The organism is Sphingomonas panaciterrae, assembly GCF_036890205.1.
Taxonomy (GTDB): Bacteria; Pseudomonadota; Alphaproteobacteria; order Sphingomonadales; family Sphingomonadaceae; genus Sphingomonas; species Sphingomonas panaciterrae.
On sequence record NZ_JAKNQR010000002.1, the window covers coordinates 446865 to 504535 of the forward strand.

Sequence of the window (57671 nt, forward strand, 5' to 3'; positions counted from 1 at the left end):
TGTGGGACGACCGTGACCGGCTGCCCGCCGGGCAGCGTCGCGGGCAACCGGTCCTGCAACGCACGCCGCGCCGCTGCCCCGCCATTCTCGCAGATTACCACCGCAAAGTCGGTGAACGTCGAACGGGCCAGCGCCGTGAGGCATTGCGCGACCAGCGCCGGATCACGGAACGACACGATACACACTGCGACCTCAGTCACGGGCGTGCGCCCACCAGCCGCAACATGCCGTCGGCACAGCGCCACAATCGCAACCGCGCGAGCGTCGCGAGACCACGCCGGCGCTCCCGCCAGTTGGTCAACGCGGGGCTGGTCAGGATGCGTAGCCCATGCACCAGAATCGACACCGGCATCGCTGCGCTTGCCACGAACCACCGCAACCGCCCGCCCCGCCGCTCGCGGGCAAAGGCGAACATCTCCGCGTTGAGCCGGCGCCACTTGCACAGCAACGCTGGCCAGTCGCCGCGCGCGGGGTGCCCCACCACCGCTGCCGGAGCGTAGCCAATCCGAAATCCCAGCGCCCGCGCCCGGACGCACCAGTCGCGATCCTCCGACGTGCCGGCGAGAAACGGACCAGAAGCGGCGAAGACCGTCCGGCGACAGAACAGATTGGCCGTGACCGAGAAACCCTGCTGCTCGACATAGCGCCGGTTGCGAAAGGCGAAGACCGCCTCATACGCCTCCGACCCGGTCTTCTCCCCGTCATTGTCGATCAGCACATCGACCTGCCCGCCGACAAAGTCATGATCCCATAGCGCCGCCAATCCCGCCTCGAGCCAGCCGGGGGCCGGCACGCAATCCGCATCGGTGAAGGCAAGCACCGCGCCGCGTGAATGCGCGACGGCGACGTTGCGCGCGGGCCCGGCCCCGCGCTCCCGCGCCAACACCACCCGCGCTCGCCCTGCCACCAGCGCACGCACGGCGTCCTCCCCGCACATGCTCATGTTATCGGCCACGATAATCTCAAACCGGTCGCGCGCCATGGTCTGCCGCGACAACGCATCCAGGCAGCGATCAAGCCCCGCCAGATCATCATGATGCGGGATGATCACGCTGACCTCCATCATCGTGCTCATGCGGCGCTCGCCAGCCCCGCCGCCGTGGCGACGTGCGCGCGCCCCGCCGGATCAAACACGAACCCGGGGTCGCGCAGGACCAAGTCACGCAGCTGCGCGAGATCCATCTGCCACCATTGGCTTCGCTCCAGCACGGCCTGAACCTCCGGCGTGAAGCGCTCGCGCAGCACGCGCGCGGGGTTGCCGGCGACAATCGCATAGCGCGGTACGTCGCGGGTCACGACCGCCCCCGCCCCGATGATGCTGCCCCGGCCGATCCGTCGGCATCCAGGCAGGATCACCGCATTGTGGCCGATCCACACGTCGTCCTCGATGACCTGCGGTGAATCATAATGCAGGTCGGCATCCACCACGCCGAACTGCCGCTCGTACAGCACCGGGTGGGTCGAGATCGCGGCAATGGGATGGTTGATGGGCGCCGAATGGACCGTCTTGGCGATCGAACAGTACCGCCCGATCACCAGCGGGCCTGGCATCCGCCACGGATCGAAGCAGCCGTACGTGTAGAGCCCGACGTCAACCCGGTAGCGTTCCCGTAACCAGCGACGCAGCGCCAGGCTATGCAGCGGATCGCGTTGCCAGCGCCATAAACGCGCCTTTTCGATCGCGCGTCCCACCAATCGCCGCATCACTTGCCCTCAACCGCCAACACGCGAGGTGGCATACCGCGCCGGAACGGAGATGCCGCTCCAGCCGGTCGGAAATGGACCTAATTTCGGTAGACCATTGGTGGCGGCATCATCAACTGCGCACGGCGAATGCAGCCACCACCAGCCCGGCGACGATCGCGATCAGCTGCACCGTTCGCCAGTCGATCACGCCCACGGCATCGGGATCGTGCCGCTGCGTCCGGCGCCGATCGCCCCAGGCCGCGCCCGCGGCCGCCGCTGCGCATGATGCCGCCACCCCGTACAGCATCGCTTGCGTTGACATTCACTTGCCTCCACACCCCACCAGCGTCTTGCCGGGAGAGATAAAGATAATGCGCACCATCGCCATTGCGACCGTCCTGCTTGCCAGCGCCGCGGCGGTTTCCGCCCAGACGGCACGGCCCACCGCACCGCAACCCTCAGGCGCCATCAGCAGCGCCGTCAATGATGCGCAACGCAGCGCCGCCAACCGGCAACGCGACCAATATCGTCACCCCGCCGAAACGCTCGCCTTCTTTGGCGTGAAGCCGACCGACACGATCGTCGAATTCAGCCCTGGCGGCGGATGGTACACCGAAATCCTCGCGCCCATGACCAAGGGCAGGGGCCGCTATGTCGCGCTGGTCAACCAGCGCGGCGTCGACAGCGCTCAGAAGATGCTGACGGCGAAGCAGGCGTGGTTCGGCCCGGCGACGGTCGCCACGATCGATCCCGCCACCGGCACCAGCACCGTTCCGGCCGGTAGCGCCGACGTGGTGCTCACCTTTCGCAACGTGCACAATCTGCTGATGAACGACGATCCCGCAGTGGCCGCGCGCACGTTCAAGGCGTTCTTCACGATGCTGAAGCCGGGCGGGGTGCTGGGCATCACTGACCACCGCCTACCCGAAACGATGGACACCGCGCTGGAAAAGAAAAGCGGCTACATCAAGCGATCGACGGTGGTGCAGCTTGCCGAAGAGGCCGGGTTCAAGCTGGCCGGCGAAAGCGAGATCAACGCCAATCCCAAGGACACGCACGATCATCCCAATGGTGTGTGGACCCTCCCGCCGACGCTCGCGCTGAAGGACGTCGATCGCGCCAAATACGCAGGGATCGGCGAGAGCGACCGCTTCACGCTGAAGTTCGTCAAGCCGCGCTGAGCGGAAGACCGGGCGAGGCGGGAACGGTCAGGCGCCGCATAGCGCCTGCCCACCTCGCGTCGCCTGCCGGATGGACGAGTACCCGGCTGGGAACGATTTCTCCTCGAAGCGCCGTTTGAGGAAGCGGGCACTGGTACGCGATCGCGCTCATCTCCGCGGATACGCTCCGACGGCGTGTCCCCGAGGTCGCCTTGGTTGCGCCCGGCTGAATGTTGCGCCGGGTCGTGCGTCGCCCCGCACATCGGACGCTTTCACGGAAAGATGCCGGGTACTTGCGCAGCGGGAGCGTTGTCTCGTCAGCCGATAAGAGCGCTCAACCGGGATCGGAGCTGAAAACGCCGTCGCTCCGCCGAGCCTTCTGGCTCGTGCCACGGTCTTGGCCACGGACGTATGTGCGGGCGCAGGTTTATCTGTTGTCTCGAACTATAAGCAGAGCGACGTGATCGGTCCTGCCTGCTGACCGCAGTATTACCAAACCCCGCTGATCGCTTCGGTGCTGGTCACAATTGATCCCCAACCGCGTCCTGAGGCACGCCTGCCGCCAACGCGGTCGACCGCGCCGTTTGTCTGCTTCACCATGATGCCTCGACATCAAAGTCACGAGGCGGTCACGATTTTGAGCGGCTGCTCTAACCGAAACCTTCGGCTTTCAGCCGGACGGAGCGTCACGACAGCGCGCGAGGCAGCGATGTCTCTGCTTGCATTCTGGCAAAGCCGCCGAAGCTGCGGGAGAGGCTGCGACAGCCACCGTTTGGGGAAGCAAAGAACGTTGGCGACCTTCTCTCGGGTCAGGTGAAGCTCGACACGCCGCTCAGTCTATTTTTGGCAGATCGCAGCTGCGCATCGCTGCCAGCGCGTGCGATCAGAGTCATTGAACGGGGGTCATCGAATCGCTCCCGTGCTTCCGCGAATGATGACAAAGGGCCGTAGATCGCTGCGCTGAGAAGCCTCGTCGAGTTCCGCACCCATAGTCATCGCGGGGCGTCACCAAGGCTATATGTAGAGTCTGTTATACACTCCCCGCTTGGTCGGGGCTCTACATTGGCTGCATAAGTGAAGCATGTGGCAATACCATAGTCTGATAGCTGGCCGGTCCCGCCGCTCCGCGAAGGTTGAAACGGTAAGACTCTTCACCGCTTCGGGTCATCATTGGAAAGCACTGATAGCTCTCGCGATATGGCGCATCCGCCTTCCGACTCTTGTCCTAGTGGCTTTTGCTTGTGCAAAAGGCCTAATCTTATGATTCCAGATTTTCTGATTCTTTGGCCCAGCGAATAGAGGGTTGAGTTTGGCGCCTCATCATCATAATCGGCGCAACGCGGCCTGACATGTGCTGACCCTGCTACGTGCGGCAGCCAACCGCTTGCTTAGGGTCAGGACTCGTTGATCACAGCCAGAAGATGACGGTGGCAGCGAGGGCGATGGCGGAGAAGAAGGCCGTAGGGCAGCGATCGTAGCGGGTGGCGACGCGGCGCCAGTCGTTGAGGCGGCCGAACATGATCTCGATGCGGCTGCGACGCCGATAGCGGCGCTTATCGTACCGGGCGGGCTCGTTGCGCGACCTGCGGCCTGGGATGCAAGGCTGGATGCCCTTGGCCTGAAGAGCGTCCCTGAACCAGTCGGCGTCGTAGCCGCGGTCGCCGAGCAGCCACTGCGTTTTTGGCAGGTCGTCCAGCAGCGCGGCCGCACCGGTGTAGTCGCTGACCTGACCGGCGGTCATGAAGAAGCTCAAGGGGCGACCGTTCGCGTCGGCGACGGTATGGAGCTTGGTGTTCATGCCGCCTTTCGTGCGTCCGATCAGGCGGCCGAGATCCCCCTTTTTACCCGCAGGCTCGATGCCGTGCGGTGCGCCTTCAGGTAGGTCGCGTCGATCATCACCGTTTTGGGTTCCGCGCCCACCGCAGCCAGACCTTCCATGATGCGCGTGAACACGCCTGCCTCACCCCAGCGCTTCCAGCGGTTGTACAGCGTCTTGTGCGGGCCGTACGCGCCAGGAGCATCGCGCCAGCGCAGCCCGTTGCGGTTGACGAACACGATGCCGCTCAGCACCCGCCGGTCATCCACTCGAGGCTTGCCGTGGCTCTTCGGAAAGAACGGCCGCAGCCGCTCCATCTGCTCATCCGTTAGCCAAAACAGGTCGCTCATCCCGGTCTCCTCGCGGAGCCTGAATCAGATCGCGACGCTCATATCAATGGGTCCTGACCCTAAGCTTTGCCACTCGCCAACATCGTTCTGACGCTTCCTGATCTATGACCAATGTCGCTTCGTTTGGTCGCGCCGTACGGTGCTGGTCTGCCGCATCTTCTGACGGTCACCAATCCGGTAGCCGCTGCTCCCGAACCCGCACTTGGTCAAAACGCGGCGAGAAAGCTCCCGACCAGTCGCACGCGATCGCTCGAGAGTTCGGCCACCGTGCGATGGACGTCGGTGAGCAATGTCATGTCGCGCCGCGCAACGATCAGGCCGTAGCGAACGCCCATCGCGATCTGCCGCGCGTCGCTGCTGCCGTCGGTTGCGGGGGTGTCGACGATGGTGAACTCATAGGCGCGCATGCAGTCATCGATGATCTGCTTGAAAAGGCGGCTGGCGATCAGATCGTGCGCGCGCGGTGATGCGCCACCGGCATAGAGCACCGACAGGTTGGGGCGCACCTCTCGCCGGATCTCGTCGGATCGCTGCTCGGCCCCAACGGACAGCATCTGCACCAGACCGCGTGCGGGCTGCTCCGGGCGGATGAAGTCCTGCACTGCCGGGCGGTGCAGATTGGCGTCGATCAGCAGCGTGTTGATCCCGGCCTGGGCAAAGGCCACCGCGAGGTTCACCGCCACGCTGGTGCAGCCGCAGGCCGGCGTGGGCGCACATACCGCCAATCCCCGCCGTCCATCGCGCACATGGCCGGCGAGCAGATGCGTCTGGAGGGCGCGATATCCCCGTGCCGCCACGCCGGCGGGCTCGGAAAGGCAAGCGATGCGTCGGGAAAAGCTGTAGTCAAACGTGCCCCGGACTGGCGGCTCCGAAGCATCGTCAGCAGACACCTTCTCGTGCTCGCCCCCCCTGGCCTCGGCATCGGCCCTGCCGTCCTCCGTCGGGCCCATCGCGGTAGCAGCAGCAGCGGGCACTGAAGCAGAGGTGGAGACGGCCGATTGCGCCAAGGGACGGTCGCCCTCCACTTCATGGTCCTGTCCGCCGCCCGCCTCCCCGCGGACGCCAGCCTCCTCCCGTCCCGCCACTCGGTGATCAGCGACGTTCAGCGCAGTCGCCTCGCTCGCAAGCGCCTGTGCCGAAGGGCGGTGGTCCATTCCGTTGGCTGCCGGCACCGTCATCGTTTGAGCGTCCATGTCGCTTCTTCCCCCATCGCCTTCGGCGTCGCGCCGATGAGCCGAACGATCGCCCTTGGTCATTCCGGCGCTCCGCCCTATCGCGCCCCGCCCGGAGAAATCTCCGCGCGCTCTTCGCCGTGCGTGACTGCCTTCATGCCTTGGCGAGCAGCGGGGGGAGCGCCCGAGGCGGCGGCCGTCACCATGCGCGCTGCGGCCGTGCAAACAGGCCGCGCCATCCGGCGGTCGCCGTCGGGCGCGGCAGATCCAGCATCCCGATCAGGGGCAACCCGTCGATCTGCTGCAGATCCTCCGCCCCGCGCACCCGCCGGGCGAACAATTCGGCGGCAATCGCCAGAACTGCGCCCAGGATCATCCCTGCGATGCTGCCGGCCAGCACCAGCATCCAGCGCGGCGGATTGATCGGCGAGCGGGGGGTCGCCGCAGCCCCAAGCCGGCTGAACCCGGCATCGGTCGATTGCGCCTGGAGCTCGAAATCGGCCGCGCGCTGCATCGTCTTGGCCACTTGCTCGCGAAGCACGACAACATCACCGGCGAGCCGCCGTGCCGCATCCACCATTCCGCGCTGCGCCAGCACCTTCTGCGTCTGGGCGCCGAACTCCGCCGCCTGACGATTGCCCGATGATTCCGACCCACCACGCATGCTGCCCATTTCTCGCGCGACCGCGGCCGCAAGTGCGCCGCGTTGCCGCTGGAGCGCCACCATCTCCGGATGGTTCACGCCCAGCGTCTGGCGCGCCGCCGCAAGCTGGGCATCGACCTGCGCTAATTGCCCGGCCGACGGTGCCACCACCGGCCCGGTGGCAATGGCCGCGACCGCTGCTGGCGCGCTGCTGGCCAGCGCGCGCAGCTTGGACGACTCTGCGTCGATATTGTCATCCTCCAGCACGATGTTGTTCGCCCGCTCGAACGCGGCCTTGCGCTCCTCGGCAGCGGCCAGGCGCGCCTTGAGCGACGCCGCCTGCCCCGCGAACCAGCCGGCGTTCTGCGCCGCGTCACGCCGCTTGCTGTCGAGCGCCTCCGCCAGAAACGCCTCGCGCACCGCGTCCGCGCCGCGCCGCGCGGTCTCGGGCACGGCGGACACATAGGCGATCTCGAGGATCGGACTACCGCGGATCAGCTCGGCACTGGTGCTGGCCGACGCCTGTTCCGCCAGCCAGTCGCGCAGCCCCGCCCGGGACCCCGCGGCTTGCGCCGCGGCATGTTTCGCGCGCAGCTCGGGCGATTGCGTCCACCCGAACTGGTCCGCCACCCGCCGCGTAACCCGGGGGTCACGGATCAATTCGACCTGCGCGGCCAGAAAGGCCTCCATCGTCTTGGGCGGAAGCGCCTGCCCGGTCACCGGGTCGGCGCGCAGCAGGTCGACGACCACGCGGGACCGCGCCTCGTAGCGTTTGGGAATCTGCCGCGCGGCGATCAGCCCGGCCACCGCACCGATCACGGCGAGCAGCACGATCAACCAGTAGCGCGCCTGAAGCATGCGAAGGATCTGTTGCGGTCGCATAGGGGCCTCAGAAAAACCGCTCGCCGACGACCAGCACATCGTCGGGACGCAAATTCTCGCTCAGCGCCACCTTCGTCTCACTGCCCCCGCGAACCAGCTTCACCCGCCGCACCGAGCCAAGCGGCGTAAGGCCGCCGCTCCGCGCCAACGCCATTTCCACAGTCAGCGGCCGATCGATCGGGTAGCTGCCGGGCGCATTGACCTGCCCGTAGATGAAGAAGGTGGCAGGCGCGGCGACGAACACCTTGTCGCCCGATTCCACCGTCGGATCATCGCTGACCGCGCTGGTCGCGAGCGTCCGCAGCGACAGCGCACGGGACGAACCGTCCGGGCGGGTCAGCGTTACTGCGTCCGCCGCCTTGTCGCTGGGCCCGCCGGCCCGCGCGACAATCTCCGTCAGGCGATAGGCGCGGTCGATCGGCACCACCCCTGGCTGGTTCACCTGCCCCAGCACCGTGACATATCGGCTGCCGTAGCTGGCCACCATCACGCTGACCGCCGGGTTTTCCAGAAAACCGCCCTGCTGCAGGCGCGCGCGCAGATCATCGCGCAGCTCCAGCACACTGCGCCCAGCCGCCGGAACGCTGTTCACGAAGGGCAGCTGGACCGTGCCATCCTCCTGCACCTGAACCCGCGCGGTAAAGTCGCTGCGGCCCAGCACCGCCGTCTCGATCACGTCTCCAGTGCCAAGGAGGTAGCCAGTCGCGGCGGGAGCAGCCGCCACCGGCGACGTCGTCCCCTCCCGCGTGACGGCCGCGGCGTCATTCCTCGCCTGAGCCGCCACCGACGACGGCGCCAGCGAGCACAGCGTGGCCCCAGCCAAGGCTGTCGCCATGATCCAACGTCGCATCGTCTGCATGCCGCCCGCTCCTGCCCGGCCGGATGAATCCTGCCGTTGATCGCCATCCGCTTCTGCGCCGCCTGATCGACCACCATCCCTGACAAGCGAACAGAAGAACAGCGCGTGTCGACCGTGGTACAGCCAGGGAGCGGTTGCTCAACACCTCCGCAGGACTACTCGCTCCGTTCTGGATCAATTGCCCCGGTTACTGGTCCAGAACAGAGGCTCCATTCATGCCCGCGCGCCATTTGCTTTATGCCTCGCCGCACTGACTGAGCGGCGGCGCCGGATATACACGGCATGGTAAGCCGCACGACGCAGTCGGATCGCGTCCCTTAGCCTTGGCGACGTGCCTGGAAAGTAGCCCGCCGGGTCCGTGCACGCATGAACGAGAGGATCATTATGGCCACCCTGATGGCATCCACTGCCGCCGAGTTGATGAGCCTCGCGGGCGCGGCACGTGCGGGAGACGTGATCGCGCTGGCCCCCGGCAGCTACGATCGCGTCGCCCTGCGCGATCTGCGCTTTGACGGTGAAGTCATCATCACCTCGGCCGATCCCGCGCGACCCGCCCAGCTTACGGGGCTGAAGGCGTTCGGGGTCGAGAACATCACCTTTCGCAATCTAGTGCTGGCCGATCATGAGCCGGGCGGGCTGTTCGGTTTCGAGGTGAGGCAGGCCGCGCAGGTCGCGTTCGACCAGATCCTCGTCCACGGTCCGCCGGGGGAGCGCGGTTACGACACCAACGCCTTCATCATCCGGGACAGCATCGACATCTCGATTACCCAGTCGGAGTTCACTCACCTGCGGCACGGCATCAACATGCTCGACAGCGTCGGGGTGACGGTGCGCGGCAACTACTTCCACGACCTGCGCTCGGACGGTGTGCGCGGCGGCGGCGTATCGGACATCGTGGTCTCCGATAATCTTTTCACCAACTTCCGCCCGGCATTCGGCGATCATCCCGACGCCATCCAGTTCTGGACGCTGAACCAACCGAACAGCGCCAGCGCGATTACGATAACCGACAATATCATCCTTCGCGGGGCGGGTGCGGCCGTGCAGGGCATCTTCATGGGCGATGAGAATGGCGCCAGGCCCTATGTCGACGTCACCATCGCCGACAATCTGGTGCTCGGCGGGATGTTCAACGGCATCTATGTGGAACGCGCCGACGGCCTGTCGCTCACCGACAATGTCGTGGCGGGGTATCTCGATCAGCCGTCCTGGATTCGTGTGTCCGACGTGGATCGAATCGTGGGGAACGTGGCACAGGTCTATATCATCGACGGCATCACCAAATGGCCGCCGGCCGGCAATCAGGCGACCTTGCCCGCCCTCGACAAGGGAGCCGGGCTGATCGGCGCCTGGCTCGCCAGCCATGGCGACTGGGTCACGATGGCGGCCGAATCGCCGGTGCTGGCGGAAGGACTCGCCGACCTCCTCGACCTAACGGGCCCCCGGCCGCCCGCCGGCCCGGTCACCACGATCGAGGGGACGCCGGGTGCCGATCGACTAGTGGCGGCGGCCAAGGGGGACAGCATCCTCCTGGGCGGCGATGGAGACGATCACCTGACCGGCGGTGCGGGCCAGACACGGATGGACGGCGGGAATGGTGACGACACCTATATCGTCGCCTCGTCGCGCGATCGGGTGATCGAGCGCGCCGGCGGCGGCAACGACACGGTCTGGACGTCGGTCGATTACACCCTGGCCGCGCATATAGAGACCGTACGGCTCACCGCGGGGGACCTTACCGTCCACGGCAATGTACTCGACAATCGCATGATCGGCTCCGACGAGCAGGACCGGCTGTACGGAGGCGCTGGGCATGACGTGATCCAGGGTGGCGCCGGTGACGACCACCTTCATGGCGACAATGGCAACGACACGCTGCACGGCGGCGACGGTGCCGACCGGATCGAGGGCGGCTCGGGCGACGATCTCCTGATCGGCGGCGCGGGGGGTGACCGGCTGCTTGGCGGCACGGGGCGCGACACGCTGGACGGCGGCAGCGGCAACGACGTCCTCACTGGCGGCAGCGGGCCGGACATGTTCCTGTTCCGCGCCGACACTCTGGGCGACCAGGACACGATCGCAGACTTCTCACAGCGTCAGGGTGATCGGATCGGCCTGTCGCCGATCGATGCGGACATCAGCACGGCGACCGACGATCCGTTCCGCTTCCTGGGCACGGACGCATTTTCGGGTCAGGCCGGCGAGCTGCGCTACGACTCCAGCGCCGCGGGCGCGATCCTGTCGGGCGATGTGGACGGGGATGGCCGCGCGGACTTCACCATCCTCATCGAAGGGGTCGATTGGCTGAGTCGCGACGCCTTCATCCTCTAGCGCTCGCGACAGCGAACAAAATGCGTGATCGTTACGCCTTCGCAACACCGCGCACGAGAGGCCGGAAGGCATTGGTTAACCATGTTGCGCAACCTCTCGCATAGAAACGGCGGTTAGTTTTTGCCCCGTGATGAAGCGCTCCCCCCTCGCTCTCGTCGCAGCGTTCGTTTGTGCCCTCGGCTCCCCCGCGCATGCGCGATCGCTGCTGGACTATAATGGCCAATGCGTGCCCTTCGCGCGCCAGGCGTCAGGCATCCAGATCTATGGCGATGCCTGGACCTGGTGGGATCAGGCACACGGTCGGTACAAGCGCGGCGATCAGCCGAAGGTCGGCTCGGTCATTGCCTTCGCGCGTCAGTCGCGTCTTCCGCTCGGCCATGTCGCCGTGGTCAGCCGGATCGTCGAGGATCGTGTGCTGATGCTGACCCACGCCAATTGGTCACGCATCGACGGTACGCGCGGCCACGCCGAACAGGATGTCACCGTATTCGACGTCAGTGAGGCGAATGACTGGAGCCGGGTGAAGGTCTGGTACCGCGATTCGAACGGCCTAGGCGGCACGATCTATACGGTGCACGGCTTCATCTACGCGCCTGGGCGCCCGCACGAACATCTCACCGCGCAGAACCCCGATTACGTCGGCGCGCTGATCGACGCCTATGTGCCTGGGGCGGGAGCCGGCAGCAGCGCACACGCCTCGCGTTAATCCGCGCGGCGGTAGCGGAAGTACCAGACCTCATGGCCCTGCCGCCGGGCCTTGCGTTCATAGCGGGTCTCGGGCCAGTCCGCCGGGCGCTCCAGGAAATCCGCCGGCCGGTGCGCCAGCCAGGTGAAGTCCGTCCGCTGGGCCATGATCATCATCGACCAGCGGCAATAGGTCGGATCATCGGTGCCGAGGCGGAACTCAGCCCCAGGCTTCAGCTTGGACGCGATCAGGTCCAACGGCCCGTGGTTCATCATCCGCCGCTTGGCATGGCGCGCCTTCCGCCACGGATCGGGATGGAGCAGGTAAACGGTGTCGAGCGACTGGTCCCGCAACCGCTCCACCACGTCCAGCGCATCACCCATGTGCAGCCGCACATTCTCCAGCGCGCCATCACGGATATGGCCGAGCGCGCCCACCACCCCGTTCAGGAACGGCTCGCAGCCGATGAAGCCGGTATCCGGCGCCGCCGCGGCCTGCCCGGCCAGATGCTCGCCCGCGCCAAAGCCGATCTCCAGCCGCAACGGGCGATCGTCACCGAACAGGCGCATCGCATCGAGCGGCCCCGTCTCCGGCACGGCAACGCGCGGTAGCAATTCCTCGACCAGCGCGGCCTGGCCCTTGCGCAGCTTGTGGCCCTGGGCGCGCCCATAAAGCCGACGGATCGTAGCGGGATCGTTCATCGGCCGGCGCGATAGCGTCCTGAGCGGCGGGAGCAAAGCGGCCCGCGCATCGTTTTCCGCCCGCTATGGGAAAGAAGCACAAGAAGGCGCGTGATCTCGCCAAGGCAGAGCATGACGCGATAGGCGCCACGGCAAAGGCCGCCGACCACCCGCCCGTCGCGCTGGCCGGCAAGGCGAGCGAGATCGCCGATCAGCCGCCACTCGTCGCCTTGTCGCTCGCGACGATCGGCGTCGGCCTGATGCTGCGCCGGCGCGATGTGACTCGCACCGGCACGCGCATGCTGCTCGCCCATGCGCTCGCCACCGCCGGCAAGACGGTGCTGAAACGCGCGATCGACCGCTCGCGCCCGCGCCGCGCGCTGAAGGATGGAGAGCATGAGGCGCGCGCCGGCAGCGGCAGCGACGATACCGAGTTCAATTCCTTCCCATCGGGCCACACCGCGGGCGCGGTCAGCGTGGCGGAGGCGATCGCGCGCACCGCCCCGACCTATGCCGCGCCGGCGCGCGGTGGCGCGGCGTTCGTCGCGGCGGTGCAGTTGCCGCGCGGCGCGCATTATCCCAGCGATGTCGCGGTGGGCGCCGGGATCGGCTGGATCGCCGACAGGATCGCTGGCCTGGCGATCGACGCGGGCGAACGCGCCATCGATCGCCGGCGGCAGACCAAGGAAGATGCGGGCGCGCTCGCCGAGGCGGAGGCGCATCCGAGCTGACCGGCGATATTCCGCCGGTTAGAAGAAAGGGGCCGCCGTTCCCGGCAGCCCCCTCATCAGATCATTAGGCGAGTGCCGCCTTCAGATCGTCGACCAGGTCCAGCTTCTCCCACGGGAAGAAGTCACCCTCGGCCTGACGACCGAAGTGGCCATAGGCCGCGCTGCGCTCATAGATCGGCTTGTTGAGGCCGAGGTGCGTGCGAATGCCGCGCGGCGTCAGGTCGCCCAGCTTCTCGATGCCCGCGATCGCCGCCTCGATCTTGTCGTCGCCCACCGTGCCGGTGCCATGCGTATCGACATAGAGCGACAGCGGCTTGGCGACACCGATGGCATAGGCCAGCTGGATCGTGCAGCGCTTGGCAAGGCCCGCCGCGACGATGTTCTTCGCCAGATAGCGGGTGATGTACGCCGCCGATCGATCGACCTTGGTCGGATCCTTGCCGCTGAACGCGCCGCCGCCGTGCGGGCTCGCGCCGCCGTACGTATCGACAATGATCTTGCGGCCGGTGAGGCCAGCGTCGCCGTCCGGCCCGCCGATCTCGAAGCTGCCCGTCGGGTTGATGTGATAGACGGTGGCGTCGGACAGCAGCTCTGCCGGCAGCACATCGGCCACCACCTTCTTCACATAAGCGTGAAGCTCGGCTTCCTGCTCGCCCTTGTCATAGCCGGCGGCATGCTGCGTCGAAACGACGATCGCGGTGCAGGCGACGGGCTTGCCATCCTCGAAGCGCAGCGTGACCTGGCTCTTGGCGTCCGGCTCCAGGAACGGTGCCGCGCCCGAGTGACGGTCGTCGGCCATGCGCTGCAGGATGCGGTGGCTGTAGTAGAGCGTCGCGGGCATGAGATCCGGCGTCTCGTCGCAGGCGAAGCCAAACATGATGCCCTGGTCGCCGGCGCCTTCGTCCTTGCTCGCGCTCGCATCGACACCCTGCGCGATCTGCACCGACTGGCCGTGCAGATTGTTCTGGAAGCGGAAGCTCTCCCAGTGGAAGCCCTCCTGCTCATAGCCGATGCGCTTCACCGTGTTGCGGACCGTTGCCTCGATCTCTTCCTTGGCGCCCGGCACCCACTCGCCATTTTCGTACACGCCCTTGCAGCGGATCTCGCCCGCCAGCACGACCAGCTGCGTGGTGGTCAGCGTCTCGCAGGCGATGCGTGCCTCCGGGTCCTTGGACAGGAACAGATCGACGATCGCGTCGGAGATCTGATCGGCGACCTTGTCCGGGTGGCCCTCGGAAACCGATTCGCTGGTGAACAGATACGATTGGCGCATGGTTACTCCGCCTGAGCTGGTGAGGGAGATAAGGATATAAAGATAGCTTTATATGGCTCTACCGATGGCGGCGGCGGATGGCAATGGCTGCCCCCGCCAGCAGCAGCGCCGTCAGCCCCGCCAGCCAGTTGCCCCACCGCGAGAAAAAGGTCGGCGGCAGCGGCTCGGGAATCGCCACCTCGATCGCGCCAGCCTTCTGATGCGGCACCGTGCTCACCAGCCGGCCATCCGCGGCGATCACGGCGGAAATGCCGTTGGGGGTGGCGCGAATGACCGGCAGCCCTTCCTCGATCGCGCGCAACCGTGCCTGCGCCAGATGCTGCGGCGGTCCCCAGCTGCCGAACCAGGCATCGTTGGACGGATTGAAGATCAGCCGCGGCCGGTGCGCCGGATCGACCACCTCGCCCGAGAAGATGATCTCGTAGCAGATCTGCATCCCGATCGACCCGAAGCCGGGCACCTCCAGCGCGCGCGGCCCCGGCCCCTCGGCAAAGTCCATCGAACCCGGCACCAGTCGCGCCAGCCCGAGCGGCTTCAACAGCCAGGGCATCGGCAGATACTCGCCATAAGGCACCAGATGCGCCTTGTCGTAGCGGCCGCGGATGCGCGCACGCGGATCGATCGCAAAGACCGAATTGGTCGCGGTGGTCGCCGTCCCCGCCTTGTCGAACTGGAGCGCCGTGCCGCCAGTCAGCAGGATGTCCCGCGGGCCAAGCAGCTTCGCCATCCGCCAGCGGAGCCAGAACGGATCGGCATCATAGACATAGTCGGGATAGCCATCCTCGAAATAGTCGCGGATGACGCCTTCCGGCCACAGGATCAGCCGCGGCGCCTCGCCCGGCCGGCCCGACAGCTCCGACAGGCGGGCGAGCATCATCTCCCCGTCGCTCTCCCCACGCTGGTCCTGCGGCACGTTCGGCTGCACGACCCGCACCCGCGGCGTGTCGATCGCCACTGGCCCGTCCGCGTCGCGATAGCTGAACAGCTGCGCCGCGATCAGTGCGGCAAATCCCGCCAGCGCAGTGGCGACCGGCGCCGGCCGACGCGGCAGGAGCAGCAGGCTTCCCGCCAGCAGCACGGTCAGCCCCGACAGGGCATAGGTGCCGACCCAGGCCGACAGCGCCGCAACCGGCTGCACCGGCACCCAGATCACGCCGATCGGATCCCAGGCATAGCCGGTGAACATCACGCTGCGCAGCCATTCGGCGACGATCCACGCCGCGGCGAACGCCAGCACATAGGCGGCGTCCACACGGGTCCCGCGCATCTTCCACGCCAGCCCCGCGGCGAGCGCCGGATAGACGGCGAGATACAGTGCCAGCGCGATCGGCGCAGCATAGCCAAGCTCCGCCGGCATCGCATCCTGGAAGGTAAAGGCGTGCTGGAACCAATTGTTATTGATCGTGAAATGCCCCATCCCGAACATCCACCCGCGCCACAGCGCTGCCTTCAGCGTGGGCGCCCGATGCACCAGTAGGATCAGCAGCGAGAGCGCGGCAATGGTCAGCGGCCACAGCTGCAACGGGGCAAAGCCACAGGCTGCCGCCGCACCCAACAGCAGCGCGGCCAGCCGCGGATATTTATCGAGGAGGGACATCATTGCCCGTCCCGCTACCAAATGATGCGCCCGGCGGGGAGAGGCGATACGCGCGGCGGCTCACCGCGCAGAAGCACTGGCGCCCTCACCCCCTTCCCGCTGGCGCCGCAGTTAGTGTATCAACCGCGCATGACACTGCGCCCCTTTCACCTCGCCTTTCCGGTCCATGATCTCGCCGCCGCGCGTGCCTTCTACGGCGGCGTGCTCGGTTGCCGCGAGGGTCGCTCCAGCGACCGCTGGATCGACTTCGATCTCGGCGGGCATCAGATCGTCGCCCATCTCGACGATACCGCGCGCCCGGCCGGCGCGAGCAACCCTGTCGACGGGCATGACGTGCCCGTGCCGCATTTCGGCGTGGTACTGACGATGGCGGACTGGCAGGCGCTGGCCGCTCGGGTTGAGGCGGCCGGGGTGCCGTTCGGGATCGCGCCGCACGTCCGCTTCAAGGGGCAGCCCGGCGAGCAGGCGACGATGTTCTTTCGCGATCCCTCCGGTAACGCGCTGGAGTTCAAGGCGTTTGCCGACGACGCCCAATTGTTTGCCACGGAGTTCACGGCATGAGCGCCCCGATCGAAGTTGATATCCCGCACCAGCTCGGCACCGCCGCCGCCAAGCAGCGGATCGGCAGCAGCTTCGGCAAGCTGGCGGATTTCATTCCCGGCGGCGCGATCACCGAACATCGCTGGGAGGGCGATTCGCTGACCTTCACCGTGGAGGGTCTGGGGCAGCGCGTCGGCGCCCGGCTCGACGTTAGCGACAGCAACGTCCACGCCACCTTCGAATTGCCGGCGTTCCTCGCCATGTTCTCCGACAAGATCCGCGACAAGCTGCAGCGTGAGGCGCCCAAGCTCCTCCAATAGCCGTGGATGAAAAAGGGCCGCGCTCCCGGGTGGAAGCGCAGCCCTTTTTTTATGCCAACGCATCACGAAGCGCAGGCAAGTCGTTTTGGTTAAACGATAATCAGAACAGCAGCGTAAGCCCATAAAAGGCGCTGCCAACGATCGCCGAGCACGGAATCGTGATGATCCACGCGACCACCACGTTGCTCGCCGTGCCCCATCGCACCGCGGAGGTGCGGCGTGCGACGCCCGATCCGATGATCGCGCCCGTGATGGTGTGGGTGGTCGACACCGGGATGCCCATCGCCGAGGCGGCGAACAGCACGATCGATCCGCCGGTCGAGGCTGCAAAACCCTGATGCTGCGACAATTTGGTGATCCGCGAGCCCATCGTCTCGATGATCTTCCACCCGCCCGACAAGGTGCCGAGCGCGATCGCGACATAGCAGCTGATCGCCACCCAGTGCGGCACTTCGAACTCGCCGGTCAGCTGGCCGGTCGAATACAGCAGCACGGTGATGATCCCCATCGTCTTCTGCGCGTCGTTGAGCCCGTGGCTCAGCGAATAGGCAGCCGACGATACGAGATGCAGCGAACGGAAGGTTCGTTCCGCCTGGCGGGCGGTATAGCGGCGCAGCGCCCAGCTGCTCGCCAGCATCACCAGCAGCGCCAGGATCATGCCCAGCGTCGGCGACACGACGATGGCCACCATGGTCTTGGTGAGCCCGCCGACATGGATGCTGTGCACGCTGGCATGGGTCACGCCAGCACCGACCAGCCCGCCGACCAGCGCGTGGCTGGACGATGAGGGGATACCCTTCTGCCACGTCACGACGTTCCAGAACATCGCCCCGCCCAGCGCACCGAAGATGACGGCTGGCGTGACAACATCCTGATCGATCAGTCCCTTGCCGATCGTTTCTGCAACAGCATGCAAGCTGGGAAAGGCAAGGGTGACGAAATAGGCGGCGAAGTTGAAGAAGGCGGCAAAGGCCACCGCCTGCACCGGCGACAGCAGGCGCGTGGCAACGACGGTGGCGATGGAATTGGCTGCATCGTGCAGCCCGTTGAGAAAATCGAACGCAAGCGCGACGAGGATCAGGCCGACGAGCAGCGGGAACGCGAGTTCATGCATGGGGCTGCGATCGCTCAGGCGTGATCGATGACGATGCCGTCGATCTCGTTCGCCACGTCCTCGAACGCGTCAGAGATCTTCTCGAGATGCTTGTAGATTTCGCGGTCGACGACGAACTGCATCGCGTCCCCGCCCTCATGGTGATGCTTTTCGAAGAGGCGGCGCAGGCCCTGTTCGTGGAGGCCGTCAACCTCGCCCTCCAGCCGCACCAGTCGCTCCGTCAGCGTGTGCAGGCGGGGGCCGTTGCGCGCGACATCCCGCAGCAATTGCATCGCCTCGACCGACACGCGCGACGCCTCCAGCATCAGCTTGGACATGGCGTGCATGTCGGGCGCGAAGCTGCGTACGCCGTAGAGGCTCACTGCGGTCAGTGCCGCGTCCATCGCGTCGATCGCATCGTCCATGCGGTTGATTAGATCGCTGATCGCGCTGCGATCGAACGGCGTCAGGAAGGTGACGCGGACGGTCTGCAGCACGGTGCGGGTGATATCGTCGGCCTGGTGCTCATAATCCTTCACCTCGGCGATCAGCGCGTCGATGTCGCCGTCACCGGCGAAGATCTTGGTGGTGGCCTCCGCAGCCTTCAGCGTCACCGCCGCATGCGCGTCAAATAGTTCAAAGAAATTGCCGCGCTTGGGAAGAAGGCGCTGGAACCAGGCGAACATCAAGAGAATCCTTGAAGAGAAACAGAGGAATAGGGATCAGCGCCCGAAACTGGCGGGCGCCGGTGACACGACGGCAGTGTTGCCGCTGCGGATTTCCTGAACTTCCAGCGCGCGCTCGGCGATGCCGTCCCGGCCGAAGCGGAAGGCACCATCGATGCCGGAGAAGCCCTCGCCCGACCGCAGCCGCGCTTCGGGGAAGGGCGCGCCGACCTTCCAGTCGCGCGCAATGCGTGCCGTCAGCAGCACCGCATCATAGCCAAGGCTCGACAGGCGATACGGTGCGGCGCCGAAGCGGGCGCGATATTTGGTCGCATATTGGCGGTACAAACCATTGGAAACACTGGCATACCATGCGCCGTTCAGCGCCGGACGCGCGGCCACGCCGCTGTCGGTGTTCCACAATTCGGTGCCCATCACCTTCATGTCCGGGCTGGTCTTGCGCAGCAGCGGCACGGCGGCGGCGGCGGTCCCGGCCGAATCGGCGATTAGCACCCCGTCGAACGGCGCGTCCTTGGCCATCCGCGTCACCGCGGCGCCGATCGCGCCGGGGGTGCGGTCATAGGTCTGCAACGCCACCACGCGCCCGCCAGCGGATTCGACCGCGCGCAGGAACGTGGTGGAGGCGCGGGTGCCATAAAGCGCGTTGGGGACCAGCCCGCCGAAATTGGTGACCCCCTTGCTGCGCGCATAATCGACCACCCGCTCGATCGACTGCGACGGGGTATAGCCCATCAGGTACACGCCATCGCCCGCGACGCTGACGTCGTTCGAAAAGGACAGCACCGGCACCCCCGCGCGCCGCGCGATCGGCGCCACCACGCGCACGTCATCGGCCAGCAGCGGCCCGAGAATCAGCTGCGCCCCATCCGCCACCGCGCGCTGGGCGGCTGCTGCGGCGCCTTGCGCCGTGTCATAGTTGGTGACGCGAATCTGCTCGTTCTTGGTGTCGAGCAGCGCCAGCTGCGTCGCATTGGCGAGGCTCTTGCCCACTCCCGCATTGGCGCCCGACAGCGGCACGAGCAGCGCGACCCGATTGCGCGCGGTATCGCGCGGGATGCCCGCTTCCACGCCGACATCGGGCCGGGTGCTGGGCGGCGGCGCCTTGGTCGGCGGCGGCGCGGAGGGGCCCCGCGGGACAACGGTGGAGCAGGCAGAGACCAGCAGCGCGGTGAGCGCGACAGCCACCGGGCCGGCGATGCGGCGCGGCGATGACACGCCTCCGGGAATTCCACGAACGATCACGTTCGCCCGTTGCGATACGGTTGCGGCCTCTGCCATGACACTCCTCGTGGAAAACCTAAGTCCCGGCCTGTACATCGTCGCAACCCCGATCGGCAATCTCGGGGACCTGTCTCCACGCGCCGCCGATATTCTGTCGCGCGCGGCCGTAGTCGCTGCAGAAGACACTCGTGTTACAGCTGTGTTACTACGGCACATCGGGACGAAGCGCCCGATGGTCCCCTATCACGATCACAATGCCGATCAGATGCGGCCGCAATTGATCGCCCGCATGGCGAGCGAAGCGGTCGCGCTGGTGTCCGACGCCGGCACGCCGCTGATCTCCGATCCCGGTTACAAGCTGGTGCGCGATGCCCGCGCCGCCGGCCATGCGGTGGTCACCATCCCGGGGCCGTGCGCCGCAATCGCCGCGCTGACGCTCGCCGGCCTGCCCACCGACCGCTTCCTTTTTGCCGGCTTCCTGCCCTCCAAGGCAAAGGCGCGCAGCGAGACGATCGCGGAGCTCGGCGCGATCCGCGCGACGCTGGTGCTGTACGAGAGCGGCCCCCGCCTCGCCGCGACGCTCGCCGCGCTGGCGGAAGGGTTGGGCGATCGCGATGCCGCGGTCACGCGCGAGATCACCAAACGCTATGAGGAAGCGGTGACCGGCACGCTCCCCGTCCTTGCCGCGCGCTATGCCGATGCCCCGCCCAAGGGGGAGATCGTGATCGTCGTCGGCCCGCCGGGTGAGCCGCCCCCCGCCAGCTCCGAGGATGCCGACGCCGCATTGGTCGAGGCGCTGACCCGGCTCCCGGTCGCCAAGGCTGCCGGAGAGGTCGCAAAAAAGTTCGGGCTCGATCGCAAGGAACTCTACGCCCGGGCCCTCGCGCTGAAGGACGCCTAGCCACCGACCACTCCCGATTCGTTGGGGGCTGAGGGCGTCGCGCGCATCACCCCTCGCCCTCCTCCTCCGGGCGCGCTAGCATCGCTTCTGCGCCCTCGGGCTGGCGCAGGCGATGGGCGAGGCAGCATGATGCGGACGCACAAGGAAAGCCATCTTGTCACGCGAGTCGGCTGGCTCCGCGCGGCCGTGCTGGGCGCCAATGACGGGATCGTCTCCACCTCCAGCCTGATCCTCGGCGTCGCCTCGGCGGGGTCGAGCCATGGCGCGGTGCTGACCGCCGGGGTCGCCTCGCTGGTCGCCGGCGCGATGTCGATGGCGGCGGGCGAATATGTCTCCGTCAGCTCGCAGGCCGACACCGAGAAATCGGACCTTGCGCGTGAACGCCGCGAACTCGCCACCCAGCCGGAGGCGGAGCTGCAGGAACTGACCGGCATCTACATCGATCGCGGCGTCGACCCCGCCACCGCGCGCACGGTCGCCACGCAGATGATGGCGCATGACGCACTTCAGGCGCACGCCCGTGATGAGCTCCACATCACTGACGAGACGATCGCCCGCCCGGTCGTCGCTGCCATGGCGAGCGCCGCGAGCTTCACCGTGGGGGCGGCGCTGCCGCTCGCGCTCACCGCCGCGCTGCCGCTCGCCACGATAGGACCGGGCGTGGCGATCGGATCGATCCTGTTCCTTGCGCTGCTCGGCGCGATCGGCGCGCGCACCGGCGGCGCCCCCATGATGCGCGCAGTCGTGCGCGTCGTCTTCTGGGGCGCGATGGCGATGGCGCTGACCTCATTGGTCGGGAAGCTGTTCGGCGCCGCCGTCTGATCGCGCGGCGCGGACCGGCACTTGCGCAGCCACGCGCGCCTGCCACACTGCGCCTGATGCCGCCCGCCCCGCCCTCCCGCAGCAGCGACGATCGCCGCCGCGCCGACGCCGCCGGACGGCGTGGCGAGCGATTCGCCGGATGGTGGCTGCGACTGAAAGGCTGGCAGATCCTCGACCAGCGCGTCCGCACCCCCGCCGGGGAGGTCGATCTGGTGGCGAAGCGCGGCGCGCTGATCGCCTTTATCGAGGTGAAGACTCGCGCCACCGCCGCCGCGCTCGACATGGCGATCGACCAGCGCCGGCTGGCACGCGTCGCTGCGGCCGCGGAATATCTGATGCCGCGCTATGCACTGGACGGCGAAGACATCCGCGTCGACGTCGTCCTGCTCGCCCCCGGCACCGCGCCGCGCCATATCGAGAATGCCTGGATCGGGTGACAATCCGGCGCCGCGCGCCTACCTCCCGCCACGCATCCTGTGTGGAGGAACACCTTGGCCCTGACCGTCGCCGTCCAGATGGACCCGCTCGAAACGATCAACATCGCGGGCGATTCCAGCTTCGCCCTGATGCTCTCCGCGCAGCAGCGCGGCCATCGCCTGTTCCATTACGCCGCGGAGGATCTGAACTGGTCCAACGGCCGCTTGTGGACCAAGGCGCGGCCCGTCACGGTGCAGCGGGTCGCGGGCGACCATTTCACCGCCGGCGCCCCGGTCAGCCTCGATCTGGGCGAGGAGGCGGACGTGGTCCTGATGCGCCAGGACCCGCCGTTCGATCTCGGCTATATCACTGCCACTCACTTGCTGGAGCGGATCTCGGACCGCACGCTCGTCGTCAACGATCCTGCGAGCGTGCGCAACGCCCCCGAAAAGGTGTTCGTGCTCGATTATGCGCGCTTCATGCCGCCGACGCTCGTCACCCGCTCGCTCGATGAGGCGCGCGCCTTCCTGAAGGAACATGGCGCGATCGTCGTGAAGCCGCTGCACGGCAATGGCGGCAAGGCGATCTTCCGCGTCGGGCCGGAGGGCGAGAACCTCTCCGCGCTGATCGAGGTGTTCAACCAGACGTGGCGCGAACCGCACATGGTGCAGGCCTTCCTTCCCGGCGTGGCGCAAGGCGACAAGCGGATCGTGCTGGTCGATGGCGAGGTCGCCGGCGCGATCAACCGCCTGCCGGGTGAGGGCGAGTTCCGCAGCAACCTAGCGGTCGGCGGCTCGGCGGAAAAGACCGAGCTTACGGCGCGAGAGCGGGAAATCTGCGACGCGCTGGGGCCGGAGCTGAAGCGACGCGGGCTTATCTTCGTGGGGATCGACGTGATCGCGGGGCAGTGGCTGACGGAGATCAACGTCACCTCCCCCACCGGCATCGTCGCGATCGAGCGGTTCGACGGCACCGATGTCGCCGGCCTGATCTGGGACGCGATCGAGCGCCGCATCGCGGAACGATCCCGCTAGGACGCGCGCTTTCGCCCCTGCGACACGCTCGATCGACCGGGCTGGTCCTGCGCGGGACAGATCACCCCGCCATGGCCGACCGGCAGATGTGCTGCATGGACCGGTGATCTTCTCAGAGGCGCATGACCGAATTCATCATCGATTGGATCGCCTGGGGCGGCTACATCGGCATCTTCCTGCTGATGGCGCTGGAAAACGTGGTGCCGCCCGTCCCGTCGGAAGTGATCATGGGCCTCGGCGGCATCGCCGTCGCGCGCGGCGACATGGCGATGATCCCGCTGATCCTGTGGGGCACCGCGGGCACCACCGTGGGCAACATGTTCTGGTATGAAATCGGGCGCCGCATGGGCGTGGTGCGGTTCAAGCCGTTCGTCGACCGGCACCAGCGATGGCTGACGATGGACTGGGAGGATGTGGAGCGGCTCAACCGCTTCTTCCACCGCCATGGCCATTGGGTCGTATTCGTCTTCCGCTTCCTGCCCAGCTTCCGCACGCTGATCTCGCTGCCCGCCGGCATGGCGAAGATGCCGCTGTGGAAGTTCCTGCTGTTCACCTTTGTGGGCAGCGCGATCTGGAACACCGTGCTCGCCGGGGCCGGCCTGTTCCTCGGCCGGCGGTTCGAGGAGCTTGATCGCTATGTCGGGCCGGTCGCGATCGGCCTGACCGTGCTGATCATTGCCGGCTATCTCTACCGGGTCATCACCTGGAAACCGAGCGGCGAGCGTCCGGGCAACTGACCGGCCCGCCCGCGCCGCAGGACGCGGCGGCGCGGGGGCAGGACATCAGATCAGGCCCGCGAGTGGCGAGGACGGGTCGGCGTAGCGGCGGATTCCCATCCGGCCGGCGCGATAGGACAGGCGCCCCGCCTCGACCGCGGACTTCATCGCCGCCGCCATCAGGATCGGGTCCTTCGCCTCGGCGATCGCAGTGTTCATCAGCACGCCGTCGCAGCCAAGCTCCATCGCCACCGCCGCGTCGGATGCCGTGCCGACGCCGGCGTCGACCAGCACCGGCACCTTTGCGCCCTCCACGATCAGGCGGATCGTCACCCGGTTCTGGATGCCAAGCCCCGATCCGATCGGCGCACCCAGCGGCATGATCGCCACCGCGCCCGCATCTTCCAGCTGCTTCGCGGCGATCGGGTCATCGACGCAATAGACCATCGGCTTGAAGCCCTCCTTCACCAGGACCTCGGTCGCCTTCAGCGTCTCGCGCATGTCGGGGTAGAGCGTGCGCGCCTCGCCCAGCACCTCCAGCTTCACCAGATCCCAGCCGCCCGCCTCGCGCGCCAGCCGCAGCGTGCGGATCGCCTCGTCCGCGGTGAAGCAGCCGGCGGTGTTGGGCAGATAGGTGAACTTCTTGGGATCGATGAAGTCGGTCAGCATCGGCGCCTTGGGATCGCTGACATTGACGCGGCGCACCGCGACGGTGACGATCTCCGCCCCCGATGCCTCCAGTGCGGCGGCGTTCTGCGCGAAATCCTTGTACTTGCCGGTGCCGACGATCAGCCGCGACCGAAACGTCTTGCCGGCAACGCTCCACGTGTCGTCGCCGCCGGATACAGCATGGTCGCCGCCGCCGACGAAATGGACGATCTCTATATCGTCGCCATCCTCGACACACACATCCGCGAGAGTCGAACGCGGCACCACTTCCAGGTTGCGCTCCACCGCGACCTTCTCGGGCACCAGCCCGAGTTCGGTCGCCAGTTGCGCCAGGGTCAGGCCGGCGCTGACACGGCGATGCGCGCCGTTCACGGTGATCGATACGGTTCCGTCGGTGTGGGGCATGATATCCTTTGCGGGGCTGCGCGCCCCATCGTCCTGGCAGGCGGGGTGATTTGCCTTCCACCTAGGCTTGGCGCACATGGCGTTCAAGGAAGGAGCCGCCTTTGCCTCTCGTCTATGTCCTGAACGGGCCGAACCTGAACCTGCTCGGCACGCGTGAGCCGGAGATCTACGGCCATGACACGCTGGACGATATCGCCGGCCAGCTCGAGGATCGCGGTCGCGAGCTCGGCCTCGAAATCGACATGCGCCAGTCCAACCACGAGGGGCATCTGGTCGACTGGCTGCACGAGGCGCAGGCTCAGGGCGCCCGCGCCGTGTTGCTGAACGCGGGCGCCTTCACCCACACCTCGATCGCGATTTACGACGCGATCAAGTCCGTCCGCACCCCGGTGATCGAGGTGCATCTGTCCAATCCGCACAATCGCGAAGAATTTCGCCATGTCTCCTTTGTGGGGCGTGCGGCACGGGGAACTATCGCCGGGTTCGGCGCGATGTCATATCTGCTCGCGCTTGAAGCGGCGGCGCGATTCTGACACAGCGCGCGCCCTGTTACAGGGAAGGGCTCGCAATGAGCGATAAGGAACATGGAGCGATGAAGGTCGACGTCGATCTCGTCCGCCAGCTTGCCGAGCTGCTCGACGCAACGCAGCTCACCGAGATTGAGGTCGAGGACGGCGACCGCCGCATCCGCGTCGCGCGGGAAGTGACCGCCGCACCGGCCGTTTACCACGCACCGGCGCCCGCCGCTGCTGCCGCGCCGGCACCGGCGTCGGCCACCGCCGCGCTGCCGCATGCAGAGCCGGCCGCTGCCGAGCCGTCGCTTGCCAATGCGGTCCGCTCGCCGATGGTCGGCACCGCCTATCTCGCCGCCGAGCCGGGCGCCGCGGCGTTCGTCGCGATCGGCAAGCAGGTGCAGGCTGGCGACACTTTGCTGATCGTCGAGGCGATGAAGGTCATGAACCCGATCACCGCGCCCAGCGCCGGTACGGTTAAGGCGATCCTGGTCGACAACGGCCAGCCGGTCGAGTTTGATCAGCCGCTGGTGGTCGTCGAGTAAGATGCCCGAGATCAAGAAGCTCCTGATCGCCAATCGTGGTGAGATCGCGCTGCGTATCCACCGCGCCTGCCACGAAATGGGGATCAAGACCGTCGCGGTGCACTCCACCGCCGATGCGGACGCCATGCATGTCCGCCTCGCGGATGAGGCGATCTGCATCGGCCCGCCGTCCGCGGCGGAGAGCTACCTCAACATCGCCAACATCATTTCCGCGGCCGAGATCTCGGGCGCGGACGCGATCCACCCGGGCTATGGCTTCCTCAGCGAAAACGCCAAGTTCGCCGAGATCGTCGAGGCGCACGGCCTGATCTTCGTCGGCCCCAAGCCCGAGCATATCCGCACCATGGGCGACAAGGTGGAGGCAAAGCGCACCGCCGGCGCGCTCGGCCTGCCGCTGGTCCCTGGTTCGGACGGCGCGCTGACCGATTCGGCGGAGGCCAAGCGCCTCGCGCGCGACATCGGCTATCCGGTGCTGATCAAGGCCGCATCGGGCGGCGGCGGCCGCGGCATGAAGGTCGTGCCGTCGGAGGACATGATGGACACGCTGATGGCGCAGGCCGGCAGCGAGGCGAAGGCCGCGTTCGGCGACGCCACCGTCTACATGGAAAAGTACCTCGGCAATCCGCGGCACATCGAATTCCAGGTGTTCGGCGACGGCAATGGCAATGCCATCCACCTCGGCGAGCGTGACTGCTCGCTGCAGCGCCGCCACCAGAAGGTGCTGGAGGAGGCGCCCTCGCCCGTCATCACGGCCGAGGAGCGTGAGCGGATGGGCGGCATCGTCGCCAAGGCGATGGCCGACATGGGCTATCGCGGCGCCGGCACGATCGAGTTCCTGTGGGAAGACGGTGAGTTCTACTTCATCGAGATGAACACCCGCCTGCAGGTGGAGCATCCGGTGACGGAGGCGATCACCGGCCTCGACCTCGTTCGTGAGCAGATCCGCATCGCGGAGGGGCATCCGCTGACGCTGCGGCAGGAGGATGTCATCTTCCGCGGCCACGCCATCGAATGCCGCATCAATGCCGAGGATCCGCGTACCTTCGCGCCCTCGCCTGGCCTCGTGAAGCAATATCACGCCCCCGGCGGCATGCACGTGCGCGTCGATTCGGGCCTCTACGCCGGCTACAAGGTGCCGCCCTATTACGACAGCATGATCGCCAAGCTGATCGTCTATGGCACCACCCGCCAGGGCGCGCTTCGCCGCCTGCGTCGCGCGCTGGAGGAATTCGTCATCGACGGGATGAAGACCACCATCCCGCTCCACCAGGCGCTGCTGGACGATCCGGAGTTCCAGGAGGGCGAATATACCATCAAGTGGCTGGAGGACTGGCTGGCCAAGCAGCAGGCCTAGTCACGCCTTTCCCCGCGGCCGCGCATGGATGCCTGCGCCGCGGGGCCACCGCCCGCCCCTCGACATGACGCGCGCATTGCGTTGCGCTAGGCTCCCCCCTCACGGACGGGAGGAACCATGTTCATCGGCCATTACGCGCCGGCACTTCTTGCAGCCGCCCTGCCCCATGCGCCGCGGCTCGGCACGCTCTTCGTCGCCGCCCAATTGGTCGATCTCGCCTTCTTCGCGCTGACCTTGCTCAACATCGAACATCTGCGGCTGGTGCCCGGCAGCAATGCGCAGACCTCGCTCGATCTGTATCACATGCCCTATACGCACAGCCTGCTCGGCACGACGGCCTTTGCCGCCTTCTGGGTCGCCGGCGCGCGGCTGTCGCATGTGCCGTGGCACGCAACCATGATCGGCGCGCTGGTGGTGCTGTCGCATTGGCCGATCGACTGGCTGGTCCATCTTCCCGACCTTACGCTCGCCGGCCAGCCGCCAAAGCTGGGCCTTGGCCTTTGGGCGACCCCGCTCGTCGCCCGCCCGCTGGAGCTGGCGCTGACCGCCGCCGCCTTCGCCTGGTACGTGAGACGCACGCGCCCCGCGGGGCGTTATGCGACACTTGCCCTCGTCACGCTGGCGGCCGCGATGCTGGCGGCGCAACTGGTCGATTGGTCCGCGGCGCCGCCGACCCGCATCGTCGACCCGATCCACCCCGCGCTGCCGCTCACCGCGCTGGCCGCTTTCACCGTGCTTGCGCTGCTCGCGACCTGGGTCGGCCGCACCCGTCGCTTCGCGCTTGGTCCACGCCTGCGGACGCTATAGACGGGGCCAATGAAGGCGACGATCTGGCACAATCCCCGCTGCTCCAAATCCCGGCAGGCGCTCGCGCTGCTTGAGGATGCGGGGGCGAGCGTCACGGTGGTCGAATATCTGAAGGCACCGCCGACGCGCGATGAACTCGCCCGGCTTTACGCCCGCGGCGGGATCGCCCCGCGCGACGCGCTGCGAAAGGATGCGCCGGCGGTCGACAGCGATGCCGCCGCGCTCGACCTGATGGCCAGCGATCCGGCAACGATCGAACGGCCGTTGGTCGAAACGGAGAAGGGCGTGGTGCTGGCCCGCCCGCCCGAGCGGCTTCGCGACATTCTGTGACGCTCGACGAGAAGAGCCGCTGGCGTGTCGAGCGCGCCTCGCGCGCGGCCGTGATCGTCGACGCCGATGATTATTTCCGCCTCGCCCGCGCGGCGATGATGAAGGCACAAAAGCAGATCCTGCTGGTCGGCTGGGATTTCGATGCCCGCATCCGGCTGGCGTGGAAGAACGAGCCGCCCGGCGTCCCGACCGAGGTGGGCGAGTTCATCAACTGGCTGGTGAAGCGCCAGCCGGACCTGAACGTCTATATCCTGCGCTGGGACAAGGGGGCGCTGAAGACGCTGTTTCGCGGCAAGACGCTGCTGACGCTGACCAAATGGCGTTTCCTGCGAAAGCGGATCCATCTGAAGCTCGACGCGCATCATCCGATCGGCGCCTCGCATCATCAGAAGATCGTGGTGATCGACGATTGCCTCGCCTTTTGCGGCGGCATCGACATGACCGACGAGCGGTGGGACACCCGCCAGCATCGTGACGAGGACCCGCATCGCACGTCGCCCAACGGCTTTGCCAATGCGCCCTGGCACGATGCCACCACTGCGCTGCAGGGCCCCGTCGCAACCGCGCTGGGGGAGCTGTGTCGCGCTCGCTGGGAAATCGCCGGCGGGGAACCGATCGCGGCGCCGGTCGGTGAAAATGATTGCTGGCCGCAGGATCTCGAACCGGATTTCCGCGACATCGACGTCGCCATCTCCCGCTCGCAGCCCGATCACGGCGGTCAGCCCGAGGTGCGCGAGATCGAGAATCTCTATCTCGAACTGATCGGCCGCGCGAAGCGGCGGATCTATGCCGAAAGCCAGTATTTCGCCTCGCGCCGTGTCGCCGAGGCGATCGGCAAGCGGCTGGATGAGCCCGATGGCCCCGAGATCGTCATCATCAATCCGGTCACGGCGCAGGGCTGGCTGGAGCCGGTGGCGATGGATACCGCCCGCGCGCGGCTGTTCCAGGCGCTGAAGCAGCGCGACACCCACAATCGGCTGCGCATGTATCATCCGCACACCGCCGGCGGCACGCCGATCTATGTCCACGCCAAGGTGCTGGTGATCGATGAGGACGTGATCCGCGTCGGCTCGTCCAACTTCAACAATCGCTCGCTCCGGCTCGACACCGAATGCGACGTGACGATCGAACATGACGGCGACCGTATCGCCGCAATCCGCGACGATCTGATCGCCGAGCATCTCGCGGTCGAACCGGCCGAGGTAACCGCCGCTATCGCCCAGCATGGCCTGATCGGCGCGATCGAGCGGCTGCGGGGCCAGGGCAAGACGCTCATCCCCTATGAGGTGCCCGACCTGTCGAGCGTCGAGGAATGGCTGGCCGACAACAAGATCCTCGATCCCGAAGGGCCGGGCGAGATGTTCGAGGCATTGTCAGCGCGCAAGCCGCTGCTCGGCCGGCTGCGCCAGCGGATCGGGCGGCGGCGCCAGCGGCGGTGACGCGGTTGCGGCGCTGATCTGCGCGTGGCTGGTGACACCGGCGGGCTTGGCCGCTATCGCGCGCGCATGACCGCCATCACGCCAGAAGTCGTCGCCGAGCACGGCCTTAGTCCCGAGGAATATGATCGCGTCCTCCATGCGCTCGGCCGTGAGCCGAACCTGGTGGAACTCGGCATCTTCTCGGTGATGTGGTCGGAGCATTGCTCCTACAAGTCGTCGCGAATCCACCTGAAGAAGCTGCCCACGGAAGCTCCCTGGGTGATCTGCGGCCCGGGCGAGAATGCCGGCGTCATCGACATTGGTGATGGCCAGGCTGCGATCTTCAAGATGGAATCGCACAACCACCCCTCGTACATCGAGCCCTATCAGGGCGCGGCGACGGGTGTCGGCGGCATCCTGCGCGACGTCTTCACCATGGGCGCGCGCCCCATCGCGAACATGAACGCGCTTCGCTTCGGCCGTCCCGATCACCCCAAGATGCGCCACCTGATCTCGGGCGTGGTCCATGGCATCGGCGGCTATGGCAATTGCGTCGGCGTCCCCACCGTGGGCGGCGAGGTGAACTTCCACCCCGCCTATGACGGCAACATCCTCGTCAACGCGATGACGGTCGGCGTCGCCGATCAGGACAAGATCTTTTATTCCGCCGCCAGCGGCATCGGCAATCCGATCGTCTATGTCGGCTCCAAGACCGGCCGCGACGGCATCCACGGGGCCACCATGGCCTCGGCCGATTTCGGCGAGGATGCCGAGGAGAAGCGCCCGACGGTTCAGGTCGGCGATCCCTTCACCGAAAAGCTGCTCATCGAGGCCTGCCTCGAGCTGATGGCCTCCGACGCGATCGTCGCAATCCAGGACATGGGCGCCGCCGGCCTCACCTCCTCCAGCGTCGAGATGGCGTCCAAGGGCGGCGTCGGCATCGAACTGATCATGGACGACGTGCCGCAGCGCGAAGAGGGCATGACGCCCTACGAGATGATGCTCTCCGAATCGCAGGAGCGCATGCTGATGGTGCTGAAGCCGGGCCGCGAGGCCTTCGCCGAGGCGATCTTCCGCAAGTGGGAACTCGACTTCGCCGTCATCGGCCATGTCACCGACACGGGCCGCATGGTGCTTAAGTGGAAGGGCGACACGGTCTGCGACATCCCGCTCGCCCCGCTCGCCGACGAGGCCCCGCTCTACGATCGCCCGCACGTCCCCACCCCGCCGGCCAAGGCGCTGGTCGACGTGCCGGAGTGCAAGGACATCGCAGCCGATCTCGTCACGCTGATGGGCTCGCCCGACATCGCCAGCCGCCGCTGGATCTGGGAGCAGTATGACCACATGGTCGGCGCCGACACGGTGCAGCGCCCGGGCGGCGACGCCGCGGTGGTGCGCGTCCACGGCACCGACAAGGCGCTGGCGATCACCACCGATTGCACCCCGCGCTATTGCTACGCCGACCCGGTCGAGGGTGGGAAGCAGGCCGTCGCCGAGACCTGGCGCAACCTCACCGCGGTCGGCGCAAAGCCGCTCGCGATCACCAACTGCCTCAACTTCGCCAACCCGCAGCGCCCGGAGATCATGGGCCAGATCGTCGGCTGCCTCGATGGCATGGCGCAGGCGTGCCGCGCGCTCGACTATCCGATCGTCTCCGGCAACGTCTCGCTCTACAATGAATCGAAGGCGACCGGCGGCGGTTCGGCGATCCTCCCCACCCCCGCGATCGGCGGCGTCGGCCTGATGGCGGACTGGACCAAGAGCGCCACCATCGCCTTCAAGGGCGCGGGCGACGTCATCCTGGCGGTCGGCACCCGCCGCGGCGATCTCGGCCAGTCGCTCTGGCTCCGTGAAGTCCACGGCCGTGAGGAAGGCCCCCCGCCCCGCGTCTACCTCGACAAGGAAAAGGCCACCGGCGATCTCATCCGCCACGCCATCGACCTGGGTCAGCTCTCCGCCGTCCACGACGTCTCGGATGGCGGCATCGCCGTCACGCTCGCCGAAATGGCGCTCGCCGGCAACATCGGCGCGATCATCGACCGCAAGCAGCCGTTCGACTGCGCGCATTCCTTCTTCGGCGAGGATCAGGGCGTCTACATCGTCACCGTCCACGATCACGCGCTGGCCGATTTCCTCCAGGCCGCGCTCGAGGCCGGCGTGGAAGCGGAGCCGATGGGCCGCACCGGCGGCAAGCGCCTGATCTTCGAGCGGCCCGACCGCGACGATGTCGTCACGCTCGACACGCTGCGCGACGCGCACGAGGGCTTCTTCCCGAAACTGATGAGCGCGGAGGTATCGCTGGAGGGCTGACCGGCCCTCCCGCCCCTCCCCGGCCCCTCTGTCCTACGGCTGCATGTTCGCGCTACGTTCCGCGACATGCAGCCAGCCCTTCCCAGCCCGCCCCCGGCGCAGCCCAACCCCGCGGCGCCCGACCCGCTCGCCTTCACCCCCGTCCCCCGCCGCGCCCGCCACGATGGCTGGACGGCGGAGCGGCAGCGCGGCTTCATCCGCGCGCTCGCCGAAACCGGATCGGTAAAGGCTGCCGCCCGCCGCATCGGCAAGACCACGGAGGGCGCGTACCAGATGCGCCTGCACCCCGGCGCCAACAGCTTCCGTGCGGCATGGGAGGCCGCGCTCGCCAGCGGCGTCCAGCGCCTCACCGATATCGCCATGGAGCGCGCGGTGGAGGGCGTCCCCATCCCCGTCTTCCACAAGGGCGAGCAGGTCGGCGAGCGCCGCTGGTACAATGACCGCCTGCTGATGTTCATGCTGAAGCACCACCTGCCCGATCGCTACGGCACCTCCGCGCTCGCCCCCGGCACCAGGCATCCCGAGACGATCGCGCGCGAGGCGGCGCAGCAATGCCCCGTCTGCCGCGAGCGCGAGGAAACCGCCGCCCGCCGCGCCTTCGCCGAGGCGGAGGCCGCCAAGCAGAGCAACGAGGAATTTCTCGTCCACCTCATGCGCACCTATCAGATCAAGGTGCAGGCCGAGCGCCGCGAGCGCCTCGCCGGCGATTGGGCCGCCGCCGATTTCTACCTGCGCCAGCTCAACTTCTTCGAGCTGATCCTCGAAGGCTGCGGCAAGCGCATGGACATCATCGACATGCACACCGTCAGCGGAAACCGCGACGACATGTACTCGCGGGAGATCAACTGCGGCCCGCTCACCCGCATCCTGGACGACATGCGCCGCGAGATCTGGGAAGCCGCCGGCGAGCCACCCCGCCCGCCGATCGATCTGCGCGACTTCCTGCCGTACACGAACATGAACCAGCAGGGGGATAATGCGCGGGAGCGCCAGCACGCGCGGGCGGAAGCGCAGAGGCGGATCGCGGAGTCGCAGGCGGTGTGGGAGGCGTCAGCGAAGGAGGAGACGTGGGCGGCGTTTAAGGCCGCTTCCGGGCGGTGAGCGGGGCTTGGCGAGTGGCGCGGACGCGAGCGGCCGACGATTGCTCGGCGGTGCCGGGCGCGTCGGTCGACGACGCGGGTTGAGGGGCGGGTGAAAGCTTGTTCATCAAGCGACCGCGTGCGCTGCCGTCAGGCAGCGATTTCCAATGTTTTGACGGGAACAGAAACCACGGCACGCGGTCGTTGAAGATCAGAGAACTCAGCATTGCTGCCAATCCCTCAGCTAAAGAGCTAGGTTGCGGAAATTCCGGCCATGCATTTTCAATATCTTCGACCGTCCACACCGTGTGACCGATTTGGAAGGTGGCATTAATGCCTGCCTCGATGCGCCTCGCGCCGAATTCTAGATAGTTGTCAGGTAGGTAGGCATTGATGGACAGATGGTCCAAATGGATGAGAGATTCGTCGAACTCATCCGCGAGATCAAACAGAGGAGCGGCTCTGAGGAGCACGGCTACCAACTCCGTTGGCTGAGCCACCAGGTCGAGCTGCTTTTCCAGCGTCCCCCTATGCCGAGCGAGGAGATAGGCGAGCGTCTTATCCGGTTCGATAAAGCGATTGGCCAGTCGCCCGCCGCACATGATCGCAGACAAGAAAAGATGGCCTACGAGCTGTTCGCCCTCTTCCTTAAGGCCGCTCGCGCTCATTGCGGTGAGCACGATCGCCGCGTGGGCTGCCTGCTCGTCATTCATGGACACAAGAGACAGGGCGTAGGTCTTAAACAACCGAGCAGATAGATTAGCCAGCAGCGATCTCGCGCTATCGTCCGCTTCACCAACCGCAACACACGTGTGGAAGACGTATCCGGCCCATCCAAGCAGACGGGTGAGCTTAATCGGCAAGCGATAAAGTTCTACCAAGCCATCATTAGTTAGTGCGAATTTGAATTCATCTATTGATGTAACAATATCAGTGAGCACGCTATTAACAAGTCGCGCGACCGCAGCACTCATTGCTTCGACTTCTTGATCCACCTCAGGACTGCCAAGGTAAGGCAATAGTGCAACGGCGCAGGCTGCACGGACCTCGATTTCGCGAAACATGTCTTTAGCGGTTGCCGCTTGCGCACCGAAATCGTCGGCGATCCTTCGGGCAAATGTGCTAAGCGCCTCGGGAGAGTTTCTCAGGCTGTTGAAGGCCGGCCTCAGCCGTTCGACGAAGGCTCTAGCATCCCATTTTTTTGTGAGGGTAACGTAAGGCTCCCATAGATTTGCAATGAGCGCCTTGATCTCCTTTGCACTTTCCGGTGCCGGCCACGCGGCCAACAAACTTTTCAGCGGGGCATTCCCAGTGCCAGCATGCGGGTTTTTGCAGAAGCTCGGTGGGCCGTACAGATTCAGGCCCCACACGACCGGGGTCTGTCCGCCCGCCATCCTTACTCGCGTGGATACGGCTCGGCCGATCTCGACCAGATCGAGCACCGCTGACGTATCTTGCAACACCACGTCGCCATTAATGCAGGCTAGGACGGCGGAAGTGCCGAAGCCGCCCTCTTCGTTTTCACCCGCGCCCTCGTCCGATGCGGCAGTAGCCAACAAGGAAATGCCCGGCGTTCCAAACTTACCGATCAGATCGGCTTTAAGAATCACGTTGAGGTCTGCAGTCAGGCCACCCGCCTCACACGCATCAATGATTATGTAGGCCTGTTGAGGGCCGGCCTCAGCGATCATGCGGAACAGGTCTGCAAGCGCAAAACTGGTGGCCGAGAGGGCATTAGGCCGAGACTCACGTGTGGCCATGTAAAAGCTACCGGCCGTCACACCGCCGTGTCCGGCAAAAGTGATCGTGAGCGTTTCAGGCGGGCACCCGCCAAACAGTATCTCCTTGAGCGCGTCTTTCACTTCGTCTGCAGTTGGCGACAACAGGATGCGAGACGTGGCCGGATCGTAGTCACCAATTTGCGGATTGATGAGCAATTCGAAAAGTTTCTGCGCGTCTTGCTCAGCCCCGCCTAACGGCCCCAAGTGGTCGTACTTGTTGCAGCCGATGGCTAGCAAAACGCGGTTCATCGCGGGGCCTTAAACTTTGCTTTACGCTCGGCTTCCTTTTGTAGCGCAAGCGCCATACGCTCCGCTTTCACGCGTTCGACCTCTTCGCCGAACTCGGGCGGTTGCGCCTCTAGCTCCGCTAAAAGCTTCTCGCCCATGTCGGGACCGACGTGGATTTGTGGAAACGAAACCTTGCCGTCACGATCCACACCGAATTCAATCTTCCTGAGCATTTCTAAAAGACTTTGAGCACTAGAACCAGTATCTTTATTGCTGACGATGTTACCAACTTTTTCGGCCGCTGCACCGACAACGCTATATATAGAGCGAATAAACTGACCACTCAGTTCTTCGACATTCTTTGACAGACCGGCCTCTATCAGTGTCAGATCATTGTCGGCTAACGCTACAAATGGAATGGTCCACTCACTTGAGAGAGTCTGCATGGCCGGCGCGTCGTCATCATCGTGGCCAGGGCGTACCCAGTTACCGCCATGAATATACTGGAGGACGTTGTTCTCGTCGATGAACATTTCTGTCTGACGCTTGCGCAACTCATTCATCATTACCATGTAGGCGCGATCGAAGCCATTTATCTGAGCATCATCCACAAAACAGAAGACACGTGATGCGCGCATCTTTTCAATTTTCTCTTGATTGAGTTCTTCGTGATCGTCCACGTTGTACCGCTCAGTACCTTGCCAAGGTTTCAGTCGCGGGTGCGGCTGCGCGCCATTTGTGGCCCCAATCGGCCGCCATTGCCAGATAGATAAGATTTGTAATTCGAAGGCGAAAAGAGGCGCAATTGTCGTGCGCTAGAGACTCGCTTTTCTAGGTCCGCCGCGGCAAAGCCGCGTCGTCGATCGACACGCCCGGTGGGCCCGGGCGGTCGTCGGCCGGGCGCGACGCTTTGCTGATTTTAGCGCGGCGATGCCGCGCTAAAATCAGGCGTCGTCGCCCATCCTCAACGCTGCAATGAACGCCTCCTGCGGGATGCTCACCGAGCCATATTCCCGCATGCGCTTCTTGCCTTCCTTCTGCTTCTCCAGCAGCTTGCGCTTGCGCGTCGCGTCACCGCCATAGCATTTCGCGGTCACGTCCTTGCGCAGCGCCGCGATCGTCTCGCGCGCGATCACCTTGCCGCCGATCGCCGCCTGGATCGGGATCTTGAACATGTGGCGCGGGATCAGGTCCTTCAGCCGCTCGCACATGCCGCGCCCGCGTGTCTCCGCGGTGCCGCGGTGGACGATCATGCTCAGCGCATCGACCGGCTCGTTGTTCACCAGGATGCTCATCTTGACCAGGTCGCCCTCGCGATAGCCGATCTGGTGATAGTCGAAACTGGCATAGCCGCGGCTGATGCTCTTCAGCCGGTCATAGAAATCGAACACCACTTCGTTCAGCGGCAGTTCGTACGTCACCTGCGCGCGCCCGCCGACGTAGGTCAGGTTCTTCTGGATGCCGCGGCGGTCCTGGCACAGCTTCAGGATGCTGCCGAGGTATTCGTCGGGGACGTAGATCGTCGCCTCGATCCACGGTTCGCTGATCATCGCGATCTTGTTGGGATCGGGCATGTCGGCCGGGTTGTGCAGCTCGATCATGCCGCCGTCGTGCGTCAGCTCGATCTCATACACCACGCTCGGCGCGGTGGTGATCAGGTCCAGGTCATATTCGCGCGTCAGCCGCTCCTGGATGATCTCCAGGTGGAGCAGCCCCAGGAAGCCGCAGCGGAAGCCAAAGCCCAGCGCCGCGCTCGTCTCCATCTCGAAACTGAACGATGCGTCATTGAGGCGCAGCTTGCTGATCGATTCGCGCAGTTTCTCGAAATCGTTGGCGTCCACCGGGAACAGCCCGCAGAACACCACCGGCTGCACTTCCTTGAAGCCCGGCAGCGGCGCGGCCGCGGGCTTCTTCGCATCGGTCAGCGTGTCGCCGACGCGCGCCTGCGCCACGTCCTTGATCTGCGCGGTGATGAAGCCGATCTCGCCCGGCCCCAGGTCCGCCAATTGCTCGATCTTGGGACGGAAACATCCCACGCGGTCCACCAGATGCTGCGTGCCCGCCTGCATGAAGGTGACCTGCTGGCCCTTCTTCAGCGTCCCGTCGATCACCCGCACCAGGATGACCACGCCCAAATACGGGTCGTACCAGCTGTCGACCAGCATCGCCTTCAGCGGCGCGTTGGGATCGCCCTTTGGCGCCGGGATCCGCTCGACCACCGCGTCCAGGATTTCCTCGATGCCAATGCCCGATTTGGCGCTGGCGAGCACCGCGCCGCTCGCGTCGAGCCCGATCACTTCCTCGATCTCGGCCTTCACCTTTTCCGGTTCGGCCGCGGGCAGATCGATCTTGTTGATGACGGGCACGATCTCATGGTCATGCTCGATCGACTGGTACACGTTCGCCAGCGTCTGCGCCTCGACGCCCTGCGCCGCGTCCACCACCAGCAACGCGCCCTCGCACGCGGCGAGGCTGCGGCTCACTTCATAGGCGAAGTCGACGTGCCCCGGCGTGTCCATCAGGTTCAGGACATGGCCCTTCCACTCCAGGCGCACCGTCTGCGCCTTGATGGTGATCCCGCGCTCCTTTTCAATCTCCATGTTATCAAGGACTTGCGCCGACATCTCGCGGTCGGTCAGCCCCCCGGTACGTTGGATCAGCCGGTCGGCCAGCGTCGACTTGCCATGATCGATATGGGCAATGATCGAGAAGTTACGGATCTTGGAAAGCTCGGTCGCCACGAAATTCTGCCAGCTTGAGTGAGTGCCGCGCGCGTTAGCACCTCCCACGCCCAATGCCAAAGCATCCCGCCACCGCGGCGCGCTGAACACCCGGCCGAACGAGCCAAAACACGTTCGTTCAGCCCCGCAAATTTAGCCTCTTGCCCCGCAAAATTTCGTTGATATAAGCCGCCGCCTGTCACCGGCACCTGCCGGTTGGCACCCTGGTCGGGGAATAGCTCAGCCTGGTAGAGCACTGTGTTCGGGACGCAGGGGCCGGAGGTTCGAATCCTCTTTCCCCGACCATTTAACTTTCCATCATCTCCCAGATAGCCGGTTTTCCGGCATACGCCGATGAGCGGCGCGGGCGCACCGTGCCGCCCCGCTCGTCGCACATTCGTGCCCGTCTGCCGAAAGGCACTGTTCTCCTGCCCGGAACGATGGCCTCCCCGTGCCCGTTCCCTCAACAGGCGCCTCAAGCGCCAGGAGACGTGTAGATGCGTAACAAGCTCACGGGGCTCTTTGCTGCCCTCGCCATGACGTTCACCGGAGTTGGTGTAAGCGTCGTCACCACGACCGAGGCGCAAGCCCAGTCGTATCGCGGCGGCGACCGCGCTCATCGCCATTATCGTGGTGACCGCCGTCACTACAAGAAAAGTCCGCGGCGATACTATAACCAGCGCGCCTATCGCGGCTATCGCGATCCGCGGGGCTATCGCAATTACCGCGCCGAGCGGACGCGTGCCTATCGCCATTACCGTGCCGAGCGTGCGCGCGCCTATTATGGCCGGCCGGGCTATTATTACGATCGCCGCTATCGCTGATTGATCCAGGAGTGATCCGAAAGGGCGGCTGGGTTCACCCAGCCGCCGCCGGCATCGCCAGCCACGGGCCCATCTTGGCTTTCATGCGTTATCCCGGCTCAATCATCCGGGCCGCACGTTGAACCACTTCCTCGTCGCAGAAAGCGAAACTCCCGAAGAGCGTGAAGCGCGGCGCCGCTATGTCGGCAAGAGCGCTGGAGAGACATACGCCGCAACGCTGCGCCAGCTCGCACCGGGCTGTTCGATCGAGTTGGTCGAGCCTGCCGATGAGGGCGCCCCCTCATTCCGGCCGGACGAGCTGAAACGCTATGATGCGGTGTTCCTCTCCGGCTCGCCGCTGCACGTTTACCAGAAGACTCCCGCCGTCGAGCGTCAGTTGGACTTCATGCACGCCGTGTTCCGTGCGGGCACTCCGTCTTTTGGTTCTTGCGCCGGCCTGCAGGTTGCCGTGGCCGCCGCGGGCGGCAGCGTGCGCCCCATGCCGCAGCGCATGGAAGCCGCCATCTCGCGCCGCATCACCCGCACGGCCGCAGGACATGACCATCTCCTGCTGCATGGCCGCGCGCCCACTTGGGATGCGCCAGCGGTACACACCGACGAGGTCGAGCGGCTTCCCGAGGGCGGGATCCATCTCGCCGGCAACGACGTGACCAACGTGCAGGCCGCCGAGATCAGCCACGAACGCGGTATCTTCTGGGGCGTCCAGTATCACCCCGAACTCTCTCTGCGCGAAATTGCCGTTGCCCTGCGCCGGCAGGCAGCGACGCTGATCGAGGCCGGCCTTGCCGAGCAGGAGGAGGACGTGGAGGGCCGGTCCGTCCTGCTGGAACGCTTGCACTACGCGCCTCAGTCACGGTCGCTGCGCTGGATGCTGGGCGTGAATGGCGAATTTGCCGACGAGACAGGACGGCGGCGCGAGCTCAACAATTTCATCGCCGCGCTGCCCGCGATCGATCGCAGATAAGCCCGCCGCTAGGCGTCCATGCCGCGGCGCTAAGGCGGGCGGCTGACCCAAGTGGAAACCCGCATCTACAACGGAGCAGAAACCGATGATGGTCGCGGCGCCGATCGTGCACGTCGGAGTGTCGCACGGGGCCAGATAACAGGTGAGAGACATGCTACTCGACGAAACCGCCGTCCTCGCCAACGGCAACCACATTCCGCGGCTGGGCCTTGGCACCTGGCAGATCCCCAATGACGACGCGGCCCGGGTGGTCCATGATGCCATTGCGATGGGCTACCGCCTCATCGACACGGCGCAGGCCTATGAGAACGAGCGTTGCGTCGGCCAAGGCATCCGCGAGAGCGGCGTGGAGCGCGAGCGGCTTTTCGTCACGACCAAGCTCGTCGCCGAGTGCAAGACCTTCGAAGATGCCCGCGAGAGAATCTATGGGTCGCTGGACGCCCTGGGCCTCGAATATATCGACCTGATGCTGATCCACAGCCCGCAACCATGGGCCGCCTTTCGCGAAGACGAGCGCTTTTTCGAAGGCAATCTGGAAGCATGGCGCGCACTTGTAGAGGTTTATGCCAGTGGCACCCTGCGCGCGATCGGCGTGTCGAACTTCGAACCCGCTGATCTCGACAACCTCATCGAATTCGGATCCGTAGCACCGATGGTCAATCAGGTGCTTGCCCATGTCGGCAATACGCCGTTCGACCTGATCGACTATTGCCGCGCCCGCAACATCCTGGTCGAAGCCTATTCCCCCGTCGCGCACGGGGCTGCACTGCAGAGCAGCAAGCTGGCGGCCATGGCGGACGATTACGGCGTCACCGTCGCGCAATTATGCATTCGCTACTGCCTGCAGCTCGATCTCGTTCCGTTGCCCAAGACGGCCAACATCATCCACCTGCGTGACAATGCCGACGTCGATTTCGTCATTTCGGAAGAAGACATGACGAAATTGAAGGGTGCCACGGACGAGATCGACTATGGCGAGGCAGCACGCTTTCCGGTTTTCGGAAGGAAGCGCGTTTAGCGCGGGCAGCATGGCGCCAAACGCGCCAACTCAATTCACGCGGCGCGGCGCCCCCGTCCAGCGGCACGTGCCGACATGAACGGAGAGTGCCGCCGAGGAAGCCAAGCGGCAAACCGAACACCCGCCAGGTTTATTCCGCGCCTGCGGCCGCCGCCATCGGCTTGCGATAATCGAGCGCCGGCGCACGATCGCCCAGCAGCGCCTCATATTTCCAGTCGGCACCGCGCAGCTTCACCAACTCCGCCTTGGCCTCGGCCAGCACCTGCGGGCTGCGGAACAGCTCGGCCGCGGTCAGCGCGATCGTCTTGGCCGCGACCACGCCGCCCTTGGCGCCGATCGAATTGCCCGATGCGGCGACCGCCTGCCAGCTGTGCGCCGGCGTGCCCGGCACCCAGGTCGCCGTGCCAAGACCGACGGTCGGCGTGACCCAGCTGATATCCGACACGTCGGTCGATCCGCCGCCATCGCCGCGCCAGATCTCACCGACCTCGGCCGCGCTGGTCAGCGGCTTCTGCGCCGGCAGCGTCTTCTGGATCGTGGCGGCCCATTCGCGTTCCTGCGGGGTCCATTTCGGCGCGCCGACCGCGGCGAGATTGCGGTGCATCACGGCCGCCAGCGTATCGTTGCCAAGCATCGAATAGACGCCGCCGGTCGCCTCGAACTCCTGCGTCGTGCCGGTCGCGATCGCCGCGCCCTCGGCGGCCTTCTGCACCCGCGCCATCACCGATTTGACCACCGCGGGATCGGTATGGCGGACGTAATAATAGCTCTCGGCAAAGTCGGGCACGACATTGGGCGCCTCGCCGCCATTGGTCACGACATAATGGATGCGCGTCGACATCGGGATATGTTCGCGCAGGTAATTGACCGCGACGTTCATCACCTCGACGCCGTCCATCGCGGAACGGCCCTTGTCGGGGGCAGCCGAGGCGTGCGCGCTGAGCCCGCGGAAACGGAACTTGCCCGAGATATTCGCCTGGCTCTTGCCCACGCTGACGCTGTTGGAATCGCCCGGATGCCAGTGAAGCGTCGCATCGACATCGTCGAACAGCCCCGCGCGGACCATATAGACCTTGCCCGAGCCACCTTCCTCGGCCGGGGTGCCGTAGATGCGCAGCTCGCCCGCCACCTTGTTGGCGACCATCCAGTCCTTGATCGCCAGCGCCGCCGTGACGCTCGCCGCGCCGAAGATGTTGTGGCCGCAGGCATGGCCGGCAACCTTGCCGGGGATCACCTGCTTCTCGGGCGCGGTGGTCTGCGCGAGGCCCGGCAGCGCGTCGAATTCCGCCAGCACCGCTATCACCGGGCCCTGGCCGTTCTTGAACGAGGCGACGAACGCGGTCGGCATCCCCGCCACACCCGGCGTCACGGTGAAGCCACCTTTCTTCAGCTGCGCCTGAAGCAACCCGGAGCTTTTCGTCTCCTGATAGCCGACCTCCGACAGGTCCCAGATCGCCTTGGCGGTGGCGGCCAGCGCATCGCCGCGGCCGTCGACATTGGCGATGATCGCGCCACGCTGCGCATCGGGCAGCGCCGTTGCCAGAGCCTGGGCCTGTGCCTGTGCCTGTACCTGTGCTGGGGCCTGGGCCTGGGCCTGGGCCTGGGCCTGGGCCTGGGCCTGGGCGGCGACGGGCAACAGCGCGGTCGCGCTCAACAACAGGCTGGCAATGCGCATCATAAGCGATCCTTGGGTCTGATGGTTGGTGAGGTCGGGCGCGCTTACTTCACCCCGATCGCGGCCGCATCGGGGCGGCGGGAATCGGCGGCGCCGAGGAAACGCGTGCCCTCGACCATGATCGACTGGGTGCTGCCCATCGTGTTAGACGGCCGCACCTTGTGCCCGCGCGCCTCGAGCATCGGAATGATGTCGGGCGAGAAGCCTTCCTCCAGCTCCAGCGGAGCGTCCCCGCCACCCTGGTTCACGCGCGGCCGCTGCGCCGCTTCGGCGACGTTGAGGCCGTGATCGAGGACGTTGGACAACAGCTGAACCATCGTCGCGATGATGTATCCGCCGCCCGGCGTGCCGGTGACCAGCCAGGGCTTTTCATCCTTGAACACGATGATCGGCGTGATCGTCGATCCGACGCGCTTGCCCGGCACCGGCAGCGTCGCCTTGTCGTCGCCCTTGCGGCCCCAGGCGAGATTGCCCAGCGAATTGTTGAGCAGCACGCCAGTCCCCGGCGCGACGACATGCGCGCCATAGGATGCCGACAGCGTATAGGTGTTGCTCACCGCATTGCCGGCCGCGTCGGCGATCGAATAATGCGTCGTGTCCTGGCTTTCATAGGGGTAGGGATTGCCGTCGGCGGCTTCCTTCGCCCCCATCGCCCGATCGGGGCGGATCAGCTTGGCGCGTTCGGCGGCATAGCCCTTGGACGCAAGCCCCTTGGTCGGGGAGCGCCAGTCCGGCCCGCCACCCACCCGGCGGCGATCGGCCGATACCAGCTTCATCGTTTCGGACAGCAGGTGAAGGTTCGCCACCGATCCCCAGCGCTGCTCGCGCACGGGGAAGGTTTCGAGGATGTTCATCGCCTCCGCGACGCTAACGCCCGACGCGGTCGGCGGCATGTACGCGATCTTCTGCCCGCGATAGCTGGACCAGATCGGCGCCGAGACGATCGCCTTGTAGCTGGCCAGATCCCTGGCATCGATCACGCCGCCGCCGGCCTTGATCCCGGCGGCGAGCCGCTGGGCGAGCGGGCCGGTGTAGAAACCGTCGCGGCCCTTGGCGGCGATCACCTTCAGCGTGGCGGCAAGATCGGGCTGCTTCCACAGCTCGCCGGGCGCATAGGCGCTGCCGTCGGGCTTGAAGAACATCGCCAGCGCGGCGGGATCATCGGCCATCGCGTCCTTCTGATCGGCGTTGGCCTTCGCCTCGTCGTCGGACAGGATGACGCCCTGTTCCGCCATCGCGATCGCCGGGGCGATCAGCGTGCCCCACGGCATCGAGCCGAAACGCTTGTGCGCTTCCCACAGGCCCGCGACGGTGCCGGGGATGGCCACGCCCTTCATCGAATAGCCCTTGGCCGGATCGAAACGGCCATTGGCGCCCAGCAGCAGGTCCGGCTTGGTATGGCGGCTGGCCTGGCCGTAATAATCGATCGCAATGTCCTGCGCCGGCTTGCCGTCCTTGGCGGCCATATGGACCAGCATATAGCCGCCGCCGCCGATGTTGCCCGCGCGCGGCAGGGTGACGGCGAGCGCGAAGCCCATCGCGACCGCCGCGTCGACGGCATTGCCGCCCTTGCGCAGGATTTCCGCACCGACCTTCGATGCGATCACATTCTGGCTGACGACCATGCCCCCGCGGCCGATCACCGGCTTGTGGATCTGGTCATAGGCGACGATGTCGCCGCCGGTTCCGGTGCGGGGGGGCGGTGCCCCCTCCTGCGCCAGAAGCGGTGTGGCAAGCGCGAGAAGCGCGGCGGCGGTGGCGAAACGGCGCATCAGAAGGTCGACCGCAGGTTGGCGTACCAGTAGCGCGAATAGGGCGTGTAGAGCGAGCCCAGGAACCCGTTCGTCGCCAGCGGCGGCTGCTTGTCGGTCAGGTTGCGCACGCCGATGCGGAAACGGTGCTGCCCCTCGCCCCGGCTGCGGTCGCCGAACTCGACCTGGCCATACAGGTTGATCGTGGTGCGTCCGCCGACCCGCCACGGCACGCCGTTCACGGTGCCGTCGGTGTCGTAGACATCGCTCGTATAGCTGGTGAAGGTGCCGACCTGGAACGGCCCGGCGGACCAGGTTAGCGATCCGGTGACGCGCCATTCCGGCTTCCCGTTCTGGCGCACCAGCTCACCCCCGTCGACGATCACGATATCGCGGTTGATCGTGCCGGCGGCACGCGCGTCGATCAGCGTCTGCACGCCGGGCGAGGGCGTCAGGAAATAGGATTTCAGATAGGCCGCGTTGACGTTGGCGACGATCCGGCCGATCCCGAAATCGCGCACCCGCCAGTTGATCCCGAAGTCCCAGCCCGACACGCTCTGCGGCTGAAGGTTCTGATACTGGTCGTTGACGAACTGCACGCGGCCGACCGGCGCGATGCCGCTGCCGTTGAACAGCGCGATGTCGTCCGCGGTGGGGGCGCTGCGGATGACGTTCGCATCGCTCGACCCGCCGACACGCAGCAGGTAATCGTTGATGAGGGCATTGGCCTCACCAAAGATGCCGACGATGTCGCGCTGCTTGATGTTCCAATAGTCGGCGGTCAACGTGATCCGGCCCACCGCATCGTCGAGGAACGTCGGCTGAAGGACGACGCCGGCGGTCCAGTTGGTCGACTGTTCCGGCTTCAGATTGGGGTTGCCGGCGCGCTGTGCGGTGGTGGCGAAGCTCTGCGTGCAATTGGTGAAGGAGCTGATCGCCCCGGTGCGCAGCTGCGCCTCGCAGCGGATCGGATCGAGCCGGGTGTTGGACCGGGTGACGAGCTGGGCGTTGACCTGTTCCAGGTTCGGCGCACGGAAGCTTTCGGCATAGGAACCGCGCAGGCGGATGCCCGAGACGACATCCCAGGCGGCGGCGATCTTCGGCTTGGCGACCGAGCCGGCGTCCGAATAATGTTCAAACCGCCCGGCCAGCTGGAATTCGAGGCGATTGACCAGCGGAATGTTCATGTCCGGCGAGATCACCGGGACGGCGGCCTCGACATAGGCGCCAAAGACGTTGCGACTGCCGCGGGTGTCGGGCGAGTTGCTGGTGCCGACGAGGTCCGACGGATTGACGAAGCCGGTTACGCTGTCGCGGAACTGGATGGTGCCGTCGACGCGCGGATCGCGATCGTCGAGCTGCGTCTCGCGCCGCCCCTCGATGCCGAAGGCGATGCCAAGGTTGCCGGCGGGCAGCGCCAGCAGGTCAGCCTTCGACCCCTTGAGGTCGGCGAGTGCCAGCGTCGCCTTGCTGCGGCGCGTGGTGTTGATGCGGACCGCGTCGATCGCCGCCTGGTTCGACAGCGTCGTGTCGGCGAGGCTGGGCGAGCCGAGGTTGCCGCCGTTGAACGGATTGTACGCATCCGGCGTCGACAGGCCGAGCTGGCGCTGCAGCAGGGTGGCGCTGATGCCGGTCGAGGTGTCGGTAACGGTCGCTTCCGAATAGAGCGCCGCACTTTCGAAATCGATGCCGAACAGGTTGAAGCGGACACCGGCCAGCGCACGCCATTGTTCATTGTCGACGTCGACGATGTTGGGGCCGAAGTCGGAGAAGTTATAGCTGGTCAGCGTGACGTCGAGGCCACCCGCCGGCGTGTTCAGGCCGGGGATGCGCCCCGCGCTGCCCACTGCGCCGAACGGATTGTAGTAATTGCTGGCCGGAATCACGATCGGCCCCGCGGCGAGCGTGCCCGGCGAGCTCTGGATGCTGTTGGTCGTCGCGCGATAATAAGCCGCCTCGCCGAACACCTCCAGCGTGTCGGTCAGCTCGTAATTGCCGTTGGCGAACAGATTGTAGCGTTCGACCTTGGGCAGGATCGTCCGGTTGTACGCGCGGGTCTGGTCGAAGCGCAGGTTGCGATCGCCCAGTGCGGTGTTGTTGCCATCGTCGATACAGATCGCCGCGTTCGACGGGACACCCGCGGTGCAGCCGCCGTTGGTGGTGGGCTGGATGTGGAACACGCCGGCCGCGCTGGTCACGAGCGCGCCGGTGGTGCCGCTGCCCTGCCGCACCGGTACGCCGCCGCGGGTGGTGAACACGCCCCAGGGCGTGATCGTCGAGCGGCCGTCGATCAGCGTCAGCCCCTCCAGCGCGGTGCCGACGAACAACGGGCTCTTGTCGTCCGAGGCGGTATAATCCTGGTCCGCGGCGCGCATCATGGTGCGCGACTCCCGCGAGGCGAAGATCGTGATGTTGCCGCGATCGCCCAGCCGGGTGCCGGCGAGCAGGTTCAGGTTGGTTTCGAGCAGGTTGGTGTCTTCGCCGAAGCCGACCTGGCCCTCCATCTGGACGCCCTGGAAGTCCTTCTGCAGCACGGTGTTGACCACGCCGGCGACCGCGTCAGAGCCGTAGATCGCGGCCGCGCCGTCACGCAGCACTTCCAGCCGCTCGATGCCGAATGCGGGGATGGTGTTGCTGTTGACGGTCAGCACGGGGACGAGATTCTCGTTCGCGCGGCTGGTCGGGTGATTGACGACGCGGCGGCCGTTCAGCAGCACCAGCGTGTTGCCGACGCCCAGGTTGCGCAGGTTCACCGAGCCAACGTCGCCGCGCGCCGCGTTCGAGCTGTTAGGCAGATAGCTGGCGTTGAACGTCACGTCGCCCAGCTGCGGGATCGAACGCAGCAGTTCGTCGCCCGAGGTCGCGCCAATCGCCGCCATATCTTCCTGACCCACGACCGTGACCGGCAGCGCCGCGGCGACCGAGCTGCCCCGGATCTGACTGCCTACGACGACAATATCATCGGTCGGCGCGACCGGATCGCCCTGCACGGCGGCTTCGACGGCCTGGGTTGCGGCGGATTTGTCGGACGAGGGCGCGGGCTGGCTTTGCGCAAGGGCGGAGCTGCTGATGATTATTGAAGCCGATGCCGTGGTCGCCAGAAAAAACCCGCGTGTGATCACCGATACACCCCCTGATATTTTGTGATTGGACCCTCTCCCCCGGAGGATCCTCGAGCCTCATGGGCCAAGGCCATGTCGCGGCACCGCGCGCTGCGGTCTAGGCTCGAAAAGCCATTTCGTTGCGACTGATGCAAAGCAGCAACATTTAAGTTGCGTGCGATAAGAGGTGACTATGCTGAAATATCAGAATCTTAGGATGCGCATGGCGCATTGAAGCCGTTGCACGGCCACTCATCGGTGACAAAAATTATAAGGCGCGAAGGTTCTCTTTTCTGCACGGAGCGACAATCCTGCCTCTGAAATCAATAGTTTGATCGAATAGGGGCATAGATTCGAGCGATGGGTCGCGACTTTGCGGGCAGGCGATTGGCGGTGCGTCCCGGTCGTGCCGCCGACCCGATCAAGTTCAACAACGCCACAAGCACTAGACACGATTTGGCTGCAGTCGTCGTCCTGCCGCTCACAATCCCTTTCGGGCGTGAAAAGCTTGTCGATTTTAGCGAGCCCGACCACTGCACACCTCTTGGGTCATGGATAAGGGTATCTCGCACGCGCCCTCCCGGCGGCAGCGCGCTATGATCAGCGCCGTCCGATCCTGGATCATGTCGGGTTGAAAGAGTTGCGCGATGACCAACCCTCATCCCGATGCCCATCATAAGGCAGTCCGCATTCGCTCCGATGAGCACGCGGCCGCAATCGATCCTGTATGCGGCATGACGGTTGATCCCGCCAAAACCACGCATCATGCCGAGCATCAGGGCAAGGCCTACTACTTCTGCAGTGCGGGTTGCCGGACCAGGTTCGTCACCGATCCGAACGCCTATCTGGGCACCAAGCCGTTCCCCGCGCCGAGCGCCACGCCCGGCGCGATGTGGACCTGCCCGATGCATTCGGAGATCCGCCAGCAAGGACCGGGGACATGCCCGATCTGCGGCATGGCGCTCGAACCAGAGGATCCGTCGCTGGACGACCGCCCGAACCCTGAGCTGGTGGGTTTCACCCGGCGGCTGTGGGTTGCCGTCGTCTTGACCGTGCCGCTGCTCCTCGTCTCGATGATTGCCGATATGCTGGGCCTGCGCATCGTCAGCCCGGCCATGTCGCCCTGGGTCCAGCTCGGGCTCACTGCCCCGATCGTCCTGTGGGCCGGCGCGCCGTTCTTCCAGCGTGGCTGGCAGTCAATCCGGAGCCGCCACCTCAACATGTTCACCCTGATCTCAATGGGTGTGGGGACGGCGTTCGTTTACAGCCTGGTGGCGACGCTTGCCCCTGAGATTTTCCCCGACACCTTCCGGACGCACGCGGGCATGGTGCCCGTCTATTACGAAGCGGCCGGCGTCGTCGTGACGCTGGTGCTGCTTGGCCAGGTGCTGGAGCTGCGCGCCCGCGCCGCAACGGGTCGGGCAATCCGTGCGCTGATGGACCTGACGCCCAAGACCGCACATCGCATCGGCGCCGACGGATCGGAAGCAGAAGTCAGCCTTGCCGAAGTGGCCGCGGGCGATCGGCTGCGCGTCCGCCCCGGCGAAGCGATCCCCGTCGACGGCGTGGTTCTGGAGGGCCACTCCTCCGTCGACGAGTCCATGTTCACCGGAGAACCAGGCCCGGTGCCCAAGGAGCCCGGCGCGCCCGTCACCGGAGGTACGGTCAACACCACCGGCAGCCTGATCATGACGGCCCGTGCGGTGGGCGCCGATACGATGCTGGCGCGGATCGTGCGGATGGTCGCGGAGGCGCAGCGCAGCCGCGCGCCGATCCAGGCAGTCGCGGATCGCGTGTCCGGCTGGTTTGTGCCGCTCGTCGTGCTCATTGCGATTGCAACCTTCGTGGTCTGGTCACTGCTCGGCCCGGCGCCGCGCATGGGCCACGCACTGCTGAACGCGATCGCCGTCCTGGTAATCGCCTGCCCGTGCGCCCTCGGGCTCGCCACGCCCATGTCGATCATGGTCGGCACCGGCCGGGGCGCCCGGGCTGGCGTGCTGGTGAAGAATGCCGAAGCCCTGCAAGCATTCGAAAAGGTTGATACGCTGGTCATCGACAAGACCGGTACGCTGACCGAGGGCAAGCCGGCGCTGGTCGCCGTCGAGCCCGTCAACCCCTTCAGCGAAGCCGAGCTGCTGGCGCTTGCCGCTGCGGTGGAGGCCCAGTCGGAGCATCCGCTCGCCCATGCGATCGTAACGGCTGCCGCCGCGCGAGGGCTGACGATGACCAAGGTCCAGGACTTTGCCTCGCAAACCGGCCTGGGGGTAAGCGCTAATGTCGGCGGGCGTACCGTGGTGGTCGGCAATGCCGCACAGATGAAACGAGCTGGGGCAGACCCTGCCCCGCTGGACGAGGTCGCCGATCGGCACCGCCGCGATGGCGCTGGCGTCATGCTGGTCGCGGTGGATGGGCGGCTGGCCGGGCTCCTCGAGTGGCCGATCCCGTCCGCCCGGCGGCACGGGGGGCGATCGCCGCGCTCCGCCACAGCGGACTGCGCGTCGTCATGCTCACGGGCGACAATCAGATCACGGCCGAGGCCGTGGGGCGCGCGGTAGGGGGGCTCGACGATATCCGCGCCGATCTGAAGCCCGAGGACAAGGCGCGCATCGTCGGCGAGTTGAAGGCGAGCGGCCATCGGGTGGCGATGGCCGGCGACGGGATCAACGACGCCCCTGCCCTCGCCGCGGCCGATGTGGGGTTGGCGATGGGCACAGGAACCGACGTGGCGATCGAGAGCGCCGGCATGACGCTGACTCGCGGCGACCTGTCCGCCATCGTCCGCGCCCGCAAGCTGGCACATGCCACGATGCGCAACATTCGACAGAACCTGTTCTTTTCCTTTGTGTTCAACGGGATCGGCGTGCCGGTCGCGGCGGGCGTGTTGTACCCGGTTGCAGGCATCCTGCTTTCCCCGATGCTGGCTGGCGCAGCGATGGCGCTGTCGTCTTTCACCGTCGTGCTGAACGCGCTCCGCCTGAACGCGGTGAAGCTGTAAGTTCTGCTCTCCATCGCACCACGGCATGCCGTGCCGCTCAGGTTGACGCGCTTTGGATCCAGCGGCCAAGCTCCATCTTGTGGGGATCAATCTTTCACTCGGGGAGGCGCGACGGATCGCGCTTGCGGCCCAGGGCTTCGGCATCTCTCGTCCAGCGCGGCCAGGCGCGAGCCGAGTGCGTGGCACGCTCGGTCGCCTGGGGCTATTCCAGATCGACAGCGTCAACGTGCTCGTCAGAGCACATTATCTGCCAGCCTTCTCGCGCCTTGGCCCTTACGATCGAGAGGCGATCGCGCGTGACGCGTGGGGGCCGATGCGGCAGCGGCGCATGTTTGAATATTGGGCGCATGAGGCCTCGCTGCTTCCGCTCGACCTGCACCCTCTACTGCGCTGGCGCATGGCCCGCGCCGAACGGGGCGAGATCGGATACCAAGGGCTCCGGCGCTTTGCTGTCGAGCGAAGGGCGGAGGCTCAGGCGGTGCTCGATCGCATAACCGCGGAGGGGCCCATGACCGCGGCCGACTTCGAAAACGGATCGAGCAAGAGCGGCTGGTGGGAATGGAGCCACACCAAGCACGCACTCGAATGGCTGTTCTGGGCCGGCAAGATCACCACCGCGACACGCCGCAGCAGCTTCGCCCGTGTCTATGACTTGCCCGAGCGCGTTCTGCCCACGGCTGTTCTGGACCTTCCCACGCCCGACCCGGCGAGCGCGCAGCAAGCCTTGATCGCGCGCAGCGCGCAGGCACTGGGTGTTGCGACGGCCGCGGACCTGCGCGATTATTTTCGCCTGAAACCCGAAGAGGCGGACCATGCCATCGCGGCCGAAGCAGAAGCAGGCACGCTCATCCCGGTTCGGGTAGAGGGCTGGAGCCAAAGGGCGTGGATGCACCGCGACGCCCCCACGCCGCGCAGCGTGCGCGCCGCCTCGCTGCTGGCACCGTTCGACCCCTTGATCTGGGAGCGGAGCCGCGCGGAGCGGTTGTTCGGCTTTCGCTATCGCATCGAGATCTACGTACCGCCGGAGAGGCGGACGCATGGCTATTACGTCCTCCCCTTCCTCATGGACGAGGCACTCGTCGCCCGTGTGGACCTGAAGGCAGATCGCCAGGCTGGCATGCTCCTGGCGCACCGTGTGACCATCGAGCCTGGCGCCCCTGCAGAAACCCTCGAGCGATTGGCTCACGAACTTGAGCAACTCGCCGCATGGCTCGGGCTGAATGGCGTAACGATCGGACAGATCGTTCAGCTTCCGTAGACATCAAACGGGCGATCGCGCTCGCCGATCATTTCCGCGCCCAGCACCGCGGCTGTGGGCCGCGGCGCTCGTGCGCGGCGCTGCGGCGGACGGTGGCGGCAAACGGTGCCGTTGATGATCATCCCCGGCAACTGCATCCTGTTCGGCGCAAGCAGCGCAGCCCTCGACAGGGTGTTGGCCGGATCGTCAGGGTCGCGCTTGTCTGACCCGCCATTTACCGCCAACACCGCGCTATGATCCGCACCCTTCCCTTCGCCGCCCTGTTGCTCGCCACCCCTGCCGCGGCACGCGATACGCCGTCGCCGGATCGGCTGCGCGGCTCGGTGGAGAAGCTCGTCTCGTTCGGCACCCGCCACACGCTATCCTCGGCGACCGATCCGAAGCGCGGCATCGGTGCCGCGCGCAACTGGGTCGCGTCCGAGTTCGAGCGCATCGGCGCGGCCTGCGGCGGCTGCATCACGGTCGAGCGCCTGCAGCGCCGCTTCGTCAACGCGCGCGCGCCGAACGGCGTCGTGATTGAGGACGTGCTCGGCATCCAGCGCGGCACCGATCCCAACCGCTACATCATCGTCGGCGGCCATATCGACAGCCGCGTCACCGACGTGATGGACGCAACCTCCGATGCCCCCGGCGCGAACGATGACGCGAGCGGCGTCGCGCTGGTGCTGGAGGCCGCGCGCATCCTGTCGAAGGAGAAGTTCGCCGGCAACATCGTCTACGTCGCTTTCTCGGGCGAGGAGCAGGGCCTGCTCGGCGCCACCCTGCTGGCCGAAACCGCGAAGGCACGCGGCTGGCAGGTCGATGCGATGCTCAACAACGATATCGTCGGCAATTCGATCGGCCAGAATGGCCTGCGCGTCGCCGATCGCGTGCGCGTCTTCTCCGAAGGCGTGCGCGCCAGCGAGAGCCTCGCCGAGGCGATGGAGCGCCGCGCGATCGGCGGCGAGGACGACGGCCCCAGCCGCGCACTGGCCAAGGCGATCGACGGCATCGCCGATAGCCTGCCCGGCAAGTTCGACGTGTTCGTCGATCGCCGCCCCGATCGCTTCGGCCGGGGCGGCGACCACGAGCCGTTCCTCCGCCAGGGCTATCCCGCGGTCCGTTTCACCGTCGGCGCCGAGAATTGGAATCGCCAGCACCAGGATCTGCGCACCGAGAACGGCCGCGTCTATGGCGACACGATCGAGGGGATGGATTTCCCCTATCTCGCACGAGTCACCGCCATCAACGTCGCGACCATCGGGCAGCTTGCCGCCGCCCCGGCCGCCCCGGCGGGCGTCAACGTCGCCGGCGAACTGACCCGCGATACGACCGTCGCGTGGCAACCGGTGCCCGGCGCGGCGCGCTACAAGATCCATTGGCGCCGCACCGACAAGCCCGCCTGGACCGATGCGCGCGAGGTTTCCGGCGCAACCCAGCAGGTGCTGAAGGAAGTGTCGGTCGACGATCACTATTTCGGCGTGTCGGCGATCGGCCCGAACGGCGCCGAGAGCATCGTCACCTTCGCCGGCCGCGCGCCCCGCCGCTGACGATCTGAATCTGCTTGGCGGATATCGCGAGGCTATCTTCGCGCTACGCGAGTCCGCCAAGCCAACGCGCGCGTCCAATTTCGACGCAAGCAGCGACGGGCTTTCCCATTCTTTCGCCCGCAGTCAAGGCAAAGAGGAAGGGCGTTGATCTCCCCGACCGGCCATATGGCACGCTCGCGGCCACATGCGAGCTCGGCCGAGCCGCATGTGCCAGTCAGATCAATCACTTAGCTGAGAACTGGCTGGGGCGGCAGGATTCGAACCTGCGAATGCCGGTACCAAAAACCGGTGCCTTACCACTTGGCGACGCCCCAGCAGAACGCGGGCGCCTATAACGGGCGCGCGCGAAGTGCAATGGCCTTAGGCGATCGGATGCAGCCAACTGTGCGGATCAGGCGCGCGGCCGCGCTGGATGGCGGTCAGGCTGTCGAGAAACCGCTGCGTAATCTGCCCCGTGCCGCCCGAGCCGATGGTGAACGCATAATCGGGCCCGGAGACCTGCCCGATCGGGGTCACGACCGCCGCGGTACCGCAGGCGAAGCTTTCCACCAGCCGCCCGCTCTCCGCATCGGCACGCCATTGATCGATCGAATACAGCTCCTCACGCACGGTGAGCCCCGCGTCACGGGCAAGCTGGAGAATCGAGTTGCGCGTGATGCCCGGCAGGATCGTTCCCGTCAGCGGCGGCGTCTGGATCGAGCCGTCGTCGAACACGAAGAAGATGTTCATGCCGCCCAGTTCCTCGATCCAGCGGCGTTCCGTCGCATCGAGGAACACCACCTGGTCGCATCCGCGGCGGATTGCCTCCTGCTGCGCGACGAGGCTGGTGGCGTAATTTCCGCCGCACTTGGCAGCGCCGGTGCCGCCAGGTGCGGCACGCGAATAATCATGGCTCACCCACAGCGAGATCGGCCGGACGCCGCCCTTCCAATAGGATCCGGCGGCCGACGCCAGCACCATGTACAGATACTCCCCGGCCGGCTTCACGCCCAGGAACACCTCGCTCGCGATCATGAACGGCCGCAGGTACAGCGACCCGCCCTCCACCGCCGGGAACCAGTCGGCATCGGTTTTTACCAACGCCTCGATCGAACCGATGAACAGATCGTCGGGCAGTTCGGGCATCGCCATGCGGCGGGCGGAATCGCGGAACCGCGCGGCATTGGCGGCGGGACGGAACAGCGCGAAGGACCCGTCATCATGACGATAGGCCTTCAGCCCTTCGAAGATCTCCTGCGCATAATGAAGCACCGCGGTTGCCGGATCGACCGACAGCGTGGTGCGTGCGGTGATCTTCGCATCATGCCACCCTTTCGCTTCGCTCCAGCGCACCACCGCCATATGATCGGTGAAGACGCGGCCAAACGCCGGGTCGCTGATCTGGGCGGTGCGTTCGGACGCCGGGATCGGCGAGGAATTGGGTTCAAAGGCGAATTGCGCAGGCGTCGGCACGGAAAAAAGCTCCTGGCAGGCGCAACAACCGCGCCGTTGACGGGGTTGCGGTCGGGTAGGCCCGATGGCAATGCCGGTCAACATGGCTGCCCCGACGTCCTCCGCCTCTCCGCTCTTCCTGCGCGAGCCTGAAATTCGCCGCGGTATCGAGCTGCTGTACTTCGGAAGCGCCCATATCACGCGGTCGATCGATCGCGGCCTGGCGCGTCACGGCCTCGGACGGGCGCACCATCGCGCGCTCTACTTCATCGCCCGGAAGCCCGACATGGCGGTCTCCGATCTGCTCGCGCTGCTGGGGATCACCAAACAGTCGCTCGGCCGCGTGCTGAGCGAACTGACCGAGCGCGGCTATGTCGAGGCGCGGCCTGGCGAGCGGGACCGCCGACAACGGCTCCTGCGCCTCACCAAGGAAGGTGAAGCGTTCGAGGCCGGGCTGTACGATGCGCTCCGCGAACGGCTCGCTGCCGCCTATCTGGAGGCTGGCCAGGGTGCCGTGGGCGGGTTCTGGGCCGTCCTGCAAGGGTTGATCCCCGAGGAAGAGCGTCCCCGGATCGACGCACTGCGCGGCTGAGCCGTCGCCCCGGCCGCCGAACAGCGGCCGGTGGATGTCGGCTTGTCAGATCAGCCGCGCGCCGCCGCGGCCAATTCCCGGTTCCGTTCGAAGCTCGCGCTCAGCGTCGCTTCCAGCAGGTGATTGAGCGCCGCGTCACGATCGAGGACATTGAGCCCCTCGCGCGTCGACCCGCCGGGACTCGCCACCCGATCGGCAAGCACCGCCGGGCTGACGTCCGCGCCGGCGGCCATCGCTGCTGACCCTTCCACCGTGGCGAGCGCAAGGCGCGCGGCCTGCTCACGCGGCAGGCCCAGTCGCTCGCCGGCGGAAGCCAGCGCGTCGATGAACCGGAACACGAACCCCGGACCGCAACCCGAAAGGGCAGTCACCGCGTCGAAAAGCGCCTCGTCGGCGATCCATTCGACCTGACCGAGCGGACGGATCAGCGCCTCCGCGGTGTCTCGAACCGCCTGGTCGGTGGACGTCGCATGAAGCGCCGTCACCCCCTTGCCAATCGCCACCGGCAGGTTGGGCATGGCACGCACGATCGTGCCCGCCGCGATGCGCGCCGCCAGCGCCGATTCCTCAACTCCCGCCAGGATGGACAGGAGGATCGCAGGGCGGATACTCGCGATCGACGGGGCGACCGAGTCCAGCAGCTGCGGCTTGACGGCGAGCACGATCACGTCCGGGGCAGACTCCTGCGGCGGCGCGGCGAGAATCCGCACCCCCGCCGGAACGTCAGGCGCGCCCGGATCGACAACGGTGATCGCGGATGGCGGCAGGCCCTGCGCGATCCAGCCGCGCAGCATCGCGCCGCCCATGTTGCCGCAACCGATCAACCACAAGGAACTGGGAAGGCTCATGACCGGCTCAGGCCTCGCCCTGCGTTTCGATCAGCGCCGCCGCAATGGCGTCGCGCGGCGATTTCCCGCCCCACAGGACGAACTGGAACACCGGATAGAAGCGCTCGCATTCGTCGATCGCGGTTTCCACCAACACTTGCGCCGCGTTGAGCGACAGCGTCGCCTCCTCCTCGGTCTGATCGACCACCGCGGCATGGCGGTACAGCAGGATCCCGCTGGACGACCACATCTCGAAATGGCCCAGCCACAGCTGTTCATTGGCGAGGCCGATCGTCTCGTACACCGCTGCGCGCGCATGTTCCGCGACCTTCACGTCCGGAAACGCCAGGAACTGCAACACGCCATCTTCTTCGCGCCACAGGGCGCGAAGCTCATATTCGGTCCAGCTGCCCTTCACGCTCGCGCTGATCTCGTCGTCATGGCGGTCGTACGACCAGCCATGCGCCGAGAAATAGTTTTCGAGCATGTCCAGCGGGGCTTCGGGTTCGTGATCGTGATCGGCTTCGTCGAGCATCACCATCTTATCGCACGGGTTAGCCCCGCAACGCAAAGCACGCGCCGCAGACAGTTGTGGATAGATCAGCCGTTCTGGCGCGCTTCCAGTGCATCCAGTCGCGCGCGAAGCGCATCGGCCTCGTCACGTGCCGCAACCGCCATCGCCTTCACCGCCTCGAACTCGTCACGGCTGACGAAGTCCAGGCCGCCGATCCACTCGCGCGCTCGCTCCCGCGCGCCGGACTGCGCCTCGCGCCCTACACCCGCCAACGTCCCGGCCGCGCCGTTCACCAATTTCGCCAGATCATCGAACAGCCGGTTTTCGGACTGCATGTGCCAAAGCCTTTCGGTAGAGAATCAACCAATGACTTGGGAGGTTCGGGCGCTCGGCACAAGGGTTTCCGCGTCGGGGTTGAGCTGATCGATCCGCCACGTCAGCACCGCGGCAAAGCTCAGCCACACCAGATAGGGGACCATCATCCACGCCGCCGCCTTGCGGATCCGGGCAAAGGCAACGGTGGTGGCGATCGCCAGCAGCAGCATCACCGTGATCACCAGCAACGCGGCGCCAACCCGATGCGCACCAAAGAACAGCGGAGTCCAGGCAAGGTTCAGCGCAAATTGAGCCGCGAACAGCCCCACCGCAGCCGCCCGTCGCCGTGCCCCGCGCGCGTTCAGGATCGCAGCAAGCGCAAGTCCGAGCAGAATATAGAGCGTCGTCCAGGCGACCGGGAACACCCAGCCCGGCGGCGTCACCGCCGGTTTCTCCAGCGCCTGATACCACAGGTTCTGATCACCCGAAGGGACACTGCGCCCCGACAGAAAGCCCAGCAGCATGATCAGCGGGACACATACGAGCGCCCATCGCACGAACGACATGCGCAACTGGCTCTTGGACGCTAATGCCCCCACATTTCCTCCGCGGCGTTTTGCGTCGCCTAACCATGGCCCGCAGCGATCGTAAACCGCGCACGATCATCATCAATCGCGCAAGTGCCTCAATTGCGGACAGCCGCGAGCAGGAACTCCACATTCCCTTCCGGCCCGGTGATCGGACTTTCGCTCACGCCTTCGACACGCCACCCCTGCGTTTCGAACCAGGCCGCCACCTCGTCGCAGACGCGCCGGTGAACGGTCGGGTCTCGCACCACGCCGCCCTTCCCCACTTCCTCGCGGCCCGCCTCGAACTGCGGCTTCACCAGCGTCAGCGCGCGGGCGGCGGGCTTGGCGAAGCGCAGCGACACCTCCAGCACCTTGGCAATGCCGATGAAGCTCGCGTCGCACACGATCAGGTCGACCGGCTCGGGAATATGTGCATTGGTCAGGATGCGCGCGCTGGTCTGTTCATGAACGATCACGCGCGGGTCCTGCCGCAGCTTCCAGGCAAGCTGGTTGGTGCCGCTGTCGACCGCATACA

The 57671-nt window shown here is 66.2% G+C and carries 52 protein-coding genes, 2 tRNA genes and 1 pseudogene (2 of these 55 cut by a window edge); 27 read left to right on the forward strand and 28 right to left on the reverse strand.

All coding sequences use genetic code 11. The features are described 5' to 3' along the window. The 4 genes from L8F96_RS09105 to L8F96_RS09120 all read right to left on the reverse strand — a co-directional run. A protein-coding gene (locus tag L8F96_RS09105) for a glycosyltransferase family 2 protein (protein WP_334655820.1) crosses the window boundary here: on the reverse strand, positions 1–200 show its 5' portion. 721 nt of this gene lie to the left of the window's left edge; 200 of the gene's 921 nt are visible here — the first part of the coding sequence; it begins with the start codon at positions 198–200; the stop codon falls past the left edge of the window. Beyond that, a complete protein-coding gene (locus tag L8F96_RS09110) occupies positions 197–1075 on the reverse strand; it encodes a glycosyltransferase family 2 protein (protein ID WP_241212635.1) in 879 nt (292 codons plus the stop codon). The genes L8F96_RS09105 and L8F96_RS09110 overlap by 4 nt, the downstream gene beginning before the upstream one ends. Further along, entirely contained in the window at positions 1072–1704 is a 633-nt protein-coding gene (locus tag L8F96_RS18595; RefSeq protein WP_125945811.1) for a CatB-related O-acetyltransferase, read from the reverse strand. Before L8F96_RS18595 ends, L8F96_RS09110 begins: the two co-directional genes overlap by 4 nt. 112 nt (positions 1705–1816) lie before the next feature. Beyond that, the gene (locus tag L8F96_RS09120) at positions 1817–2008 is read right to left on the reverse strand and encodes a hypothetical protein (protein WP_125945812.1); all 192 of its coding nucleotides are present in this window, start codon (positions 2006–2008) and stop codon (positions 1817–1819) included. A 49-nt stretch (positions 2009–2057) separates the two neighbouring features. Between L8F96_RS09120 and L8F96_RS09125 the strand changes: the two genes are divergently transcribed. Further along, positions 2058–2867 carry a class I SAM-dependent methyltransferase gene (locus L8F96_RS09125; RefSeq protein WP_334655821.1) on the forward strand — a complete coding sequence of 270 codons (810 nt, stop codon included), beginning with the start codon at positions 2058–2060 and terminating at the stop codon, positions 2865–2867. Positions 2868–4254: 1387 nt separating this feature from the next. Here L8F96_RS09125 and L8F96_RS09130 read toward each other — a convergent pair. The 4 genes from L8F96_RS09130 to L8F96_RS09145 form a co-directional block, all read right to left on the reverse strand. Next, positions 4255–5012, reverse strand: a protein-coding gene (locus L8F96_RS09130) for an IS5 family transposase (protein WP_334655822.1) whose coding sequence is annotated in 2 segments (ribosomal slippage) — positions 4255–4679 and positions 4679–5012 — 759 coding nt in all. Because the reading frame shifts where the segments join, the coding sequence is not laid out codon by codon here. 206 nt (positions 5013–5218) lie between these two features. Next, positions 5219–6205 (reverse strand): CpsD/CapB family tyrosine-protein kinase, encoded by a 987-nt coding sequence (locus tag L8F96_RS09135; protein ID WP_125945814.1) that lies wholly within the window; start codon positions 6203–6205, stop codon positions 5219–5221. Between the two features lie 178 nt (positions 6206–6383). After that, the gene (locus tag L8F96_RS09140) at positions 6384–7685 is read right to left on the reverse strand and encodes a GumC family protein (protein WP_334655823.1); all 1302 of its coding nucleotides are present in this window, start codon (positions 7683–7685) and stop codon (positions 6384–6386) included. A 31-nt stretch (positions 7686–7716) separates the two neighbouring features. Then, positions 7717–8568: a polysaccharide biosynthesis/export family protein gene (locus L8F96_RS09145; RefSeq protein ID WP_334655824.1), complete on the reverse strand. Its 852-nt coding sequence runs from the start codon at positions 8566–8568 to the stop codon at positions 7717–7719. A 384-nt stretch (positions 8569–8952) separates the two neighbouring features. Here L8F96_RS09145 and L8F96_RS09150 point away from each other — a divergent pair, with 384 nt between their 5' ends. Further along, positions 8953–10899, forward strand: coding sequence for a right-handed parallel beta-helix repeat-containing protein (locus L8F96_RS09150; protein WP_334655825.1), 1947 nt, complete (start codon positions 8953–8955; stop codon positions 10897–10899). A 130-nt stretch (positions 10900–11029) separates the two neighbouring features. Next, entirely contained in the window at positions 11030–11605 is a 576-nt protein-coding gene (locus L8F96_RS09155; protein WP_046411055.1) for a CHAP domain-containing protein, read from the forward strand. Here the strand turns inward: L8F96_RS09155 and trmB are convergent. After that, positions 11602–12285, reverse strand: a complete 684-nt coding sequence (trmB, locus tag L8F96_RS09160; protein WP_334655826.1) for a tRNA (guanine(46)-N(7))-methyltransferase TrmB — start codon at positions 12283–12285, stop codon at positions 11602–11604. The genes L8F96_RS09155 and trmB overlap by 4 nt on opposite strands. 65 nt (positions 12286–12350) lie before the next feature. Between trmB and L8F96_RS09165 the strand changes: the two genes are divergently transcribed. Next, on the forward strand, positions 12351–12995 hold the full coding sequence (locus L8F96_RS09165) for a phosphatase PAP2 family protein (protein WP_334655827.1): 645 nt from the start codon (positions 12351–12353) through the stop codon (positions 12993–12995). Positions 12996–13059: 64 nt separating this feature from the next. Here L8F96_RS09165 and metK read toward each other — a convergent pair whose 3' ends face one another. Beyond that, complete coding sequence (metK, locus tag L8F96_RS09170; RefSeq protein WP_334655828.1) at positions 13060–14268, reverse strand: methionine adenosyltransferase; 1209 nt, start codon at positions 14266–14268, stop codon at positions 13060–13062. Between the two features lie 58 nt (positions 14269–14326). Further along, complete coding sequence (gene lnt / locus L8F96_RS09175; RefSeq protein ID WP_417158955.1) at positions 14327–15868, reverse strand: apolipoprotein N-acyltransferase; 1542 nt, start codon at positions 15866–15868, stop codon at positions 14327–14329. 126 nt (positions 15869–15994) lie between these two features. Between lnt and L8F96_RS09180 the strand changes: the two genes are divergently transcribed. Beyond that, complete coding sequence (locus L8F96_RS09180; RefSeq protein ID WP_296218430.1) at positions 15995–16426, forward strand: VOC family protein; 432 nt, start codon at positions 15995–15997, stop codon at positions 16424–16426. Further along, on the forward strand, positions 16423–16725 hold the full coding sequence (locus tag L8F96_RS09185; RefSeq protein ID WP_125945823.1) for a polyhydroxyalkanoic acid system family protein: 303 nt from the start codon (positions 16423–16425) through the stop codon (positions 16723–16725). The genes L8F96_RS09180 and L8F96_RS09185 overlap by 4 nt, the downstream gene beginning before the upstream one ends. Before the next feature lie 100 nt (positions 16726–16825). Here L8F96_RS09185 and L8F96_RS09190 read toward each other — a convergent pair whose 3' ends face one another. The 3 genes from L8F96_RS09190 to L8F96_RS09200 are packed head-to-tail and all read right to left on the reverse strand — an operon-like array spanning position 16826 to position 19782. Further along, positions 16826–17839, reverse strand: coding sequence for an inorganic phosphate transporter (locus L8F96_RS09190; protein WP_046411063.1), 1014 nt, complete (start codon positions 17837–17839; stop codon positions 16826–16828). 14 nt (positions 17840–17853) lie between these two features. Continuing rightward, complete coding sequence (locus tag L8F96_RS09195; RefSeq protein WP_046411064.1) at positions 17854–18504, reverse strand: DUF47 domain-containing protein; 651 nt, start codon at positions 18502–18504, stop codon at positions 17854–17856. 36 nt (positions 18505–18540) lie between these two features. Beyond that, positions 18541–19782 (reverse strand): penicillin-binding protein activator, encoded by a 1242-nt coding sequence (locus L8F96_RS09200; RefSeq protein WP_334655830.1) that lies wholly within the window; start codon positions 19780–19782, stop codon positions 18541–18543. Here L8F96_RS09200 and rsmI point away from each other — a divergent pair. The 5 genes from rsmI (at position 19781) to L8F96_RS09225 (ending at position 23636) form a co-directional block, all read left to right on the forward strand. Next, a complete protein-coding gene (gene rsmI / locus L8F96_RS09205) occupies positions 19781–20626 on the forward strand; it encodes a 16S rRNA (cytidine(1402)-2'-O)-methyltransferase (protein ID WP_046411065.1) in 846 nt (281 codons plus the stop codon). The genes L8F96_RS09200 and rsmI overlap by 2 nt on opposite strands. 129 nt (positions 20627–20755) lie before the next feature. Continuing rightward, positions 20756–21448, forward strand: a complete 693-nt coding sequence (locus L8F96_RS09210) for a VIT1/CCC1 transporter family protein (RefSeq protein ID WP_046411860.1) — start codon at positions 20756–20758, stop codon at positions 21446–21448. Between the two features lie 56 nt (positions 21449–21504). Then, complete coding sequence (locus tag L8F96_RS09215; protein ID WP_046411066.1) at positions 21505–21885, forward strand: YraN family protein; 381 nt, start codon at positions 21505–21507, stop codon at positions 21883–21885. Between the two features lie 54 nt (positions 21886–21939). Next, positions 21940–22899, forward strand: coding sequence for a glutathione synthase (gene gshB / locus L8F96_RS09220; RefSeq protein ID WP_125945826.1), 960 nt, complete (start codon positions 21940–21942; stop codon positions 22897–22899). Positions 22900–23021: 122 nt separating this feature from the next. Continuing rightward, a complete protein-coding gene (locus tag L8F96_RS09225) occupies positions 23022–23636 on the forward strand; it encodes a DedA family protein (protein WP_046411068.1) in 615 nt (204 codons plus the stop codon). A gap of 45 nt (positions 23637–23681) precedes the next feature. On the opposite strand, the gene thiS is transcribed toward L8F96_RS09225, so the two are convergent. After that, positions 23682–24689, reverse strand: coding sequence for a sulfur carrier protein ThiS (thiS, locus tag L8F96_RS09230; RefSeq protein ID WP_145120330.1), 1008 nt, complete (start codon positions 24687–24689; stop codon positions 23682–23684). A 101-nt stretch (positions 24690–24790) separates the two neighbouring features. Between thiS and aroQ the strand changes: the two genes are divergently transcribed. From aroQ to L8F96_RS09270, 8 genes are all read left to right on the forward strand, one after another. Continuing rightward, positions 24791–25222 carry a type II 3-dehydroquinate dehydratase gene (gene aroQ, locus L8F96_RS09235; RefSeq protein WP_334655831.1) on the forward strand — a complete coding sequence of 144 codons (432 nt, stop codon included), beginning with the start codon at positions 24791–24793 and terminating at the stop codon, positions 25220–25222. A gap of 35 nt (positions 25223–25257) precedes the next feature. Further along, complete coding sequence (gene accB / locus L8F96_RS09240; RefSeq protein ID WP_046411071.1) at positions 25258–25746, forward strand: acetyl-CoA carboxylase biotin carboxyl carrier protein; 489 nt, start codon at positions 25258–25260, stop codon at positions 25744–25746. A gap of 1 nt (position 25747) precedes the next feature. Beyond that, positions 25748–27100, forward strand: coding sequence for an acetyl-CoA carboxylase biotin carboxylase subunit (accC, locus tag L8F96_RS09245; RefSeq protein ID WP_125945829.1), 1353 nt, complete (start codon positions 25748–25750; stop codon positions 27098–27100). A 117-nt stretch (positions 27101–27217) separates the two neighbouring features. Then, on the forward strand, positions 27218–27907 hold the full coding sequence (locus L8F96_RS09250; protein ID WP_046411073.1) for a hypothetical protein: 690 nt from the start codon (positions 27218–27220) through the stop codon (positions 27905–27907). Positions 27908–27916: 9 nt separating this feature from the next. Beyond that, positions 27917–28237, forward strand: coding sequence for an arsenate reductase family protein (locus L8F96_RS09255; RefSeq protein WP_145119454.1), 321 nt, complete (start codon positions 27917–27919; stop codon positions 28235–28237). Beyond that, positions 28234–29676 (forward strand): phospholipase D-like domain-containing protein, encoded by a 1443-nt coding sequence (locus tag L8F96_RS09260; protein ID WP_241212636.1) that lies wholly within the window; start codon positions 28234–28236, stop codon positions 29674–29676. The genes L8F96_RS09255 and L8F96_RS09260 overlap by 4 nt, the downstream gene beginning before the upstream one ends. A gap of 66 nt (positions 29677–29742) precedes the next feature. Continuing rightward, a complete protein-coding gene (gene purL / locus L8F96_RS09265) occupies positions 29743–31965 on the forward strand; it encodes a phosphoribosylformylglycinamidine synthase subunit PurL (RefSeq protein ID WP_334655916.1) in 2223 nt (740 codons plus the stop codon). A 66-nt stretch (positions 31966–32031) separates the two neighbouring features. Continuing rightward, a complete protein-coding gene (locus tag L8F96_RS09270; RefSeq protein ID WP_334655832.1) occupies positions 32032–33066 on the forward strand; it encodes a hypothetical protein in 1035 nt (344 codons plus the stop codon). On the opposite strand, the gene L8F96_RS09275 is transcribed toward L8F96_RS09270, so the two are convergent. From L8F96_RS09275 to lepA, 3 genes are all read right to left on the reverse strand, one after another. After that, entirely contained in the window at positions 33044–35074 is a 2031-nt protein-coding gene (locus tag L8F96_RS09275) for a caspase family protein (protein ID WP_334655833.1), read from the reverse strand. The two genes, L8F96_RS09270 and L8F96_RS09275, sit on opposite strands and share 23 nt — an antisense overlap. Beyond that, positions 35071–35733: a hypothetical protein gene (locus tag L8F96_RS09280; protein WP_334655834.1), complete on the reverse strand. Its 663-nt coding sequence runs from the start codon at positions 35731–35733 to the stop codon at positions 35071–35073. Before L8F96_RS09280 ends, L8F96_RS09275 begins: the two co-directional genes overlap by 4 nt. Positions 35734–35997: 264 nt before the next feature. Further along, positions 35998–37794, reverse strand: coding sequence for a translation elongation factor 4 (gene lepA / locus L8F96_RS09285; RefSeq protein WP_334655835.1), 1797 nt, complete (start codon positions 37792–37794; stop codon positions 35998–36000). A gap of 208 nt (positions 37795–38002) precedes the next feature. On the opposite strand from lepA, the gene L8F96_RS09290 reads away from it, so the two are divergent. The 4 genes from L8F96_RS09290 to L8F96_RS09305 all read left to right on the forward strand — a co-directional run bounded on the left by L8F96_RS09290 (position 38003) and on the right by L8F96_RS09305 (position 40579). Beyond that, positions 38003–38079: transfer RNA gene (locus tag L8F96_RS09290), tRNA-Pro, on the forward strand. A 191-nt stretch (positions 38080–38270) separates the two neighbouring features. Further along, a complete protein-coding gene (locus L8F96_RS09295; protein WP_334655836.1) occupies positions 38271–38597 on the forward strand; it encodes a hypothetical protein in 327 nt (108 codons plus the stop codon). A 118-nt stretch (positions 38598–38715) separates the two neighbouring features. Next, complete coding sequence (locus tag L8F96_RS09300; RefSeq protein WP_136451329.1) at positions 38716–39561, forward strand: type 1 glutamine amidotransferase; 846 nt, start codon at positions 38716–38718, stop codon at positions 39559–39561. 151 nt (positions 39562–39712) lie between these two features. Beyond that, positions 39713–40579 carry an aldo/keto reductase gene (locus tag L8F96_RS09305; RefSeq protein ID WP_334655837.1) on the forward strand — a complete coding sequence of 289 codons (867 nt, stop codon included), beginning with the start codon at positions 39713–39715 and terminating at the stop codon, positions 40577–40579. A gap of 130 nt (positions 40580–40709) precedes the next feature. Here the strand turns inward: L8F96_RS09305 and L8F96_RS09310 are convergent, their stop codons facing one another. The 3 genes from L8F96_RS09310 to L8F96_RS09320 are packed head-to-tail and all read right to left on the reverse strand — an operon-like array spanning position 40710 to position 46995. Continuing rightward, positions 40710–42257, reverse strand: a complete 1548-nt coding sequence (locus L8F96_RS09310; protein ID WP_334655838.1) for an amidohydrolase — start codon at positions 42255–42257, stop codon at positions 40710–40712. Positions 42258–42298: 41 nt separating this feature from the next. Continuing rightward, positions 42299–44026, reverse strand: a complete 1728-nt coding sequence (gene ggt, locus L8F96_RS09315; protein WP_334655839.1) for a gamma-glutamyltransferase — start codon at positions 44024–44026, stop codon at positions 42299–42301. Next, positions 44026–46995: a TonB-dependent receptor domain-containing protein gene (locus L8F96_RS09320; RefSeq protein WP_334655840.1), complete on the reverse strand. Its 2970-nt coding sequence runs from the start codon at positions 46993–46995 to the stop codon at positions 44026–44028. Before L8F96_RS09320 ends, ggt begins: the two co-directional genes overlap by 1 nt. An 845-nt stretch (positions 46996–47840) precedes the next feature. Here L8F96_RS09320 and L8F96_RS09325 point away from each other — a divergent pair. The 3 genes and pseudogenes from L8F96_RS09325 to L8F96_RS09335 all read left to right on the forward strand — a co-directional run bounded on the left by L8F96_RS09325 (position 47841) and on the right by L8F96_RS09335 (position 52888). Next, a pseudogene (locus L8F96_RS09325) lies at positions 47841–50101 on the forward strand (heavy metal translocating P-type ATPase). 175 nt (positions 50102–50276) lie between these two features. Further along, positions 50277–51359, forward strand: a complete 1083-nt coding sequence (locus L8F96_RS09330; protein ID WP_334655841.1) for a winged helix-turn-helix domain-containing protein — start codon at positions 50277–50279, stop codon at positions 51357–51359. A gap of 233 nt (positions 51360–51592) precedes the next feature. After that, positions 51593–52888, forward strand: a complete 1296-nt coding sequence (locus tag L8F96_RS09335; RefSeq protein ID WP_334655842.1) for a M20/M25/M40 family metallo-hydrolase — start codon at positions 51593–51595, stop codon at positions 52886–52888. 239 nt (positions 52889–53127) lie between these two features. Here L8F96_RS09335 and L8F96_RS09340 read toward each other — a convergent pair. Both L8F96_RS09340 and L8F96_RS09345 read right to left on the reverse strand, forming a co-directional pair. Continuing rightward, positions 53128–53202 (reverse strand) — tRNA-Gln (locus tag L8F96_RS09340). A 46-nt stretch (positions 53203–53248) separates the two neighbouring features. After that, positions 53249–54340 (reverse strand): branched-chain amino acid aminotransferase, encoded by a 1092-nt coding sequence (locus L8F96_RS09345; protein WP_334655843.1) that lies wholly within the window; start codon positions 54338–54340, stop codon positions 53249–53251. A gap of 64 nt (positions 54341–54404) precedes the next feature. Between L8F96_RS09345 and L8F96_RS09350 the strand changes: the two genes are divergently transcribed. Continuing rightward, positions 54405–54911 carry a MarR family transcriptional regulator gene (locus L8F96_RS09350; RefSeq protein ID WP_046411138.1) on the forward strand — a complete coding sequence of 169 codons (507 nt, stop codon included), beginning with the start codon at positions 54405–54407 and terminating at the stop codon, positions 54909–54911. 50 nt (positions 54912–54961) lie between these two features. Here L8F96_RS09350 and proC read toward each other — a convergent pair whose 3' ends face one another. From proC to L8F96_RS09375, 5 genes are all read right to left on the reverse strand, one after another. Further along, entirely contained in the window at positions 54962–55759 is a 798-nt protein-coding gene (proC, locus tag L8F96_RS09355) for a pyrroline-5-carboxylate reductase (RefSeq protein ID WP_136451337.1), read from the reverse strand. A 7-nt stretch (positions 55760–55766) separates the two neighbouring features. Next, complete coding sequence (locus L8F96_RS09360) at positions 55767–56279, reverse strand: type III secretion system chaperone family protein (RefSeq protein ID WP_046411142.1); 513 nt, start codon at positions 56277–56279, stop codon at positions 55767–55769. Between the two features lie 59 nt (positions 56280–56338). Then, complete coding sequence (locus L8F96_RS09365) at positions 56339–56587, reverse strand: accessory factor UbiK family protein (protein ID WP_046411144.1); 249 nt, start codon at positions 56585–56587, stop codon at positions 56339–56341. A gap of 24 nt (positions 56588–56611) precedes the next feature. Continuing rightward, entirely contained in the window at positions 56612–57133 is a 522-nt protein-coding gene (locus tag L8F96_RS09370; RefSeq protein ID WP_125944861.1) for a TspO/MBR family protein, read from the reverse strand. Positions 57134–57252: 119 nt separating this feature from the next. After that, positions 57253–57671, reverse strand: partial view of a TlyA family RNA methyltransferase gene (locus L8F96_RS09375; RefSeq protein ID WP_334655844.1) — the 3' portion only. 316 nt of this gene lie beyond the right edge of the window; 419 of the gene's 735 nt are visible here — the last part of the coding sequence; its start codon lies beyond the right edge, outside the window — the gene reads right to left on this strand; its stop codon occupies positions 57253–57255.

Coding starts and splice junctions, on each gene's coding strand:
- metK (WP_334655828.1), bottom strand. CDS start 14,268: ATGCGCCAATCGTATCTGTTCACCAGCGAATCGGTTTCCGAGGGCCAC.
- L8F96_RS09140 (WP_334655823.1), bottom strand. CDS start 7,685: ATGCTTCAGGCGCGCTACTGGTTGATCGTGCTGCTCGCCGTGATCGGT.
- L8F96_RS09110 (WP_241212635.1), bottom strand. CDS start 1,075: ATGAGCACGATGATGGAGGTCAGCGTGATCATCCCGCATCATGATGAT.
- L8F96_RS09150 (WP_334655825.1), top strand. CDS start 8,953: ATGGCCACCCTGATGGCATCCACTGCCGCCGAGTTGATGAGCCTCGCG.
- L8F96_RS09270 (WP_334655832.1), top strand. CDS start 32,032: ATGCAGCCAGCCCTTCCCAGCCCGCCCCCGGCGCAGCCCAACCCCGCG.
- accB (WP_046411071.1), top strand. CDS start 25,258: ATGAGCGATAAGGAACATGGAGCGATGAAGGTCGACGTCGATCTCGTC.
- L8F96_RS09225 (WP_046411068.1), top strand. CDS start 23,022: ATGACCGAATTCATCATCGATTGGATCGCCTGGGGCGGCTACATCGGC.
- L8F96_RS09120 (WP_125945812.1), bottom strand. CDS start 2,008: ATGTCAACGCAAGCGATGCTGTACGGGGTGGCGGCATCATGCGCAGCG.
- rsmI (WP_046411065.1), top strand. CDS start 19,781: ATGACACTCCTCGTGGAAAACCTAAGTCCCGGCCTGTACATCGTCGCA.
- purL (WP_334655916.1), top strand. CDS start 29,743: ATGACCGCCATCACGCCAGAAGTCGTCGCCGAGCACGGCCTTAGTCCC.
- L8F96_RS09210 (WP_046411860.1), top strand. CDS start 20,756: ATGCGGACGCACAAGGAAAGCCATCTTGTCACGCGAGTCGGCTGGCTC.
- L8F96_RS09360 (WP_046411142.1), bottom strand. CDS start 56,279: ATGGTGATGCTCGACGAAGCCGATCACGATCACGAACCCGAAGCCCCG.
- L8F96_RS09275 (WP_334655833.1), bottom strand. CDS start 35,074: ATGAACCGCGTTTTGCTAGCCATCGGCTGCAACAAGTACGACCACTTG.
- L8F96_RS09370 (WP_125944861.1), bottom strand. CDS start 57,133: ATGTCGTTCGTGCGATGGGCGCTCGTATGTGTCCCGCTGATCATGCTG.
- L8F96_RS09350 (WP_046411138.1), top strand. CDS start 54,405: ATGGCAATGCCGGTCAACATGGCTGCCCCGACGTCCTCCGCCTCTCCG.
- L8F96_RS09310 (WP_334655838.1), bottom strand. CDS start 42,257: ATGATGCGCATTGCCAGCCTGTTGTTGAGCGCGACCGCGCTGTTGCCC.
- proC (WP_136451337.1), bottom strand. CDS start 55,759: ATGAGCCTTCCCAGTTCCTTGTGGTTGATCGGTTGCGGCAACATGGGC.
- L8F96_RS09155 (WP_046411055.1), top strand. CDS start 11,030: ATGAAGCGCTCCCCCCTCGCTCTCGTCGCAGCGTTCGTTTGTGCCCTC.
- L8F96_RS09165 (WP_334655827.1), top strand. CDS start 12,351: ATGGGAAAGAAGCACAAGAAGGCGCGTGATCTCGCCAAGGCAGAGCAT.
- L8F96_RS09185 (WP_125945823.1), top strand. CDS start 16,423: ATGAGCGCCCCGATCGAAGTTGATATCCCGCACCAGCTCGGCACCGCC.
- L8F96_RS09195 (WP_046411064.1), bottom strand. CDS start 18,504: ATGTTCGCCTGGTTCCAGCGCCTTCTTCCCAAGCGCGGCAATTTCTTT.
- accC (WP_125945829.1), top strand. CDS start 25,748: ATGCCCGAGATCAAGAAGCTCCTGATCGCCAATCGTGGTGAGATCGCG.
- L8F96_RS09145 (WP_334655824.1), bottom strand. CDS start 8,568: ATGCAGACGATGCGACGTTGGATCATGGCGACAGCCTTGGCTGGGGCC.
- trmB (WP_334655826.1), bottom strand. CDS start 12,285: ATGAACGATCCCGCTACGATCCGTCGGCTTTATGGGCGCGCCCAGGGC.
- L8F96_RS09215 (WP_046411066.1), top strand. CDS start 21,505: ATGCCGCCCGCCCCGCCCTCCCGCAGCAGCGACGATCGCCGCCGCGCC.
- L8F96_RS09135 (WP_125945814.1), bottom strand. CDS start 6,205: ATGGACGCTCAAACGATGACGGTGCCGGCAGCCAACGGAATGGACCAC.
- L8F96_RS09190 (WP_046411063.1), bottom strand. CDS start 17,839: ATGCATGAACTCGCGTTCCCGCTGCTCGTCGGCCTGATCCTCGTCGCG.
- L8F96_RS09180 (WP_296218430.1), top strand. CDS start 15,995: ATGACACTGCGCCCCTTTCACCTCGCCTTTCCGGTCCATGATCTCGCC.
- L8F96_RS09250 (WP_046411073.1), top strand. CDS start 27,218: ATGTTCATCGGCCATTACGCGCCGGCACTTCTTGCAGCCGCCCTGCCC.
- thiS (WP_145120330.1), bottom strand. CDS start 24,689: ATGCCCCACACCGACGGAACCGTATCGATCACCGTGAACGGCGCGCAT.
- L8F96_RS09125 (WP_334655821.1), top strand. CDS start 2,058: ATGCGCACCATCGCCATTGCGACCGTCCTGCTTGCCAGCGCCGCGGCG.
- L8F96_RS18595 (WP_125945811.1), bottom strand. CDS start 1,704: ATGCGGCGATTGGTGGGACGCGCGATCGAAAAGGCGCGTTTATGGCGC.
- L8F96_RS09335 (WP_334655842.1), top strand. CDS start 51,593: ATGATCCGCACCCTTCCCTTCGCCGCCCTGTTGCTCGCCACCCCTGCC.
- lnt (WP_417158955.1), bottom strand. CDS start 15,868: ATGATGTCCCTCCTCGATAAATATCCGCGGCTGGCCGCGCTGCTGTTG.
- L8F96_RS09365 (WP_046411144.1), bottom strand. CDS start 56,587: ATGCAGTCCGAAAACCGGCTGTTCGATGATCTGGCGAAATTGGTGAAC.
- L8F96_RS09200 (WP_334655830.1), bottom strand. CDS start 19,782: ATGGCAGAGGCCGCAACCGTATCGCAACGGGCGAACGTGATCGTTCGT.
- L8F96_RS09255 (WP_145119454.1), top strand. CDS start 27,917: ATGAAGGCGACGATCTGGCACAATCCCCGCTGCTCCAAATCCCGGCAG.
- ggt (WP_334655839.1), bottom strand. CDS start 44,026: ATGCGCCGTTTCGCCACCGCCGCCGCGCTTCTCGCGCTTGCCACACCG.
- L8F96_RS09295 (WP_334655836.1), top strand. CDS start 38,271: ATGCGTAACAAGCTCACGGGGCTCTTTGCTGCCCTCGCCATGACGTTC.
- L8F96_RS09305 (WP_334655837.1), top strand. CDS start 39,713: ATGCTACTCGACGAAACCGCCGTCCTCGCCAACGGCAACCACATTCCG.